The 57,671-nt window shown below is 73.0% G+C and carries 42 protein-coding genes and 1 pseudogene (2 of these 43 cut by a window edge); 19 read left to right on the top strand and 24 right to left on the bottom strand.

Going from position 1 to position 57,671, the window contains the following annotated elements; translation table 11 throughout:
* Positions 1–959: the 5' portion of a hypothetical protein gene (locus DB32_RS15495; protein WP_053233239.1), read on the bottom strand. 64 nt of this gene lie to the left of the window's left edge; 959 of the gene's 1,023 nt are visible here — the first part of the coding sequence; its start codon is at positions 957–959; its stop codon lies off the left edge, out of view.
* Positions 960–1,026: 67 nt separating this feature from the next.
* Here DB32_RS15495 and DB32_RS15490 point away from each other — a divergent pair, with 67 nt between their 5' ends.
* From DB32_RS15490 to DB32_RS15470, 5 genes are all read left to right on the top strand, one after another.
* The gene (locus tag DB32_RS15490; RefSeq protein ID WP_053233238.1) at positions 1,027–1,788 is read left to right on the top strand and encodes a class I SAM-dependent methyltransferase; all 762 of its coding nucleotides are present in this window, start codon (positions 1,027–1,029) and stop codon (positions 1,786–1,788) included.
* 219 nt (positions 1,789–2,007) lie between these two features.
* Positions 2,008–4,425: an endopeptidase La gene (gene lon, locus DB32_RS15485; protein ID WP_053233237.1), complete on the top strand. Its 2,418-nt coding sequence runs from the start codon at positions 2,008–2,010 to the stop codon at positions 4,423–4,425.
* An 87-nt stretch (positions 4,426–4,512) separates the two neighbouring features.
* Positions 4,513–5,100, top strand: a complete 588-nt coding sequence (locus tag DB32_RS15480) for a hypothetical protein (RefSeq protein WP_053233236.1) — start codon at positions 4,513–4,515, stop codon at positions 5,098–5,100.
* A 239-nt stretch (positions 5,101–5,339) separates the two neighbouring features.
* Positions 5,340–6,557 (top strand): threonine--tRNA ligase, encoded by a 1,218-nt coding sequence (gene thrS, locus DB32_RS15475; protein WP_053233235.1) that lies wholly within the window; start codon positions 5,340–5,342, stop codon positions 6,555–6,557.
* Positions 6,558–6,713: 156 nt separating this feature from the next.
* A complete protein-coding gene (locus DB32_RS15470) occupies positions 6,714–7,706 on the top strand; it encodes a diguanylate cyclase (protein WP_053233234.1) in 993 nt (330 codons plus the stop codon).
* A 7-nt stretch (positions 7,707–7,713) separates the two neighbouring features.
* On the opposite strand, the gene DB32_RS15465 is transcribed toward DB32_RS15470, so the two are convergent.
* Positions 7,714–8,421, bottom strand: a complete 708-nt coding sequence (locus DB32_RS15465) for a LamG-like jellyroll fold domain-containing protein (RefSeq protein WP_075097526.1) — start codon at positions 8,419–8,421, stop codon at positions 7,714–7,716.
* Between the two features lie 518 nt (positions 8,422–8,939).
* Here DB32_RS15465 and DB32_RS15455 point away from each other — a divergent pair.
* Entirely contained in the window at positions 8,940–9,947 is a 1,008-nt protein-coding gene (locus tag DB32_RS15455; RefSeq protein WP_053233231.1) for an NAD(P)H-dependent glycerol-3-phosphate dehydrogenase, read from the top strand.
* A 24-nt stretch (positions 9,948–9,971) separates the two neighbouring features.
* On the opposite strand, the gene pip is transcribed toward DB32_RS15455, so the two are convergent.
* Together pip and DB32_RS15445 are read right to left on the bottom strand one after the other, a co-directional pair.
* A complete protein-coding gene (pip, locus tag DB32_RS15450; protein WP_053233230.1) occupies positions 9,972–10,913 on the bottom strand; it encodes a prolyl aminopeptidase in 942 nt (313 codons plus the stop codon).
* On the bottom strand, positions 10,913–12,532 hold the full coding sequence (locus DB32_RS15445) for a sensor histidine kinase (RefSeq protein WP_053233229.1): 1,620 nt from the start codon (positions 12,530–12,532) through the stop codon (positions 10,913–10,915). The genes pip and DB32_RS15445 overlap by 1 nt, the downstream gene beginning before the upstream one ends.
* 80 nt (positions 12,533–12,612) lie before the next feature.
* On the opposite strand from DB32_RS15445, the gene DB32_RS15440 reads away from it, so the two are divergent.
* From DB32_RS15440 to DB32_RS15425, 4 genes are read left to right on the top strand one after another with little or no spacing between them, the layout of a single operon-like run.
* The gene (locus tag DB32_RS15440) at positions 12,613–13,305 is read left to right on the top strand and encodes a response regulator transcription factor (protein WP_053233228.1); all 693 of its coding nucleotides are present in this window, start codon (positions 12,613–12,615) and stop codon (positions 13,303–13,305) included.
* Between the two features lie 18 nt (positions 13,306–13,323).
* Positions 13,324–13,713, top strand: coding sequence for a RidA family protein (locus tag DB32_RS15435; protein WP_053233227.1), 390 nt, complete (start codon positions 13,324–13,326; stop codon positions 13,711–13,713).
* Between the two features lie 54 nt (positions 13,714–13,767).
* Positions 13,768–15,846, top strand: a complete 2,079-nt coding sequence (locus DB32_RS15430) for a beta-galactosidase (protein ID WP_083457408.1) — start codon at positions 13,768–13,770, stop codon at positions 15,844–15,846.
* The gene (locus DB32_RS15425) at positions 15,843–16,925 is read left to right on the top strand and encodes a hypothetical protein (RefSeq protein ID WP_053233225.1); all 1,083 of its coding nucleotides are present in this window, start codon (positions 15,843–15,845) and stop codon (positions 16,923–16,925) included. Before DB32_RS15430 ends, DB32_RS15425 begins: the two co-directional genes overlap by 4 nt.
* Positions 16,926–16,932: 7 nt before the next feature.
* Here DB32_RS15425 and DB32_RS15420 read toward each other — a convergent pair whose 3' ends face one another.
* Together DB32_RS15420 and DB32_RS48255 are read right to left on the bottom strand one after the other, a co-directional pair.
* Positions 16,933–18,336, bottom strand: a complete 1,404-nt coding sequence (locus DB32_RS15420) for a serine/threonine-protein kinase (RefSeq protein ID WP_053233224.1) — start codon at positions 18,334–18,336, stop codon at positions 16,933–16,935.
* Complete coding sequence (locus tag DB32_RS48255) at positions 18,333–19,190, bottom strand: FHA domain-containing protein (RefSeq protein ID WP_169791458.1); 858 nt, start codon at positions 19,188–19,190, stop codon at positions 18,333–18,335. The genes DB32_RS15420 and DB32_RS48255 overlap by 4 nt, the downstream gene beginning before the upstream one ends.
* A gap of 83 nt (positions 19,191–19,273) precedes the next feature.
* On the opposite strand from DB32_RS48255, the gene DB32_RS48250 reads away from it, so the two are divergent.
* The gene (locus DB32_RS48250) at positions 19,274–20,008 is read left to right on the top strand and encodes a hypothetical protein (RefSeq protein WP_169791457.1); all 735 of its coding nucleotides are present in this window, start codon (positions 19,274–19,276) and stop codon (positions 20,006–20,008) included.
* The gene (locus DB32_RS48245; RefSeq protein WP_053233221.1) at positions 20,005–22,503 is read left to right on the top strand and encodes a hypothetical protein; all 2,499 of its coding nucleotides are present in this window, start codon (positions 20,005–20,007) and stop codon (positions 22,501–22,503) included. Before DB32_RS48250 ends, DB32_RS48245 begins: the two co-directional genes overlap by 4 nt.
* Before the next feature lie 37 nt (positions 22,504–22,540).
* Here DB32_RS48245 and DB32_RS15400 read toward each other — a convergent pair whose 3' ends face one another.
* The 3 genes from DB32_RS15400 to DB32_RS15390 are packed head-to-tail and all read right to left on the bottom strand — an operon-like array spanning position 22,541 to position 26,368.
* Entirely contained in the window at positions 22,541–23,017 is a 477-nt protein-coding gene (locus tag DB32_RS15400; protein WP_157069066.1) for a serine/threonine protein kinase, read from the bottom strand.
* A gap of 8 nt (positions 23,018–23,025) precedes the next feature.
* Positions 23,026–24,042, bottom strand: a complete 1,017-nt coding sequence (locus tag DB32_RS15395; protein ID WP_083457407.1) for a DUF4349 domain-containing protein — start codon at positions 24,040–24,042, stop codon at positions 23,026–23,028.
* Positions 24,043–24,064: 22 nt separating this feature from the next.
* Positions 24,065–26,368 (bottom strand): VIT domain-containing protein, encoded by a 2,304-nt coding sequence (locus tag DB32_RS15390; protein WP_053233218.1) that lies wholly within the window; start codon positions 26,366–26,368, stop codon positions 24,065–24,067.
* 244 nt (positions 26,369–26,612) lie between these two features.
* Here DB32_RS15390 and lexA point away from each other — a divergent pair, with 244 nt between their 5' ends.
* Positions 26,613–27,335, top strand: coding sequence for a transcriptional repressor LexA (gene lexA, locus DB32_RS15385; RefSeq protein ID WP_053233217.1), 723 nt, complete (start codon positions 26,613–26,615; stop codon positions 27,333–27,335).
* 17 nt (positions 27,336–27,352) lie between these two features.
* On the opposite strand, the gene DB32_RS15380 is transcribed toward lexA, so the two are convergent.
* Positions 27,353–29,281, bottom strand: coding sequence for a lysophospholipid acyltransferase family protein (locus DB32_RS15380; RefSeq protein ID WP_053233216.1), 1,929 nt, complete (start codon positions 29,279–29,281; stop codon positions 27,353–27,355).
* Positions 29,278–30,363 carry an NAD-dependent epimerase/dehydratase family protein gene (locus DB32_RS15375; RefSeq protein ID WP_053233215.1) on the bottom strand — a complete coding sequence of 362 codons (1,086 nt, stop codon included), beginning with the start codon at positions 30,361–30,363 and terminating at the stop codon, positions 29,278–29,280. Before DB32_RS15375 ends, DB32_RS15380 begins: the two co-directional genes overlap by 4 nt.
* Positions 30,364–30,443: 80 nt before the next feature.
* Here DB32_RS15375 and DB32_RS48240 point away from each other — a divergent pair, with 80 nt between their 5' ends.
* The 3 genes from DB32_RS48240 to DB32_RS15360 all read left to right on the top strand — a co-directional run bounded on the left by DB32_RS48240 (position 30,444) and on the right by DB32_RS15360 (position 35,148).
* Positions 30,444–32,183 carry a hypothetical protein gene (locus tag DB32_RS48240; RefSeq protein WP_053233214.1) on the top strand — a complete coding sequence of 580 codons (1,740 nt, stop codon included), beginning with the start codon at positions 30,444–30,446 and terminating at the stop codon, positions 32,181–32,183.
* 1 nt (position 32,184) lies between these two features.
* A complete protein-coding gene (locus DB32_RS15365) occupies positions 32,185–34,194 on the top strand; it encodes a TonB-dependent receptor plug domain-containing protein (RefSeq protein ID WP_053233213.1) in 2,010 nt (669 codons plus the stop codon).
* 264 nt (positions 34,195–34,458) lie between these two features.
* Positions 34,459–35,148, top strand: coding sequence for a Dph6-related ATP pyrophosphatase (locus tag DB32_RS15360; RefSeq protein WP_053233212.1), 690 nt, complete (start codon positions 34,459–34,461; stop codon positions 35,146–35,148).
* Here DB32_RS15360 and DB32_RS49075 read toward each other — a convergent pair.
* Both DB32_RS49075 and DB32_RS15350 read right to left on the bottom strand, forming a co-directional pair.
* On the bottom strand, positions 35,121–35,369 hold the full coding sequence (locus DB32_RS49075) for an excalibur calcium-binding domain-containing protein (protein ID WP_053233211.1): 249 nt from the start codon (positions 35,367–35,369) through the stop codon (positions 35,121–35,123). The genes DB32_RS15360 and DB32_RS49075 overlap by 28 nt on opposite strands.
* Positions 35,370–35,389: 20 nt before the next feature.
* Positions 35,390–36,112, bottom strand: a complete 723-nt coding sequence (locus tag DB32_RS15350; protein WP_053233210.1) for a sulfite exporter TauE/SafE family protein — start codon at positions 36,110–36,112, stop codon at positions 35,390–35,392.
* Between the two features lie 72 nt (positions 36,113–36,184).
* Between DB32_RS15350 and DB32_RS15345 the strand changes: the two genes are divergently transcribed.
* The 3 genes from DB32_RS15345 to DB32_RS15335 all read left to right on the top strand — a co-directional run bounded on the left by DB32_RS15345 (position 36,185) and on the right by DB32_RS15335 (position 39,238).
* Complete coding sequence (locus DB32_RS15345) at positions 36,185–37,015, top strand: LysR family transcriptional regulator (RefSeq protein WP_053233209.1); 831 nt, start codon at positions 36,185–36,187, stop codon at positions 37,013–37,015.
* 97 nt (positions 37,016–37,112) lie between these two features.
* Positions 37,113–38,453, top strand: a complete 1,341-nt coding sequence (locus DB32_RS15340) for an FAD-binding oxidoreductase (protein WP_157069065.1) — start codon at positions 37,113–37,115, stop codon at positions 38,451–38,453.
* A 17-nt stretch (positions 38,454–38,470) separates the two neighbouring features.
* The gene (locus DB32_RS15335; protein ID WP_169791456.1) at positions 38,471–39,238 is read left to right on the top strand and encodes an SDR family NAD(P)-dependent oxidoreductase; all 768 of its coding nucleotides are present in this window, start codon (positions 38,471–38,473) and stop codon (positions 39,236–39,238) included.
* A gap of 380 nt (positions 39,239–39,618) precedes the next feature.
* On the opposite strand, the gene DB32_RS15330 is transcribed toward DB32_RS15335, so the two are convergent.
* From DB32_RS15330 to DB32_RS15285, 11 genes and pseudogenes are all read right to left on the bottom strand, one after another.
* Entirely contained in the window at positions 39,619–47,412 is a 7,794-nt protein-coding gene (locus tag DB32_RS15330) for a tetratricopeptide repeat protein (protein WP_053233206.1), read from the bottom strand.
* A 251-nt stretch (positions 47,413–47,663) separates the two neighbouring features.
* The gene (locus tag DB32_RS15325; RefSeq protein ID WP_053233205.1) at positions 47,664–48,869 is read right to left on the bottom strand and encodes a hybrid sensor histidine kinase/response regulator; all 1,206 of its coding nucleotides are present in this window, start codon (positions 48,867–48,869) and stop codon (positions 47,664–47,666) included.
* Positions 48,866–49,918: a chemotaxis protein CheB gene (locus DB32_RS15320; RefSeq protein ID WP_053233204.1), complete on the bottom strand. Its 1,053-nt coding sequence runs from the start codon at positions 49,916–49,918 to the stop codon at positions 48,866–48,868. The genes DB32_RS15325 and DB32_RS15320 overlap by 4 nt, the downstream gene beginning before the upstream one ends.
* A complete protein-coding gene (locus tag DB32_RS15315; RefSeq protein ID WP_053233203.1) occupies positions 49,915–51,954 on the bottom strand; it encodes a hybrid sensor histidine kinase/response regulator in 2,040 nt (679 codons plus the stop codon). Before DB32_RS15315 ends, DB32_RS15320 begins: the two co-directional genes overlap by 4 nt.
* Before the next feature lie 3 nt (positions 51,955–51,957).
* Positions 51,958–53,775 (bottom strand): methyl-accepting chemotaxis protein, encoded by a 1,818-nt coding sequence (locus DB32_RS49535; protein ID WP_240481206.1) that lies wholly within the window; start codon positions 53,773–53,775, stop codon positions 51,958–51,960.
* 8 nt (positions 53,776–53,783) lie between these two features.
* Positions 53,784–54,320 carry a chemotaxis protein CheW gene (locus DB32_RS49530; protein ID WP_053233201.1) on the bottom strand — a complete coding sequence of 179 codons (537 nt, stop codon included), beginning with the start codon at positions 54,318–54,320 and terminating at the stop codon, positions 53,784–53,786.
* Positions 54,317–54,601 carry a hypothetical protein gene (locus DB32_RS49525; RefSeq protein WP_240481205.1) on the bottom strand — a complete coding sequence of 95 codons (285 nt, stop codon included), beginning with the start codon at positions 54,599–54,601 and terminating at the stop codon, positions 54,317–54,319. The genes DB32_RS49530 and DB32_RS49525 overlap by 4 nt, the downstream gene beginning before the upstream one ends.
* Positions 54,602–54,924: 323 nt before the next feature.
* Positions 54,925–55,644: pseudogene (locus tag DB32_RS50260) on the bottom strand (CheR family methyltransferase); the annotation flags it as partial.
* A 29-nt stretch (positions 55,645–55,673) separates the two neighbouring features.
* Entirely contained in the window at positions 55,674–56,147 is a 474-nt protein-coding gene (locus DB32_RS15295) for a chemotaxis protein CheW (protein WP_083457403.1), read from the bottom strand.
* Positions 56,148–56,230: 83 nt separating this feature from the next.
* The gene (locus tag DB32_RS15290; RefSeq protein WP_053233198.1) at positions 56,231–57,307 is read right to left on the bottom strand and encodes an NAD-dependent epimerase/dehydratase family protein; all 1,077 of its coding nucleotides are present in this window, start codon (positions 57,305–57,307) and stop codon (positions 56,231–56,233) included.
* Positions 57,304–57,671: the 3' portion of an acetoacetate decarboxylase family protein gene (locus tag DB32_RS15285; RefSeq protein WP_053233197.1), read on the bottom strand. The gene runs 265 nt beyond the window's last position; 368 of the gene's 633 nt are visible here — the last part of the coding sequence; its start codon lies off the right edge, out of view — the gene reads right to left on this strand; the stop codon is at positions 57,304–57,306. Before DB32_RS15285 ends, DB32_RS15290 begins: the two co-directional genes overlap by 4 nt.

The following is a 57,671-nucleotide window of genomic DNA, read 5'->3' as shown; positions in this document are numbered from 1 at the left end:
CGCACGCGGTCGATCCCGTCGGCGTCGAAGTCGTGCGAGACCGGCTGCGGATCGCGCTCGTAGGTCGCGAACTCTCCGTCGATCTGCTCGACGACGCGCCCGCCCGAGTAGAGCTCGATGCGGTACTCGCGCGTCGCGCGATCGAAGTGCGGTGCGTTCTTCGCGTTCCGCAGCGTCACGCGCGCGACGTGTCGCGGCGGCGAGAGGCGCGCTTCGACCCACCCGCTCGAGCGATCGGGGAGCAGCCACTCGCTGTTCGCGTCGCCGTCGATCGCGTTGCCCGCGCCGAACGTCGGGCTGTTCGCGAACGTCGCCGACGCATCCGCAGTCACCTCGTGCGGCGTGCGCACGACGAAGTAGAGCGCGGTGATCAGCGCGACACCGAGCACGGCCGCCGTCGCGATGCGCGCGACGCGCGTCCATCCGAGCTCGCGCGCCGACATCGCCGCGTACGCGAGCGCGCGCTCCACGTCGAGGCGCGCGCGCGCGATCTGCTGATACAGATCGGCGTGCTCCGCGCTCACGTCGGAGTCGAGACGCGGCAGCGCCGTGGTGCGCGCCTTGTCCTCCGCGTCGCCGATCGCGCGCACGCGGTCCGCGCTCACGCCGCGCGCGGCGAGCGCGGTGCGCCACGTCGCCGGCGCCGGCTCGCTCTTCGGCGCGTCGCTCTCGCCGAGCTCGCTCTCGCCTTCGATCTTCGGCGCGGGCTCCTTCGCGGGCGCCGTCGTCGCGCTCTCGTAGCGCGGCGCCGCGTCGAGCGTCGCGATCAGCGCCTCGACGACGAGCCGCAGCCCTTCCGCCGCGTGCCCGTTCGACCAGAGTGCTTCCGCCGCCTCGGCCTTCTGCCGTCCGAGCGCGAGCGCATCGGCGATCTCCTTGCGCTTCGTCTCCGGGATCCGGGCCGCGGTCGCGCTCGCGTCGCGCAGCGTGAAGTACTCGGCGATCGAAGAAGAAGCCATCGTTTCGTCGCGCTCCTCGAGGGCGCCGACAGTAGCACGCGCCCCACGCGCGCATTAGAACCGCGCGATGCGCGCCGACGAGCACGAGCGGATGTATCGCGTCGAGACGCGTCACTTCTGGTTCACCGGCACGCGCCGCGTGATCGTCTCGGCGCTCGAGCGCGCGCTCGGCTCGCGCCTCGCCGGCGCGCGCGTGCTCGACCTCGGCTGCGGCACCGGCTTCACGCTCACGCGCCTGCCCGACGGCGTTCGCTCCGTCGGCCTCGACTACTCGCCCGCGGCGCTCGCCTTCGCGCGCGAGCGCGCGACCTCGAGCGCGCTGGTGCGCGGATCCGCGTACGCCCTGCCCTTCGCCGACGCGTCGTTCGACGCCGTGCTCGCGCTGGACGTGCTCGAGCACCTCGACGACGATCTCGCCGCCGCGCGCGAGCTGCGCCGCGTGCTCGCCCCCGGAGGCGCGGCGATCGTCACCGTCCCCGCGTTCCAGGCGCTGTGGAGCGCGCACGACGAGGCGCTCGATCACCGTCGCCGCTATCGCCTGTCGCGCATCGAGGCGGTGCTGCGAGAGGCAGGTCTCACGATCGAGCACGGCAGCTACTACAACTTCTTCCTCTTCCCCGCGGTCGCGGCGGCGCGCCTCGCCGAGCGCGCACGCGTCGCGCTGGGGCTCACGCGCACGTCCTCGCCCGAGGGGACCGGGACCGACCTCCGCGTCCCGCCCGCGCCGATCAACGACGCGCTCGCTGCGCTGCTCGGCGCGGAGCGCGCGATCGCTCCGCGCATGCGGCTGCCCTTCGGAGTGTCCTGCCTGGTCGTCGCCCGGGCCTGACGCGCAGCCCTCGCTCGCACGACGGCGAGGTCGGGGTCGACGCTGCCGACGGCACGCCCCACGCTACTGCACCCCGCGCGCGCGACCTCGTCGGTCGCGCTGTGCGCGACGCAACGCGTCAGGCGAACGCAGGTGTCCCAGCCTTGCGTCGCGAAAAGCGCCTGACTATGTTCCCACGAGCAATTTTCGTCCCGGAACGCCGGAGAAACGAAGAGAGAAATGGCAGACGACGACGAGAAGACGGGCGAGCTCACCGATCAGGATCTGAGCTTCGGCGACGAGCTCCCGGTCCTCCCGATCCGCAACGCCGTCCTGTTCCCTGGCGCGGTCGCCCCCTTCGACGTCGGTCGCGAGAAGTCGGTCGCGCTGGTCGAGGACATCGACAACCTCGCGCAGCCGGTGATCGCGATCTTCGCGCAGCGCGATCCTTCGACCGACGATCCTTCGCAGGCAGACCTCTATCCCGTCGGTGTCGCAGCGCGCGTGCTCAAGGCGCTGAAGCACTCGAGCGGCAACTACTCTTTGATCCTCCAGGGCCTCGTCCGGATCCGCATGGAGGGCGTGCAGCAGCTCGACCCGTACATGCGCGCGCGCATCTCGCGCCTCGATCAGCCGAAGGCCGAGGACGTGGAGACCGAGGCGCTGGCGATGTCGCTCCGTGACATCGCGAAGCAGGTCATCCAGCTGATGCCCGAGCTCCCGCGCGAGGCGACCTCGCTGATCGACTCGATCAACGAGCCCGGTCAGCTCGCGGATCTCGTCGCGGCGAACCTCGACGCGCCGGTCGACGAGAAGGCCCAGCTCCTCGAGACGATCGACGTGAAGGAGCGCATCCGCAAGGTGCTCCGCCTCCTCACGCGTCAGCTCGAGATCCTCAAGATGCGCGAGCGGATCAACTCGCAGATCAAGGAGGAGATGGGCAAGAACCAGCGCGAGTACGTGCTCCGCCAGCAGCTCAAGGCGATCAAGGAAGAGCTCGGCGAGGAGGACGGCGACCAGGGCGACCTGGACGTGCTGGACGAGCGCATCACGAAGGCGAACCTCCCGCAGGAAGCGGAGCAGGTCGCGCGCAAGCAGCTCAAGCGCCTGCGCTCGATGCAGGTGGGCTCGGCCGAGTACACGGTCGTGCGCACGTACATCGACTGGATCCTCGACATCCCGTGGTCGAAGGAGACCACGGACAACATGGACATCGGCGAGGTGCGCCGAGTCCTCGAGGAGGATCACTCGGGCCTCGACAAGGTGAAGAAGCGCATCGTCGAGTACCTCGCGGTCCGCAAGCTCAAGAAGGACAAGAAGGGCCCGATCCTCTGTCTGATCGGACCGCCCGGTGTCGGTAAGACGTCGCTCGGTCGCTCGATCGCGCGCTCGCTCGGCCGCAAGTTCGTGCGCATCTCGCTCGGCGGCGTGCACGACGAGGCGGCCATCCGTGGTCACCGCCGCACGTACGTCGGCGCGCTGCCCGGTCAGGTCATCCAGGGCATGAAGAAGGCGGGCACGATCAACCCGGTCTTCATGCTCGACGAGATCGACAAGATCGGCCACGACTTCCGCGGCGATCCGGCGGCCGCGCTGCTCGAGGTGCTCGACCCCGAGCAGAACGACACGTTCGCCGATCACTACCTCGAGATCCCGTACGACCTCTCGAAGGTGATGTTCGTCGCGACCGCGAACGTCGGCGACACCATCCCGCCTCCGCTCCGCGACCGCATGGAGATCATCGAGATCCCCGGCTACACGCGGAAGGAGAAGCTCGACATCGCGCGTGATCACCTGCTGCCCAAGCAGCTCGAGGAGCACGGGCTCAAGGCGTCGCAGGTCGACATCACGATCAAGGCGCTCGAGAACGTCATCGACCACCACACCCGCGAGGCGGGCGTGCGAAACCTCGAGCGTCAGATCGCGACGGTCATCCGCGGCATCGCGGTGAAGGTCGCGGAGGGCAACCAGGGTCCGTTCCGCGTCGAGACGGAGGAGGACCTTCGTCCGTACCTCGGTCCGCCGCGCTTCATCTCCGACGTCGCAGAGCGCACGGCGGAGACGGGCGTCGCGACCGGTCTCGCGTGGACGAGCGTCGGCGGTGAGATCCTCTTCATCGAGGCGACGCGCATGCACGGCAGCGGCAAGCTGCAGCTCACCGGTCAGCTCGGCGACGTGATGAAGGAGTCGGCGCAGGCGGCGATGAGCTACGTGCGCACTCGCGCGAAGGCGCTCGGCATCGCCGAGGACTTCCTCGAGAAGCACGACATCCACATCCACATCCCCGCGGGCGCGATGCCGAAGGACGGCCCGAGCGCGGGCGTGACGATGATGACGTCGCTCGTCTCGCTGCTCACCGGGATCAACGTGCGCCACGACGTCGCCATGACGGGCGAGATCACGCTGCGTGGTCGCGTCCTTCCGGTCGGCGGCATCAAGGAGAAGGTCCTCGCGGCCCACCGCGCGGGCATCAAGCGCGTGATCCTCCCCGAGCGCAACGTCGCGGACCTCGAGGAGGTGCCGGGCGAGATCAAGAACGAGCTCGAGTTCGTCTCCGTCAGCAAGATGGACGACGTGCTCGAGGCGGCGCTCGAGGAGCCGAGCCGGCTCAAGCTGAAGGTCGAGACGCCGGCGACGACCGGCGCTGCGCCCGCGTGACGAACGCGTAGCGCGATGCACGTCGAGACGGGCGCGAGGCGAGAGCTTCGCGCCCGTTCTCGTTCCGTCTACGTTCGTGTCCGAGCGATGTGGGCCCACTTCATCTACCGCGTGCACGCGGCGAGCGTCGGGGGCGTCGGGCGCGCGATCGCGCGCAACGCGGAGCTCATCGCGCGACCGAACAGCGGGCACTCGTACGGGCACGTCGTCGAGCACGTGTGTCGCTACGAAGGCGCGCGGCGCGTCGTGATGCTCGATCGCGATCCGCATCGAGCGGCCTACTGGCATTCGCTCGCGAGCGAAGAGGACGTGCTGCGGCTCGTCCACGAGCGACGCGGGAACACGCTCTTCGGGCGCGGCACCGCGACGGACACGCCGTACGCAGCGCTGATGACGGAGCTGCGCGCGCGGTATCGCGCGGTGGGAACGCGCGAAGAGGAGCGCGCGCTCTTGCGCGAGGCGGAGGCGCGTGCGGAGCCCCTCGTAGTCTCGGAGGAGACGAGGACGACGTGGCGCGTGCTCCTCGCGCGATGGAAGTGGACGAAGCGCCACACGAGCGCGACGTCGTTCCCGTTCCTCCGCGCGGGCATCGACGTGTACAAGGCCGACGGGTTCGAGCTCGGCACGCCGGGCGCGGGCACCGCGTTCTATGCGTTCGCGCTCTTCCACTACTGAGCGCGTGTTTGCGTCGCCGCGCGCGCTCGGCATACTGAGCTTCGTCATGCCGCTCGCGTTCGCGCGCACCACCACGACCACCACCACCCGCGAGGCGGGTCGGTGATCGTGCGCGCGTAGACGAACGAACGACGCGACATCCACGATCGAACCGACGACCCGCCCGACGCGACGGGTCGACGGTGTGGTCCATCGATCCGGCGCGCTCGGGCTCCTGACCGAACCGAAGGAGAACGACGATGCTCGACGACAGTGATCACCGCGCGATCGCGCGGAGGCTGGGCCTCTTGCACTTCCAGGAGGAAGCGCCCGGCATGGTGTTCTGGCACCCGCGCGGTCTCGCGATGTACCGCGCGCTCGAGGACGCGCAGCGCGCGCAGGTGCGGCGCGAGGGCTACGAGGAAGTGCGCTCGCCGCAGGTGATGCGAAGGCCGATGTGGGAAGCGAGCGGGCACTGGAAGCACTTCGCCGAAGGAATGATGCGCATCCAGGACGACGAGCTCGAGGCCGCGCTCAAGCCCGTCAGCTGCCCCGGGCACGTGCAGATCGTGAAGCGGATGGCGCCCTCGTATCGCGATCTGCCGGTCCGTCTCGCCGAGCTCGGCGTGGTGCATCGCGACGAGGCGAGCGGCGCGCTGCACGGGCTCATGCGGCTCAGGCAGTTCTCGCAGGACGACGGTCACGTGTTCTGCGAGGAGGCGCAGGCCGAGGACGAGGTGGTGCGCTTCCTCGAGGGGCTGCGGCCGTTCTACGCGCAGTTCGGGTTCCACGAGCTCGACGTCGCGCTCTCGCTGCGGCCCGAGGATCGTGCCGGCGACGACGTGGTGTGGGATCGCGCCGAGGCGCTGCTCGCGCGCGCGCTCGACCGACGTGGCGAGAAGCACCGCGTGCAGGAGGGCGCGGGCGCGTTCTACGGGCCGAAGATCGAGATCGCGCTCCGTGATCGCGCCGGGCGTCTCTGGCAGTGCGGGACGATCCAGATGGACCTCGTGATGCCGGTGCGCTTCGACCTGCGCTACGTGGACGCGCGCGGTGAGAAGCAGCCGGTCGTGATGCTGCATCGCGCGCTCTACGGGAGCCTCGAGCGCTTCCTCGGGATCCTGCTCGAGCAGCACGGCGCGTCGCTGCCCGCGTGGCTCGCGCCGGAGCAGGTCGTGGTGGTGCCGGTGTCGGGCGCGCAGCACGAGAACGCGCGCGCGCTGGCACGCGAGCTCGAGCGCGACGGAGCGCGCGTGTCGATCGACGCGCGCGAGGAGTCGCTCGCGCGGCGCATCGCGGAGGCGCACGAGCGCGGCGTGCCGTACGTCGCGATCGTCGGCGCGCGCGAGGCCGAGCGCGGCGAGGTCGCGCTGCGATCGCGCCTCCTCCCCGAGAGCAAGGGGCAGCGCGTGATGGCGATCGATGCGGCGCGCGCGTACCTGCGCGAGGCGCTCGTGCGACCGGAGCGCGCGTCGTGATCGAGGGCACTACCAGGGAGGCCGTCGCGCTGCGTCCACGGCGCGACGGCCTCCGAAGCGCACACGAAACCGCCCGTTCACACAGACGTCCACGAACGAGACGCAGCACGCGCGGCGTGCACAATCGAGCGCGCGCTGGTCTACACTCGGGCCGCGATGCTCGGCGGGGGTCAGGACGCGCTGCACGTGCTGCTCGATCTGACACGGCGGCTCGCCGAGCCGATCGAGCTCGAGGCGCAGCTGCAGGCGACGACCGACGCCGCGCTCGCGATCCTGCCCGGCGATCACGCGAGCCTTCGTCTCTTCGACGAGGGCAAGAGCGAGCTGCTCTCGAGCGCGCGCTCGGGCACCGGGGTGACGCAGCCACCCGCGACGTTCCGGCGCGGACAGGGCGTGGTCGGTGCGGTCGCGGAGAGCGGACGATCGACGCTCGTGCCCGACGCGCTCGAAGATCCGCGGTTCGTCGCCTACCCGACGCAGGGCTTCGAGGTGCGCGCCGTGATCGCGGTACCGCTCGTCGCGGGCGGCGAGGTGATCGGCGTGCTCTCGGTCTCGTCGGCGCGCACCGGCGCGTTCGGGCCCGAGGATCGCGATCTCGCGCAGCTGATCGCGAACTGCGCGGTGCCGGCCATCGAGAAGTCGCGCCTCGGGCGCCTTGCGATCACCGACTGGCTCACGCGCGCCTACAACCATCGCTACCTCGCGCCGCGGCTCGAGGAAGAGGTCGAGCGCGCGCGACGTCACGCGGAGCCGCTCTCGCTCGCGCTGCTCGATCTCGATCACTTCAAGCGCGTGAACGATGCGCACGGCCACGACGCGGGCGACGCGGTGCTGCGCGCGTTCGTGGATCGCGTGCGCGCCGAGGTGCGACGGCACGACGTCGTCGTGCGGCGCGGCGGCGAAGAGTTCGTGTTGATCATGCCGGAGACGGGCGCGGCGGACGCGTTCCTCGTCGCGGAGCGCGTGCGGGCGCGCGTGTCGGGCGGTCCGATCGCGCTCGGCGAAGGTCGCGAGACGACGATCACGGTGTCGATCGGCATCGCGACGTGGCGCGGCGAGCGTGCACAAGCGCTCGAGCAGCGCGCCGATGCCGCGCTCTATCGCGCCAAGGGCGAGGGTCGCGACCGCGTGATCGTCGATCTCGGCTGAGCGCCGATCACAGCGCGCCGTCGAGGATCCAGGTCGGGTCGCGCGGGTCGGTGGTCGTGATCTGACCGAGGATCGCGTCGTTGCCGCGCAGCGAGCGATCCAGCGCGATCTGCCCAGCGGGCGCTTCCTCGAGCGGCCAGTACGCGGCGAGCGTGGCGGTGCCCGTGGACAGGCGCGTGAACGCCGCGGCCTGGAGCGCGGCGGCGCTGCGCACGGTGTTCCAGATGCGGATCTCGTCGAGGTCGCCGTCGAAGCGACCGATCAGCAGCGGCTCGATGTTGAACGCGTCGCCGATGTCGTCGGGGAAGTCGGCCATCGCGACGACCGTGAAGTTCACGTAGAGCAGCGTGCGGAGCACGCCGGCGGTGCGCTGGATCGTGAGCGCGACGTGCGTCCAGTCGCCGAACGCGTCGAACGGTGCGCGCAGCTCGCGCCGCTCGCTGCGGACCGTGGTCCAGCCCGCGATCAGCTCCACGCGGCCGTCGGGCCCCGGCGCGAGCTCGATCACGAGGTGGCGCTGCCCGTCGTCCTGGCCCTTTCGCGCGATGATCCCGGTGCCGCGCGCGCGGATCCAGAGCTCCGTCGTGGTGTCGCCGCCGACGCGCAGCCCAGGGCGATCCGGAACGAGCAGGTAGCGGTCGGGCGTGAAGCGGAGCGCGGGCGAGCGACGTCCACCGTCGATGGGACCGGCGTCGCGCGCGCCCGCGTCGCGCATCCCGGCGTCGGGCCGCGGACCGGCATCACGCGTCCCCGCGTCGCGCGGCGGCCCCGCGTCGCGCGGCGGCCCCGCGTCGCGCGGCGGCCCTGCGTCGCGCGGGGCCCTGCGTCGAACGAGCCCGCGTCACGCGGACCGGCGTCGCGCACACCCGCATCGGTCGGGCCCGCATCGGACGGGCCCGCGTCGAACGAGCCCGCGTCCTCGGGAACGCCGGCGTCGAACGGAGGGAACGTCGCGTCGACGTCGATCGGGAGCCCCGCGTCGAGCGCGGCATCGGCGGGCTCACCCGCGTCCTCTGGGATCGTCGCGTCGAGCCCGATGCGCGCGTCGACGTCGTCGATCGGACCGTCGCCGCGCTCGCGCGCCTCGTAACACCCGCTCAGCGCGATCGCGATCGCCAGCGCGATCGCGGCATTCGCGCGCGAAGCCATGCTCCCCCAGCTCGACATACGAAGGGCGGCAGCATAGCGCCCTCTCGCTCGCGCGTCGCTTGCGCGGCGCGGTACAGTCCGCTCATGACGCACACCATCGCGGTGTTGGGGGCGGGCGCGTGGGGCACGGCGCTCGCGAAGGCGCTCTCGGACAAGGGCCACCAGGTCCACCTCTGGTCGTGGCAGAAGCCGCATGCCGACGCGATCCAGCGAGATCGCACGAACCAGGACTTCCTACCGGGGTTCGAGCTCGCGCCCACGTTGCGCGCGACGAGCGATCTCCCCGACGCGCTCGGCGGCGCCGACATGGTGCTCACGGCGGTGCCGACGCACGTGCTGCGCGAGGTGCTCGGCAAGGCCGCGCCGCACCTGCCCGAGAGCGCGCCGATCCTCAGCGTGAGCAAGGGGATCGAGATCAGCACGCTCAAGGTGGTGAGCGGGATCTTCGAGGACTGCGTGCCGAAGGAGACGCTCGATCGCGTCGCGTACCTCGGTGGTCCGAGCTTCGCGAAGGAGGTCGCGGCGGGAATGCCGACGGCGGTCGTCGTCGCGTGCACGAGCCACGACGTCGCGTGCCGGTGGCAGGAGGCGCTCGCGACCGATCGGCTGCGCGTCTACACGACCGACGACGTGATCGGGATCGAGCTCGGCGGCGCGCTCAAGAACGTGATCGCGATCGCGGCGGGCGTGAGCGACGGGCTCGGGTTCGGGCACAACTCGCGCGCGGCGCTGATCACGCGCGGGCTCGCCGAGATGACGCGGCTCGCGACGAAGATGGGCGCGCATCCGCTCACGCTCGCGGGGCTCGGCGGAATGGGTGATCTCGTGCTGACGTGCACCGGGGATCTCTCGCGCAACCGCACGGTCGGTCTCGAGCTCGGAAAGGGCCGCAAGCTCGACGACATCCTCGCGGGCATGACGCAGGTCGCCGAGGGCGTGAGGACGACGAAGGCGGCGTACGCGCTGGCGCAGCGCGAGGGCTGCGAGATGCCGATCACCGACGCGATGTACCGGATCCTCTACGAGGGGCAGTCGCCGCTCGAGGCGACGGTCGAGCTGATGACGCGAAGGAAGCGCGCCGAGCGCGACTGAGCTTCCCCGGGGGTGCGCGCGGCGTCACGGAGCGAAGCGCGCGATCGCGCGGACGACCTCGTCGATCATCGTGTCGCCGCCGTGGCCTTCGTCATCGACGATCGTCAGCGTGCTCTTCGGCCACGCGAGGTGGAGCTGCCACGGCCACTCGAGCGGAGAGCTGATGTCGAGACGGCCGTGGATCAGCGCGGCCGGGATGTGCGCGATGCGATCGATGCGCGAGAGGAGCGCGCCGTCTTCGAGGAAGGCGGCGTGCTTCCAGTAGTGGATCGTCAGTGTCGCGAACGTCTGGCGGAACACGGCGTCGGTCTCGAACCGCGGCTCGGGTCGATGACGCGGGTCGAGCGAGACGTGGGTGTCCTCCCACGCGCACCACGCGCGCGCGGCCTCCTCGCGCTCGGTCGCGTCGGCGGATGTGATCAGCGCGTGGTACGCGTCGATCACGCGCTGTCCGGAGCGGCGCTTCGACGCGGCCTCGAAGCGCGACCACTCGCGAGGGAAGACGCGGCGCAGATCCTCGGTGATCCACGCGACCTCGGACGCGCTCGTCTGCACGACGCACATCAGCACCAGCTCGGTCACGCGCGCCGGGTGCGCCTGCGCGTACGCGAGCGCGAGCGTGGTGCCCCACGAGACGCCGTACACGAGCCACGCATCGATCCCGAGGTGCTCGCGGAGCGCTTCGATGTCGGCGATCAGCGCGTCGGTGGTGTTGGTCGCGAGCGTGTCGAGCGCGTCGATCACGAGCGGTGTGCTGCGACCGCAGCCGCGCTGGTCGAGCGCGACGACGAGCCAGCGCTCGGGATCGAAGCGCCGGCGATGACCCGTCATCAGGCCCGCGCCCGGGCCGCCGTGCAGGTACAGCGCGGGCTTCCCGCGTGGGTTGCCCGACGTCTCCCAGTGGATCTCGTGACCGTCGCGCGTTCGCAGGCGACCCGTCGCGAACGGCTCGATCGGCGGGAACATCAGCGCTCCGCGATCTCGTCGTCCGGCGGCGGCCCCGCGTCGTTGCGCCAGCTCGAGAGCGCGACCGCCGTGCCGCCGCCCGCGAGATCGGAGAACGGCAACGAGAAGCTCACGCGCGCGCCGCCGCCCGCCGCGTTCTCCACCCACGCGCGCCCGCGATGCGCCTCCACGATGCGCTTCACCAGCGACAGTCCGATGCCCGATCCGCGCGCGCTGCTCGACCCGTTGCGCACGCGATAGAAGCGCTCGAACACGCGCTTGTGGTGCTCGTCCGGGATCCCCGGGCCGTGATCGCGCACCCGCACGTACGCGTGGCGGCGACCGCGCTCGATCGTGACCTCGATCGTCGAGCCCGCGCCGTACTTCATCGCGTTGTCGAGCAGGTTCATCACCGCGAGCAGGATCGCCTGCTCGTCGAAGCGCACCGCGGGCACCTCACCGACGACCTCGAGCTTCACCTCGAGGTTCTCGCGCTCGAGGCGATAGCGGAACGTGTCGATCGCGCGCGCGACGACGTCCGCGAGATCGCCCTCGCGCATCTGGTACGTCTGCTTGCCACGCTCGATCGCGCTGAAGTCGAGCACGTTGTCGATCAGCGCCGTGAGACGCTCGCTCTCGCGCGCGATGATCTGCAGGTATTGCTCGCGCTTCTTCTCGTCGCGCACGCGGCCCGTCATGAGCATCTCGCTGAACATCCGGACGACCGAGAGCGGCGTCTTCAGCTCGTGCGAGACGTTCGCGATGAACTCGCTGCGCAGCGCGTTGAGCCGGCTCTCCTTCACCGCTGCGTAGATCAGGAACCCGACACCGAGCAGCACGATCGCGAACGAGAGGCCGATCAGCGCGCTCTCCGTGTAGACCTGCTCCGCGCCGCGCACGATCAGCTCGGGCGCTCGTTTCGGTGCGATCTGGAGGCGCCATCCGTACAGCGTCGTCGGGAAGCGACGGCCGACGAGGTAGTCGCCCGCGCGCGCGATGCGCGACTGGCCGTAGACGAGGCGGTTGTCGTCGTCGACGACGTTGTACGAGACGCGCTCTTCCTCGTGCACGAAGAGCGTCGGGAACACCTCGCGCTCGATGAAGCCGGTGTCGTGGTGCGCGACCATGTAGTGGCGCCGCCCGGCGTGCCGCACCGCGCGATAGCTGATGAGGTAGCTCGTGTCCGCGTACGTGCGGTGGTGATGCCGCAGCACGCCGATGCGCTCTCGCTCGAGCTCGAGGTTCGGCAGGATGCGCTCGGTGAACACCTTGAGGAAGTCGCGGCGCTCCTGCGTCGAGCAGCGACACGCGTAGCCGATCACCTCGCCGCCGTCGTCGAGCACGAGCAGCGCGCGCACGCTCGGCGAGATGCGCTCGGCGAGCGGCTGCCAGGTCTCCGAGACCGCCTCGGGGCGCTCGAGATCGACGAGGTGGAACACCGCCTCGTCGCTCGTGATGATCATCTGCTCGACGCGATCGACCTTCTCGTCGACGAGCACGAGCGTCGACGCGAGCACCGACTGCTCGCTCTCGCGCGCGAACTGCCGCGCCGACTGGATGGAGAAGTACCCGAGGATCCCGGCCGCGATCGCGATCGCGGGGATCAGAGCGAGGTACACGAGGCGCGAGCGCCACTCCATCGAGAGCGCAGTCTAGAGCGCGCCGGCCCGCGAGGCCGCAGCCCTCTCGCGCAGGGCGAGGTGCTATCTTCGGCCGACCGATGGCGACCCCCGAGCGACGCATCTTGCTCGTCGAGGACGACCCGGCGATCGCGCTCGGGCTCGTCGACTCGCTCGAGTTCGAGGGCTTCGCGGTCACCCATGCGCGCACGGGGCAGGAGGGCATCCAGCTCGCGCGCAGCGAGCACCCGGACTGCATCATCCTCGACCTGATGCTGCCCGACACGAACGGCTATCGCGTGTGCGAGCAGATCCGCGCGCACGACACGCTGGTGCCGATCCTCATGCTCACGGCGCGCTCGCAGGAGGCGGACAAGATCCGCGGGCTCGATGCCGGCGCGGACGACTACGTCACGAAGCCGTTCAGCGTCGGCGAGCTCGTCGCGCGCATCCGCGCGATCTTCCGGCGCACCACGCGCGCGCAGATCACGGAGGCGCCGATCCGCATCGGCACGGCGTCGATCGATCCGGCGGCGCAGACGATGAAGCGCGGGCGCGAGACGACGTCGCTCTCGTTCTACGAAGTGCAGCTGCTCAAGTACTTGTTCGAGCGCGCGGGCCAGGTCGTCAGCCGCGAGGAGCTGCTCGACAAGGTGTGGGGCGTCGAGGGGACCCCGACGAACCGCACGATCGACAACTTCATCGTGAAGCTGCGCAAGAAGATCGAGCCGAACCCCGAGAAGCCGGCGCACATCCTCACGGTGTACGGGCTGGGCTACAAGCTCGTCGTGTGATCGGCTAGAAGCTCGCGCATGGCGAAGCGCGACGTTCTCTCCAGCGAGCATGCACCGAAGGCGATCGGCCCCTATTCGCAGGGCATCCGGTGCGGACAGATGGTCTTCTTCTCGGGGCAGATCCCCCTCGATGCGAACGGCGAGTTCGTCGGCCAGGGCGACGTGCGCGCGCAGATCGAGCAGGTGATGAAGAACGTGGACGCGCTGCTGAAGAGCGCGGGCCTCGGCTTCGACGACGTGGTGAAGGCGACGATCTTCCTCGTCGACCTCGCGGACTTCGCGACGGTGAACGAGGTCTACGCGAAGCGCTTCGAGGGGATCGCGCCGCCGGCACGATCGACGGTGCAGGTCGCGGCGCTGCCCCGAGGCGCGAGGGTCGAGGTCGAGATCATCGCGATCGCGGGCTGAGGGCCGCACGGCCGCGCTGGCCTCCGCGGCCAACCCGACTATCCTCCGCCCCCGATGAAACCCAAGCGGCCTGCGGCCCGCCCTGCTACGCGGGCTCGCGCCGTCCGTCGCGTCGGCGGCGTTCGCCTCGAGGACGGAGCGCTGCGCATCGCGGATCGCAGCGTCCCGCTGCTCTGCGGCGCCGTGCACTACTGGCGCCTCGAGCGCGAGTCGTGGCGCGCCGCGCTCTCCGAGACGCGCGCGCTCGGGATCCCGATCGTCGAGACCTACGTGCCCTGGCAGGTGCACGAGCTCGCGCCCGGCGACTACGACTTCGGTCAGCGCGATCCGCGCAAGGACGTCGGCGCGTTCCTCGATCTCGCGGCCGACCTCGGGCTCTACGCGTTCGTGCGACCGGGGCCGCACATCAATTCCGAGATGACGTGGTTCGGGCTTCCCGAGCGCATCGTCTACGACAAGTCGATCCAGGCGCGCTCGCCGAAGCAGAGCCCCGTCGTGCTCGGCTTCCCGCCGCGCATGTTCCCGGTGCCGTCGTACGCGAGCGAGCAGTACCACCTCGAGTCGCAGCGCTGGCTCGAGGCCGCCGCCGCGCAGCTCGCGCCGCGCCTCTGGCCGCAGGGCCCGATCGTGCTGCTGCAGGTCGACAACGAGGCGACCTACTGGTTCCGCGACTCCGCGTACGACCAGGACTATCACCCCGACGCGATCGCGGGCTGGCGCGCGTGGCTCGCGCAGCGCTACGGCACGCCGTACGAGGCCGGTCGCGCGCACCGTCGCGAGTACGCCGCGTGGGACGACGTCGTCGCGCCCGAGCGCTTCGACGCGGAGACGCCCGAGCAGCTCGCGCTGCACCTCGACTGGGGCGCGTGGCGCGAGGAGCTGATCACGCGCGCGCTCGTGCGCTTCAAGGGCGCGATGGCGACCGCGGGCCTCAAGGGCGTGCCGACCGTCCACAACCTGCCGCTCGGCGAGCAGGCTGCGCCGGTGAGCACGCCGCGCATCGAGGAGATCGTCGACCTCGTCGGGCTCGACTACTACCACGCGCGCCGCGAGCACCGGACGATCAAGCGCCGGACGCTCTTCCTCGCGGGCAGCTCGCGCCTTCCCTTCGCGCCAGAGATGGGCGTGGGCGCGCCGCCGTGGTTCACGCCGCTCACCCACGAGGACTCGCTCTTCTGCGCGATGAGCGCGTGCGCGTACGGCCTGCGCGGGATGAGCCTCTACATGACCGTCGATCGCGATCGCTGGTACGGCGCGCCGATCGACGCGACGGGCAATCCGCGGCTCGAGGCGGGCGCGTGGAAGAGCTTCCTGCACGCGCTCACGAGCATCGGGTTCCATCGCCTCCAGCGGCGCGTCGAGGTGGGGCTCGCGCTGCCGCGCGAGTACTCGCGCCTGTCGCGCGCGACGCACCTCATGGGCGTGCTCTCGCCGATCACGCTCGAGGCGATCGGTGGCTCGCCGGTCGAGGCGTGCAGCGAGGAGCCGCTCGGCTTCGCGGGGCCGATCCAGGTGCTCTGGTGGACGATGATCGCGCGCTTCGCAGAGGCGCTCACCGCCGCGGGCGTGCCGTACGTCTACGTCGACGGAGATGCGCCCGAGGAGCGCTACGACGGCCTTCGCGTCGTGATCGCGCCCACGTACGAGTTCGCATCGGTCGCGCGCTGGTCGCGGCTCTGCGACTTCGCGTCCGAGGGCGGCACCGTCGTGTTCGGCCCCGCGATGCCGACGCTCGACGACACGATGCGCGCGCGCCCGTTCGAGGTGCCGCGCCACGGGCGCAAGGTGCTGATCGATCGCCCCGAGGACGCCGACGAGGTGGTGCGCACGCTGGTGCACGACCTCGGGCTCGAGACACCGTTCCGCGCGTCGCCCGCGCCGGTCGAGACGACGGTGCACGAGGACGAGGGCGGCCCGCGCGTGCTCTTCGTGATCAACCCCGCGCCCGAGCGCATCGAGGCGATCGTCGAGCTGCCCTACGCGATCGCGTTCGAGGACTCGGCGTCGGGAGACCGCTTCGCGGGGGATCGCTCGATCACGGTGCCGATGGCGCCGCACGCGTGCCGCATGCTCGTCGTGCGGCGGAGCGCGCAGGAAGAAGGCGCGCAGGCGACCGCCGGGAGGGTCTCGTGATCGCGGCGGACCTGCGGGTCGAGGGGTTCGACGCGCGCTCGTGGACGAACCTGATCTCGCTCTTCGCGCCGGGCGTGGTGACGCGCATCCAGCGCGAGCCCGCGCCGAGCGACGCGCCCGAGCTCGACACCAAGGAGGCCGAAGACGCTGGGCTTTCTGAACAGCGCAGCACCGGGTCGCTCGTCATCGTGATCTCGGAGACCGGGCGGGTGCGCAAGGCGTTCCACTCGCAGCGCGGGCGCATCCGCGATCTCGCGCAGGCGAGCCCGAGCGAGCTCCCGATGATCACCGAGCGATATCGCGCGCGCCGTGCGCTGCTGATGCGCGAGGGCGCGATCGAGGAGATCGCGGAGCGCGTCGCGGTGCGCCTCGAGCGCGGCGACGACTACGTCGCGCAGTGGCTCGTGGTGGCGCGCACGATCCGCGAGGTGATCGACGCCGGGATGATCCACGTGTGGCCGCGTCCGCTCGCGGGCGTACCGATCCCGACCGCGGGCATGGTGCGTCGCGCGCTCGACACCGTGCTCCCCGACGATCGCGCGCTCGTGATGGTGATCTGGAGCGGCAGCACGCCGTGGACGGGCGTGGTGCTGCGGCGCCGGCGCGGCGAGATCGATCTCGTCGCGGGGCCCGATCTGATCGCGCGCTGGAGCGGGCCGCTCGGCGGTGACTGGCGGCGCGATCATCGCTTCGTGAGCGAGGGAATCGCGCGCGCCGTCGCGCCCGTGCACCTCGGGATCTATGCCGAGATCGGGTCGATCCGCAGGCTGCTGCGGAGCGCGGAGCCGGGCGCGTGGGCACGCGCGGTCGCGGTGCGCGACGTGATCGTGAGCCCGACGCCGCCGTACGTCGCGGTGGCGATCGGCGCCGATGCGGCGCGCGCGGTGGCGCAGCGGACGACGACGTGGCTCGGCGGGATCGACGCGCTCGCGTCGCTCGCGCCGGCGGTGACGTACGTGCGCGGCCGGATCTCGGAGATCGCGAGCGTGACCCAGACGCTCGGGTTCGATCCGCTGAAGCTTCTCGCCGGGTCGCTCGCTCGCTCGGAAGACGGCGACGAGAAGAACGACGAGCGCTGACGATCCGCTAGAAGTCGAGCTCGCGGCGGATCGTCGGCTCGGACGGCGTGCTCGGATCCGGCTCCTCGCCGTCGCGGGTCGCGCGACGCGCGCGGCGTCGCGGCCGGCGCGTGCTGCGCTCGGGCAGCGCCTCGTCGGTGCTCTCGGCCTCGCTCGCTTCGCCGTCGTCACCCTCTGCGGCAGCCGCGGCCTCCTCGGGCCCGGTGCTGGGCACCGCGGTCGACGGCGACGGCTCGGCGGCCTGCATCGCCGCGCTCGGCGGCGCGTCGTCGCCCGCGGCGCGCTCCTCGCCGCCCTGCATCGCGAGCCACATCGCGCCCGCACCGACGACGACGAGCAGCACGACGGCCATGACCGTCCACCGCGTGCGCGCCCGGGGCCCCTCGGGCGGCGCGAGCGTCTCGGCGAGCGTCTCGCCGCTGCGCGTGACCCCGCTCGCCGCGACCGTCGCGACCGCCCTCGCCTGCAGCCCGCTCACCCGCGAGTCGCGCGGCACCGCGGAGCTTCGCCCGGTCACGTCGGGCCCGCGCCCCACGGCGTCGAGCAGCGCGCGCCGCATCTCGCGCGCCGAGTCGAACCGCGCCTCGGGCATCGGCGACATCGCGCGCGCGATCACCGCGCAGATCTCCGGGATGTCGGGCCGCATCGAGAGCAGCGGCGCAGGCGTGCCGTGCGCGACGAGCTCCACGACCTTCTGCGGGTCGGGATCCTCGAAGGGCAGCACGCCCGAGAGCATCTCGTAGAGCACCACGCCGACCGCGTAGAGATCGGAGCGCGCGTCGAGCGGCTCTCCGAACGCCTGCTCCGGCGACATGTACTCGGGCGTGCCGACCACCACGCGATCCGACTCGGTCGCGATCTCGTCCGCGCCCTGCGAGATCCCGAAGTCGAGCAGGCGCGCGAACACGCCGTCGACCTCGTCGTGCGTGAGGAACACGTTCCCCGGCTTCAGATCGCGATGGACGATCCCCGCGCGGTGCACCGCGTCGAGCCCGCTGAGGAGCTGCGCGGCGATCTCGATCACCTCGTCGACCGGCACCGGCCCGCGACCGAGGCGCTGGTCGAGGGTCTCGCCCTCGAGCAGCTCCATGACCATGTAGGGCTCGCCGTTGCGGCTCGTGCCGAAGTCGATGATGTCGACGACGTGCCGGTGCCGGACCGACGCCGCGACCTTCGCCTCGCGCAAGAAGCGCTCGTTGCGCTCCTCGGGCGTCGCGCCCCACGCGTCGACGAACTTCACGGCGACGGGCCGGTTCAGCGTCACGTGCGTCGCGCGCCACACGCGCGCCATGCCGCCGCGCGCGATCGCCTCGTCGAGCCGGTATTTGCCGCCGAGGATGACGCCGGGGACGCCCACCGGCGCGCGCTCGACCTCGCTCGGCCGGATCGCGTGGATCGTCGAGCGCGTCACGCCTTGCCCTTGCCCACGCGTCGGGTCAGCGCGGCGATGCGGCGCAGCCGCACTTGCTCCTGCGGCGAGAGCGTCGCGCCGCGCGCGCCCATCGCGGCGAGGTACGTGTCGAGCCCCTGCGAGCTCGCGCGCTCGAGGTGCGGGAGCGCGTTCTGGATCGCGTCGATGCTCGCGCCGTCGATCACGAGCCGCCGCCCGGTGTGGATCTGGAAGACACGATCGAAGAAGCGCATGTCGCCCGTGCGCTCCGAGAGCGCGAGCAGCAGCTCGACGACGCGACCGAGCTCGCCTGGCATCAGCGCCTCGGACGGATCGCCGTAGCGCGCGATCACCGCGTCCATCGCGACGACCGCAGCGGAGAGATCGTCGTCCGCGAGCGCCTGCGCGATGGTGTCGAGCGGGGTCACGATCGCGCGCTGTGCGCGCGGCGTCGGACGCGTCGCGGACGCCGTACGCATCGAGCCGCGGGTCGTCGGAGCGTTGCTGCGATGCTCTCTCCGCTGGTCGACCACGAGGAACACGTGCGCGCCGATCTGCACGCGATCTCGATGGCCGAGCGCCCTGACGCCCTTCACCGGCACGTCGTTGACGCGCACGCCGTTGAGGCTCTCGAGATCGACGATCTCGAGCTCGTCGTCACCGTGACAGCGGAACGCCGCGTGACGCCGCGACACCAGACGATCGTCGAGCGCCACGTCGGCGACGGTCGCATCCCGTCCTACCACCAGCTCTCCCCCCGCGGGCAGCGCGATCTCACGATCCTGCAGTCGCAGCCGGAATCGAGCCATGACGCGGTCTTGCAATCTAATCGCAACCAGCGAAGATCGAAAGCGTGGTGACACCCCGTTGGGCACGCCTCGGTGTGGGAGGCGTGTGGCTGGCGGCCGCGCTCGCGATCGCGGTCCCTCGATCGAGCGCTGCCGCGCAGGATGCCTCGGTGCGAGACACCGCCGCGGCGAGAGCGCTCTTCCAGGAAGGCGTCGCGTGCGCGGACCGCAGCGACTGGACGTGCGCCGCCGATCGGTTCGCGCGCGCCCACGAGCTCCGAGCGTCCGCGGTGATCGCGTACAACCTCGGGCACGCGCTCGTCGAGTCGGGACGGCTCGTCGAGGGCACCGAGATCCTGCGCCGCCTGGTGCGCGACGAGAGCGTGGCCGCGAACGTGCGCGCCGATGCAGCGCGCGTGATCCGCGACGCGGAGCCGCGGATCGGACGGCTCGCCGTGCACCTGCGCGGGCCGCACGAGGACGTGGAGGTGGCGCTGGGCACGCACGAGCTGGCGTCGTCGCTGCTCGGCACCGCGGCGCCCGTCGATCCGGGCGAGCACGTGCTCGAGGCGCGGCGCGACGGCGAGATCGTCGCGAGCGCGCGCGTGCACATCGATCCCGGCGCGACCGAGGAGATCGAGCTCGAGATCCCGGCGCGCCCCGCGCGTGCCACGGCGAGCGCGATCGCCCCCGAGGCCGCGGCCCAGACCGCGTTCGACGCGACCGGCGCGCGCGACGTCGCGCCGAGCGAGGGCGGCGACGACGGAACGTGGATCGCGCTCGGCGTCGCGGGCGGCGTGCTCGTCGTCGCGGCGGCGGTGGTGGTCGGCGTCGTGCTCGCGGCGCCCGCGCAGGAGCCCGCGCCCTTCGACGGAACCCTCGGCTGGGTGGAGATCGGACGATGACGCGCGCGCTCCCGCTCGCGACCGCGGCGCTCGCCGCGGTGATGCTCGTCGCATGCAACGAGCGCCCGCTCACGCAGCTGATCGTCGTCGCCGACACCGACCTCGCGATCCCCGCGGAGGCGACCTCGGTCGAGATCGAGGTGCTCGCGCCCGACGGCACGATGCAGCGGGTCGCGGGAGAGCTCTCGGGCGACGCGGCGATCACGATCCCCGCGACGCTCGGCGTCGTGCACCGCGGCGGCGCGCTCGGCCCGGTCGCGGTGACCGCGCGAGCGCTGCACGAGGGGACCGCGATCGTCGAGCGTCGCGCGCGCGCGTTCATGGTCACGGGCCAGACGCTGGTGCTCACGCTCCATCTCGAGCGCGCGTGCGCGGGCGTGTCGTGCGCGGGCGACACGACGTGCGAGCACGGCACGTGTCGCGCGGTGCTCGTCGACGCGACCGAGCTCCAGGACTACGACGGAACCATCCCGCGGCTCGATGCCGACGGCAGCACGGGCGACGGCTGCCTTTCGGTCGAGCTCTGCAACGGCATCGACGACGACTGCGACGAGCGCATCGACGAGGGCATCGATCTGCAGACGAACGCGGCGCACTGCGGCGCGTGTGATCGCCGCTGCCCGTCGTTCGGCAACTCGACGCCCGCGTGCGTCGACGGACAGTGCGGCATCGCGTGCAGCGAGGGCTTCGGCAACTGCGACGGCGAGGTGCGGACGGGCTGCGAGACGCCGCTCGACTCGCTGACGATGTGCGGCGAGTGCGGCCGCGAGTGCACCGTCGAGCACGGCACGCCCGACTGCTTCGGCACGGTGTGCGCCGTGCAGTCGTGCGCGCCCGGCTTCCGCGACTGCGACGATCGCGTCGAGACCGGGTGCGAGCAGCGCCTCGACGATCTCGCGCACTGCGGCGCGTGCGAGGCGCGCTGCGAGCCGGCCAACGCCGCGCCGAGCTGCGCCGGCGGCACGTGCGGGTTCATCGCGTGCGCGAGCGGGTTCGCGAGCTGCGACGGCATCGCCTCGAACGGATGCGAGGCGCCGATCGACACCGTGACCGACTGCGGCGGCTGCGACGTCGAGTGCCCGATCCCGGCGAACGGGAGCCCGGCGTGCGTCGCCGGACGCTGTGCGATCGGCGCGTGCGAGAGCGGCTGGGGCGACTGCAACGGCATGCTGAGCGACGGCTGCGAGACGCCGCTCGACACGCTCGCGGACTGCGGGACGTGCGGGCGTGCCTGCGCGCTGGCGCACGCGAGCGAGACGTGCAGCACCGGCACCTGCGAGATCGTCGCGTGCGATCCGGGCTGGGGCGAGTGCGACGCGAGCATCCCGGGATGCGAGACGAGCCTCGAGACCGCGAGCCACTGCGGCGCGTGCGACGTCGCGTGCGTCGCGCCGACGCCGCTCTGCAGCGAGGTGGGCGGTGCGCGCGCGTGCCGCAGCGCGTGCGGCGCGGGCGAGACGCTCTGCGGCACCGAGTGCGCGGATCTCGCGACGAGCCTCGATCACTGCGGCGCATGCGGTCGCGCGTGCGCGCCCCCGCATGCCACCGCGCAGTGCGCGACGGGCACGTGCGGCATCGCGGCGTGCGATCCCGGCTGGGACGACTGCGACGGCGTCGTCGAGAACGGCTGCGAGACGCCGCTCGACACGCTGACCGACTGCGGCGCGTGCCACGAGCTCTGTGATCTGCCCGGCGCGAACGAGACCTGCGCCGGCGGTCGCTGCGCGATCTCGACGTGCGACCCCGGCACCGCCGACTGCGACGGCACGACGAGCACCGGCTGCGAGACGCGCATCGACACGCTGACCGACTGCGGCGGATGCGGCGTCGCGTGCGCGCTCCCGAACGCGGCGGAGTCGTGCGCGACCGGCACGTGCACGCTCGGCGCGTGCGAGCCCGGATGGGGCGACTGCAACGGCATGGCGAGCGACGGCTGCGAGACCGCGCTCGACACGCTCACGAGCTGCGGCGAGTGCCGCGCCTCGTGCGACCTGCTGCACGCGAGCGAGACGTGCGCGAGCGGCACGTGCACGATGATCGCGTGCGACCCCGAGTGGGGCGACTGCGACGCGGCGATGCCCGGGTGCGAGCAGAGCCTGCGCACGCTCGCGCACTGCGGCGCGTGCAACGCGGCGTGCGGCCCCTTCCCCAACGCGACCGCGACGTGCGCGAGCGGCGCGTGCGGGATGGCGTGCAACGCGCTCTACGGCGACTGCGATCCGGCGATGGCGGGCTGCGAGACGCGCCTCGACACGCTCACGAGCTGCGGCGCGTGCGGCGCGCGATGCACGGTGGGCCCCGACGCGATGCCGACCTGCAGCACCGGGACGTGCGCGATCGCGATGTGCACGCGCCCCGATCGTCGCGACTGCAACGGGCGCATCGACGACGGGTGCGAGACGCGCATCCTCGACAGCGAGAGCCACTGCGGCGCGTGTGGCGTGCGATGTGGCCGCGACGAGCGCTGCCGCATGGGGCGCTGCGTGGACGACTGACGATCGTTCGGCGGCGCCGAACGATCGTCGTCGCGCTTCACTGGATCCGAATGCTCGAGATCGCGCGGCGCACGTCCTCGACCTCCTCGTCGAAGACCTCGCGACGCCCGCCGGCCTCGACCACGGTCACGCGACCGGGCCGCACGAACACCGTGATCCAGTACGCGTAGGGGCGGCCGTTCTCGTCGCGACCGAAGCGCATCTGGTGCCCGGTGTCGCCGCTCGCGGCGCGGATGTCTTCCTCCTCGAGCAGCGCGTAGCCGCCGGCGCGTCGCAGGCGGTTGCGGATGGCCTCGACCCAGAAGTCGCGGGTGCCGCGGCGCGGATCGTCGATCTCGCGCACCGCGATCACGACTCCGTCGGCGGTGGTCGCGCGCATCGCGTAGCCGCGCTGCTGCTGCACGCCTTCGTCGAGCGAGACGAAGTCGTCGGGCGTGTCGATGCCGAAGTGCGGGCCACACGCGCCGAGCGCGAGCGAGAGCGCGAGCAGGAACGTCCTCGTCGTCGTGGTCATCGATCGCCTCATCGCAGGTCCAGGAGGGTCGCGAGGCCGAGCTGATCGAGCCACGCGAAGGGAAGCTGGAAGATGTCGGGCTGGCCCACGAGCTCGCGCGGGCGCGACCGGAAGAGCACGGTGATCGTCGAGAACGCGATGCGATCCGCGAGGAAGCGCTGGCGGCCGCGCAGGCGCTCGAGCTCCTCGGTGATGCGCTGCAGCTGCTGCTCGACCTGCAGCGCGTCCTCGACGGTCTGCGCCTGCGCGAGCAGCGTCTCGACGCGACGGCGCATCGCCTCGAGGTTGCGGATGCGGATGTCGACGTCGTGGAACTCCTCGCTCACGTCCTGCGCCTGCACCTCGCGGTGCTCGACGTCGCCCGCTTGCTCGACGTGCTCGATCAGCGCGTGGAAGCGCGGCGCGGGCACGCGCACCACGAGGCGATCGTCGGCCTGCGTGAACACGAACCCGCCGAGCTCGCGCGCCGCGGCGACGATGCGCTCCTGGCTCTCCGCGACCTCGTAGACCGCGAGGTGCATGACCGCGGTGTAGATGAGCAGCGGGCCCGAGGTGTCGACGGCGTCGGTCGCGGTCTGCGCGGCTTGCGCCTGGGCCTGCTCGCGCGGCGTGGTGCTCGCGGTCGGCGGCGTCGGACGCGGGGCCGCCTGCGCGATCATCGGCCGCTCTTCGGTGCGCGCCGCCGCGACGTGATCGGACGAGGGCTGCGCGGCGGGCGCACGGCGCGCGGTGGCCGACTGCGCGTGGACCTCGATCGATCGCTCCTCGGGCTCACCCTCGTCCGACGACGCGACCGACGCGCCGGAGCTGTCCGTGCTGCCGTACGCGTCGAACGACGCCGCAGATCGTTCTCGCCAGACGTCGTCGTATCCGACCCCGCCGCCGCTGCCGTACGTCGTCGCCGTCGTGTCGGCCGAGCTCGCGTAGCCGCGGCTCGGCGCGCCGCATCCCGCGCCCATCGCGCCCGCGACCAGGAGCGCCGCCGCGGCTGCGAGTGGAGCGCCGCACCATCGTCTCTCTCTCATGCTCTTCCTCCCGCGCTCCGGCTCACTCCAGGAACGCGCTGACGTCGGTCTCGCTGATGCGCTCGGGCGCGCTCGGGTCGATCACGATCACGCGCGCAGCGTCGATCGCGATCGTCACGCGATCCCCGAGCGCGAGCGCCGGGCCGAGCTCGGGTCGTGCGCGCAGCAGCGCGAAGTAGCCCTCGCTGCCCCAGCGCATCCGCAGCTCGCGCCGCCCCGCGCGATAGCGCGAGTCGACCCACATCCCGTCGCGACGCACGAACGCGCGACCGAGCACGAACCGCGCGTCCTGCGCCGCGAGCGCCGCGGCCTGCTCCGCGCCACGCAGATCACGCAGGCGCGCCGAGAGACGACGGCCGCTCTCGCCGCGTCCGCCTTCGGGCGCCATCGACGCCGCGCCGCCGCCGCCGCCGCCGCCGCCGCCCGAGCTCGTCGTCTGGGGTGCGCGCGCGGCCGTCGCGTCGGCGAAGCGCTCGAAGTCGGCCTGCGCCTCGCTGACCGGTGCGGGCTCGTCCATCGGGCGCAGCGGGCGCGCGTCGGGCACCGGCGCGATGCCGCGGGGGATCTCCACGTCCTCCGCGACGAGATAGCTCGTGTACGGCGTGACCAGCCCGAACTGTCGCGCGAGGCGCACGACCTCCTCGCGCAGCTCGGGCCGCTCGCCGTTCAGACGGATCTCGTCGAGCAACGTCGCGACCTTCCGCGTCGCCCACACGCGCGGCAGGAAGTCGTTGCGCGTCTCGGCGCTCGGCATCGTGACCGGGAACTCGAGCCGCAGCGGCGTCGCGCCGCCGACACGTCCTTCGAGCACCACCTGCACGGCGCCCTCCCCGCGATACCGCCCGACCACGAGCAGCTGATCGCCGCGATAGAGGTGCCCGAGATCGCGCGGGTACACGTCGAACGCGGACGCGCCGGGCAGCGAGAGGTGAAGGTCCGCGAGCACCGGGTACGCGATGCGGTCGTACAACGTCGAGAGCCGCTGCTGGAGCTCGGCGCCGTCCTCGCCGCGCACGTAGTCCGACGTGCCGCCGCTGCCGACCGCGAGCGCGTCGAGGAACGTGGTGTTCACGTCGTCGCCGACGCCGAACACGAAGAGCCGCGTGCTCGCGCCCGTGGTCGCCGTGGTGCGCGCCGTCACCTCGCGCACGATCGTCGCAGGATCGGTCTCGCCGACGGTCGGCATGCCGTCGGTGAGGAACACGATCATGCGCGGAGTCGCGGTCGTGGGCGCGCGGGTGCGCAGCGCCTCGTCGAGCGCGCCGTGGATCGCGGTGCCGCCCGCGGCGACGAAGCGGCTCGCGAAGCGTCGCGCCGACGCGACGTTCGCCGGGGTCGCGGGCATCGACGCGCCGCGATCGAAGAGCAGCTCGACGTCGGTCGAGAAGCGCACGACCTGGAAGCGATCGTTCGGGCCGAGACGCGCGAGCATGTGATCGAGCGCGGCCCGGGCGCGCGCGATCTTGTCGCCGGTCATCGAGCCCGACGTGTCGAAGACGAAGATCACTTCCTTGCTCGCGAGCTCGTGCTCGGTGAGCGCGGTGCGCGGCGCGATCATCGCGAGGAAGTAGCCGTCGTCTCCGCCTGCGCGGTGCGACAGCAGCGAGAGCCCGACGTCTCCGTCCGCGACCGCGTAGTAGAGGTCGAAGTCCTGATCGAGCGCGACGCGATGGCCTTCGTAGGACGCGAGCGCGCGCTGGTCGCCCTCGCGCGCGATCGCGAGCGCGTGGGTCGGCGAGTAGACGGCGCGCACCGGCGTGCGCGAGACGATCTCCGCGGTGATCGTGAGGTCCTCGAGCGTGCGCGCCGCGCGCCCCGCGGTGCGCAGCGGATAGCGGTAGTGCACGACGCCGCCGTGGTACTCGAGCGTCTGCGTGAAGCGCAGCTCGATGCGCTGCTCGCTGTTCGGCGCGATCGGGAAGACGCGCGCGCGGAACAGGTTGCCGCCGATCTGCTCGACGAGGCCGGGATCGCGCATGCGCGCGACGATCTGCTCGTACACCGCGCGCGCCTGCGCCGACTCGAGGAGCTCGCCGCGCTGCGGCCGGCCGTCGACCCACATCGTGAAGCCGCTCACCGTCGCGCCCGGCGGGAGCGGGAAGACGTACGTCGCCTCGAGGGTCTCGCCCGACTGGTTGAGGAACACCTGCTCGACGCGCGTCTCCGCGATCCGCTCGCGCACGCTGATCGACACTCGGTGATGTCGGATCGCGAGGGGCTCGATCTCGGGGCGTGTCGGGAGCAGCACGCCGATCGCGTGGGCGCGTCCCTGCGCGGCGAACGTGACCAGGAGCGCGGCGAGCGAGGCGAGCAGCGATCGGCGCATGGACGGCCTCGGACGCGCGAGCGCGGCGCGCGATCTGACTCTCGTTCTCGAATTGCGTCGGGTGCGATGCGAAAATCGGCTCGCCCGCTCCGGCCCTCCCGTCCGCGTGCTCCGCACGCTCCCGTCCGGGCCTCCGCCAGCGAGCCCTCCGGTTGATGCGAAAATCTTGACGGGTGCACAGGCGTCACGTAATCGTTTGTCGCACCTGCCCAGGTGAACAGCGCGCGGGCAGTGGAGGCCCTCGATGAACAAGCTCACCGATCGTCAGCGGATGGTGCTCGAGTACATCTGCGAGTCGATCCAGGACCGCGGGTACCCGCCGACGCTTCGCGAGATCGGGCTGAAGCTCGGCATCCGCAGCACGAACGGCGTGAACGATCACCTCCGCGCGCTCGAGCGGAAGGGCTATCTCACGCGCGAGGACATGAAGTCGCGCACGCTGCGTCCGACCGACACGACGCTGCGCATCGTGGGACGTGGCGCGTCGAGCATCTCGAGCACGCGCGAGGAGCACGAGCTCGTCGACGTCGAGACGACGCGCGAGGCCGAGGCCGCGAACGACGACATGATCGAGATCCCGATCCTCGGTCGCGTCGCAGCGGGCCTCCCGATCGAGGCGATCGAGCACCACGGCGGCGACACGGTGCGCATCGATCGGATGCTGCTCGGGCGCGGTGCGCGCGGCGGTGACGTGTTCGGCCTGCGCATCCAGGGCGAGTCGATGATCGAGGCCGGCATCCACGACGGCGACTACGTCTTCGTGCGCAAGCAGGCGCAGGCCGCGCGCGGGACGATCGTGATCGCGATGGTCGGCGACGAAGCGACCTGCAAGTACTTCTACCCGGAGTCGACGCACATCCGGCTCGAGCCGGCGAACGCGTCGATCGCGCCAATCCTCGTGCCGAAGAGCGAGTGGCGCGAGACGCAGATCCTGGGCGTCGTCGTCGGCGTGTTCCGGAAGATCTGATCGGACGACCGGCGCAATCAGAACGGGCGCTCTCGGAGATCGAGGGCGCGACGCACGAGATCCTGCACCGCACCTCGGACGCGATCGTTGAGGTGCGCGACGGCGATCGGGTCGTCGGGGTCCGCGTCGTCGAGGTGGATCGGCTCGCCGCAGAGGATCACCCAGCGGCTCGGGAGCGGGACGAGCCCGACCGGGCCGAGCCACGGGAACGTGGGCGTGATCGGCAGGAACGGGAGGCCGACGAGGCGCGCGAGCGCGCCGGTGCGGAAGAGCAGCGGGTGCGCTTCCTCGCTGCCGACGATCGCGGTCGGGACGATCGGCGTGCGGGTGCGGAGCGCGAGCTTCACGTAGCCGCCGCGGCCGAATCGTTGGAGCTCATACCTTTTGCCGAAGGGCTTGCCGAGGCCCTTCTCGCCCTCGGGGAAGACCGCGACGAGCATGTCGCGCGCGAGCATGCGCTCCGCGTTCTCGGGGCACGCGCGCACGGCGCCGACGCGGTTCACGAACGCGCCCAGGAACGGCGCGTGCGCGACGAAGTCCTCGGCGAGCCAGCGCAGCTCGCGGCGCGACGGATGATCGAGGCGCATCGCGGTGCGCAGCATCAGGCCGTCCCACGGCAGCGCGCCGCCGTGGTTCGCGACGACGAGGCAGCGGCCGCTCTCGGGCACGTGATCGAGGCCGCGCGCGAGCACGCGGAACCAGCTGCGGTAGATGCGATCGAAGAGCGGCAGGAAGCGCGTTTCGTAGGTGCGATCGAGGCCGAGCTCGTCGATGTCGTCGCTCCGGTCGCGCAGGCCGAGGCGGCCCCACTGGCGCACGTAGTAGCCGGGGCGCAGGAGCTCGCGCGCGAGGCCGGGCGCGTCCGGCGTGTCGGTCGTCCCGCCGAGGTGCGCGGCGACCTGGGCGAAGGCCTCGACAGCGCGGCGGCGCGCGGCGCGATCGTCGGTGGAGGCTGCGTCGTCGAGGAAGCGATCGAGGGTCTGCTCGATCGCGTAGAGATCGTCTTCGACGGAGTCGCGGTCGGGGTCCGGGTTGGGCTCGGGCTGAGGGAGCGGAGACGGGTCGGGTGACGCGATCGCGGCGTCGGGGGTCGCGGGGATCGACTCGACGGTCGCGGCTTCTTCCTCTGCGCCCGCGAGCGGCGGCTGCGAGGCGCGCAGCGGCAGGGTCGCGCGAGCGGCCGGGCGGACGCGCTCCGGACGCGGCGCCGCGAGGGTGCCGGGCGAGCTCGGCTCGAGGCGCACCGGGGGCGCGGGCTGGGGCGTCGAGCGCGGAGCGCGGGTGTCCGCGTTGGGGATCGCGGGCGGGAGCGGGAGCGTGGAGCGACGTACCGAGGGGCGGGCGACGCGCTCGGTGGGCGTGGGCGCTTCGTTCGCGGGCTCGGGAACGGGCGGCGCGGGCTTCGGTGCGATGACGCGATCGTCGATGCGCGCAGGGCGAGCCGACGCGCGACGAGGCTTCGATACGTCCGCCGTCGACTCGCGCTCGGGCGCCGGGCGCTCGGGGCGCGTCGACTTGCGCCGGGGCGGCTCGCTCGCGGCGGAGCGCGAGGAGGTGCGACGAGCGTCGGGCGCGCTCGTCGTCGCGCGACCCGCGTCGCCCTCGCTCGAGGCGGGGCGCGCCGAGGCGCGGCGCTTCTCCGGCGCGTCCGCGGCGGGGCGCGTCGAGACGCGGCGCTTCTCGGGCGCGCTCTCCACAGGGCCCGAGATCGCAGGGCGCGACGATGCCGGGCGCGACGATGCCGGGCGCGACGATGCGCGACGCGCGCTCGGCGCGGCTTTCGACTCGGGCGAGATCGTGCGACGCACGGCGGGCTTCGCCTCCTGCGATGCGCGACGCACCTCCGGCTTCGCCTTCGAGGGCTTCTTCGTCTTCCCGCGCGCCTTCTGCTGCTTCGGGGCCACGAACGGCCGCCGCGGGCGCTCGAGCTCGTCGTCGTCGCTCACGCGATCGCCTCGCGGATCAGCCTCGCCTCGCGCAGGCGCAGCGCGCCGCCGAAGTCGAGCACGGCCTCGCGCGTCGTGTACGCGGGCTCGAAGCCCAGCGCGTCGCGCGCCTGCGTCGTGTCGGCGACGCAGAGATATCGCAGGTAGTCGACGAAGGGCGCGGGGGCCTCGTTCATGCCGCTCATCCACAGCAGCGCCGTCGCGCGACGCAGCAGCGGGCCCGGCAGCGGCGTCCCGATGCGCCCCGCGAGCTTGATGATCGTCGTGATCGGGAGGACGCCCTCCCCTGCGACGTTGAACGTGCCCGGCACGTCGACGTCGATCGCGGTCTTCAGCGCCGCGATCGCGTCGGCCTCGTGGAGCAGCTGCACGAGCGGATCGAACCCGAGCAGCGTCGGTACGAAGCGTCGCGAGAGCCACCGCGTCAGCCAGCTGCGCACCGTCGGACCGAGCACCGGCGCGAGCCGGACGATCGTCACGCGCGCGCCGGTCTCGCTCGCGAAGCGCGTGAGCTGCGCCTCCGCGTCGATCTTGTCGGAGAGGAATCGACAGCCCTCGATGCCGCGCAGCGACGCGCCCTCGAACAAGAAGTTCGGGTTCGATCGGTGCGGCCCGTAGAGCATCGTCTGCGACGCCGCGACGATGCGCGGAACGCCTGCTTCGCGAGCCGCCACGAGCAGGTGCATCGTGCCGACGCTCTCGAGCTCGTGCGCCCATCCTTCGGCGGTCGTCGGGCTCGACAGGAACGCGAGGTGGACGAGCACGTCGACCTGCTCGGCGCGCAGGATCTCGGAGGCGCGCGCAGCCGCGGTCGGCTGCGTGAGATCGACGCGGTACGAGCGCGTCTTGCGCCCCGCGGTGCGTGGTGTCGCGATGTCGAGCACCACGATGCGCGCGATCGTGTCGTCCTCCTCGAGCACGCCGATCAGGTTGCGCCCGAGGAACGAGCACGCGCCGGTGATCGCGACGGTGCGTCCACCACGCGGCGGGATCGCGCGCAGCGAGCCCCCGCGCGCGCCGCCGTGCGGGGCACCGCTGTCACGGCCGTGGGGCGGCATGCATTCGTGCGTGCCGAGCTGCACGCGGGGAGCCTAGGTTGCGCGCGTCGCGTGCGTCAACGAGTGCGATTCCCTCGGTCTGCTAGTCTGCGCGCCGTTCCCGGATGGTCTCGCGTCGCACCCCGCCGCCGCCCCCGTCGCACGCTCGCACCTGGGCCGCGATCGCGATCTGCGCCGCGGTCTACCTCTACGCGTTCCCGTACCAGCCCGAGGTCAACAACCCCAACGAGAACGTGCGGTTCTTCATGACCGCCGCGATCGTGGACGAGGGCACGTACGCGATCGACGCGATCCGCGCGCGCTGGGGCTGGGTGAACGACGCCGCGCTCTACGAAGGGCACGTCTACAGCGTGAAGGCGCCGGGCACGAGCCTCATGGGCGTGCCCGGGTACTGGCTCTATCGGCGCTGGTGCGATCTGCGCGAGGCGCCGCTCGATCGCACCACCGCGCTCTGGGTCGTGCGCATGACCGCGTCGGCGCTGCCGATGCTGGTGTTCCTCTTCTTCTTCCATCGCTGGTTGGCGCGACGTGGCGCGCCACCCGTGGTGCGCGACGGAGTGTTCCTCTCGGTCGCGCTCGGCTCGCTGCTGCTCGCGTACGCGACGATGTTCGTGTCGCACGCGACGAGCGCGGCCGCTGCGTTCGGCGCGTTCATGCTGCTCGAGCGCGCGCGTCACGCGCAGCGCATCTCGTTCGGCGGTGCGTGGCTCGCGGGGCTCCTCGCCGCGATGTGCACCGCGCTCGAGTATCCCGGCTTCGTCGCCACCGCGGTGCTGTGCGTCTACGCGCTGATCTGCGTGCGGCCGTGGCATCGACTGGTGCCCTTCGCGCTCGGCGCGATCCTGCCGACGCTCGCGGTGCTGCACTTCCACTGGCGCGCGTTCGGGGACCCGCTGACGCCCGGACACCGCTACCTCGAGCACGCTGCGTTCCGCGAGCTCGCGAACGAAGGCTTCTTCGGCGCGAGCGAGTTCTCGAGCGACGCGGCGGGCGGTCTGCTCTTCGATCTCGGCTACGGGCTCTTCCCGCTCACGCCGGTGCTGCTGCTCGCGTTCTTCGGGTTCCCGCGGCTGCTCGCGCGGCGTCGCACGCGCATCGACGCGATCGTCGCGCTCGCGATCCCGCTCGGCACGTGGGGCCTCATCTGCTTCATGAACAACTGGCGCGGCGGGTGGACCGTCGGGCCGCGCTATCTCGCGCTCGCGCTGCCCTTCGTCGCGTGGGGCGCGCTCGAGGGCGGGGCGTGGATGGCGCGCTCGCTCCCGCGCGTGACCGGTGCGCTCGTCGTCGGCGCGACCGGCGCGGCGTTCCTCGCGTCGGGCGGACCGAGCATCTACTACCCGCACCTGCCCGAAGCGTTCACGCGACCGGTGCCGCAGCTCGTGCGCTGGCTCGTGCGCCACGACTTCGCGCCGTACAACGCCGGGAGCTGGATCGCGCAGCAGCTCGGCGACGAGCTGTGGGGCACGCGCTCGATGGTGCCGCTCTTCGTGCTCGCGCTGCTCGCGCTCGTGTGGATCGCGTGGGCGCAGCGTCGCCTCACGGATCGACTGCTCGTACTGATCGGCGCGTCGTTCTTCGGGTCGACGTTCCTCGCGCCGATCGTCGCCGACGATCCGAACGCGACCGGCGCGCCCGACGCGCTCGCGTACGTGGTGCGGTTCTGGGAGCCCGAGGGCCACGACGTCGCGGCGCGCCTCGAGCAGCGCACCGAGAGCGGCGATGCGACGCCCGAGGACTGGGCGCGCCTCGTGCGCACCTACGAAGAAGAAGGTCGGCGCAGCGAGGCGCGCAGCGCCGAGCGGCGGGCGCGCAGCGCTGCGGGCCTCGGCGCGTCGCGCTGAGATGCGCGCAGCGTTCGCATGGTGCGCGCTCGTCGTCGTGCTCTGCGCGAGCGCGCCGGCGCGCGCACAATTCGGCGCGCGTGCCGAGATCGAGCGGCCGATCGCGGCGGGCAGCGAGCTCGATCCGACCTCGAGCGCGACGACGATCGAGCTCGAGGATCGTCCGCGCGCGCTCGAGACCACCGACGAGGTGCTGCTCGAGGTCCCGGGCGCGCGCCGACGTCGCAGCGCGGGGTACGGCGGGTTCACGTCGCTCTCGCTGCGCGGCGCCGAGGCCGAGCACACGACCGTGATGATCGGGGACGTGCCGCTCTCCACCGCGGACGGGAGCGCGGTCGATCTCTCGACGCTGCCGCCGTGGCTCTTCGAGCGCGTCGAGGTGCATCGCGGAGGCGCGCCGGTGTGGCTCGGCGCGGGCGCGATCGGTGGCGTGCTGCGGCTCGTTCCACGTCGCGCGCGCGGCACGCGCCTCGAGGCGGTGGGCGGTGGCGGCTCGTTCGATCTCGCGCAGGGCCGGCTCGGCGCGAGCGTCGACGGCGCGTCGTTCTCGTGGGCGACCACGCTCGGCCTCACGCACTCGGGCGGCGCGTACCCGATCACGATCGACACGCGACCGCTCGAGCCGGGCGGCATCGAGCCGCGCACCCAGACCAACGCGCAGCTCCTCGAGGGCGCGGGGCTGATGCACGCACGGCTGCGCGCCGGCGACGCGACGCTCTCGTTCATCGGCCTCGGGCTCGCACGCACGGGAGGAATCCCGCCGCCGGTCACGCGCTGGACGCCCACGTCGGCCGCGCGCCGCCGTCACCTGCGCACGCTGTTCGCGGTGGCGAGCGAGTGGCTCGAGGGAGGACGTCCTCCCGAGCAAGCCGATCTCGCGGCGTGGCGCCTCCAGCTCGTCGCGTCGATCGCGCTCGATCGGCGCTCGCTGAGCGATCCCTACGCGCAGTACGGACAAGTGCGTCGCGAGACCGATCAGACCGTGACGCGCTCGTCGCTGCGCGCGGCGGGCACGCTGCGTCTCGCGGAGTGGATCGACACCACGCTCGTCGTGATGGGCGCGCACGAGACCTTCGCGCCCGAGGACGCGCTCGCGCGCACCGCGCTCGGCTCGTCACGGCGCGACTCCGGCGTCGCCGCGCTCGAGGCGCGCGTGCACGGGCGCATCGATCGCACCATGCGCTGGGAGCTGCGGCCCTCGGCACGCATCGAGGTGATCGACTCCGCGCTCGCCGAGATCCGCGCCGGGAGCGAGCACCTGCGCACCTCGCGCCTCGACGCGCTGCCCACCGCGCGGCTCGGCGCGGCGCTCGAGCTGGTGCCCGGCATCGCGCTCGCGGGCTCGTTCTCGACCGGCGTGCGCGCGCCGTCGTTCGTCGATCTCTTCGGCGACGGCGCGCTGATCTCGGGCAACACCTCGCTGCGTCCCGAGGAGTCGACCGGCGGCGATCTCGGCGTGGTCGCACGGGGACGCATCGCGGGGCTCGAGGGCTTCGCGGAGCTGCGCGGGTTCGGGCTGTGGATGCGCGATCTGATCCGGTACGTGCGGACCGACGCGAACCAGTGGACGCCGCAGAACGTCGCCGAGGCGTGGACCGCGGGGATCGAAGCGAGCACGAACGTGCGCTTCGAGCGCGTCGTCGGGCTCGCGTCGGCGCTCACGTGGGTGGAGTCGCAGGATCGCTCGCTCGCGCGTGCCCTGCCCTTCCGGCCGCGCTTCACGGGCTACGCGCGCCTCGACGCGACGTTCGATCTGCCCGCGCCGCTCGCATCGGTGAGCGCGTGGATCGACGGTGAGTACGTCGGCGAGACGTACGACACGCCCGAGAACGACGTGCCGATCCCCGAGGTCGCGCGCTTCGGCGTGGGCGCGTCGCTCTCGATGTGGGAAGGCGCGCTGCGCGCGGACGTGATCGTGCGCGACGTGTTCGACGCGCGTGGACGCGACGCGCTGCTGCGCCCGCTCCCGGGGCGCTCGTTCGCGCTGCAGATCTCGGTCAGGACAGAGTGAGTCCATGCCGGAGTGCTCGTCCCGCGGGGCCGGACGGGAGCGCGCGGAGCGCGCGGACGATAGGACCTGCGGGCGAGCCGATCGTCTGCCGGAGTGCTCGTCCCGCGGGGCCGGACGGGAGCGCGCGGAGCGCGCGGACGATAGGACCTGCGGGCGAGCCGATCGTCTGCCGGAGTGCTCGTCCCGCGGGGCCGGACGGGAGCGCGCGGAGCGCGCGGACGATACGACCTGCGGGCGAGCCGATCTTTCGACAGTCTTGCGCCCATGAGGCCGAAGGCATGGGTGAGCTGGTCGAGTGGCAAGGACGCCGCGTGGGCGCTGCACGTGGCGCAGGCTTCGGGTGAGCTCGACGTCGTCGGGCTGCTGACGACCACCAACGAGCACTTCGATCGCGTCGCGATGCACGGCGTGCGTCGTGATCTCCTGATCGCACAGGCCGAAGCCACGGGCCTTCCGGTGCACGTCGTTCCGCTGCCCTGGCCCTGCTCCAACGACGACTACGAGGCGCGCATGCGCGCCGCGCTCGACGTCGCGCGCAGCGCGGGCGTGACCCACGTGATCTTCGGCGATCTCTTCCTCGAGGACGTGCGCCGCTATCGCGAGAGCCGCCTCGCTGGCACCGGCATCACGCCGGTCTTCCCGCTCTGGGGCGTGCCCACCGCGCAGCTCGCGCGCGACATGGTGAGCGCGGGCGTGCGCGCGCACATCGTCACGCTCGATCCGCGCAAGGTGCCGCGCGAGCTCGCAGGGCGCGTGCTCGATCACGCGCTGCTCGACGCGCTGCCCGAGGGCGTCGATCCGTGCGGCGAGAACGGCGAGACCCACACGTTCGTGTCCGCGGGCCCGATGCTCCGGCGCGCGCTGCCGGTGCGCGCGGGCGAGGTCGTGGAGCGCGACGGATTCGTCTACGCCGATCTGATGCTCGATCAGGGCTCGCAGCCGATCCCGTCGTGATCGCGATCGAAGCGGTGCGGATCGGGATCGAGCACGCGGAAGCCGCGCTCCTCGACGTCGCCGCAGTCGAGATCGGGCGGCGCGGGCGGGATGCACACGTCGGGGTACGCGGGCTCGCACGCGTCCTGCGCGGGCACGCTCGACGTGACGCCGAGCGCGATCGAGAGCGCGAGCACGAGGTGTTTGCTCGTTCGCAGACCGATCACTGCGAAGTGCCGCATGCGCTCACGAGCCTATCCGATCAGCGCACGATCCCGATCACGGCCGCGATCAGCGACACCACCAGCACGAGGTGGGTGAGCCGCATGCACCACGCATCGCCGATGCGCGCGCGCATCCGACCGCCGAGCACGTTGCCCGCGAGGATGCCGCTGCCCAGCGCGAGCGAGACCGCGAGGGCGGCGCCACCGAACAAGCCCGCGAGCCCGTAGCCGGTGATGCGCCCGACGTGCATCGTCGCGGCGACCGCCGACGACGTCGCGATCAGCGCCTCGCCCGCGAGCCCACCCGCGACGAGCAGCGGCGACACCAGGATGCCCGCGCCCGATCCCGCGGCGACCATCCCCGCGCCGAACGCGAACGGCAGGTACGCGCGCGCCGAGGGCTTCCACTCGAGCATCCCGGCAGCGCGTGCGAGCGCGAGCGCGGTGACCATCACGAGCAGCACCTGGATCGCGACGTCGGGCAGGCGCGCCGAGACGAGCCCGCCGACGAGCGCGCCGGGGAGCGCGCCGACGAGGAACGTGATCGCCACGCCGCGATCGATCGCGTGGCGATAGAGCCACGAGCGGTGGAGGTTGCCGGCGAGCAGCGCGGGCGCGGTGGTCGCGAGCGCCGCGTGCGGCCCGAGCGCGAGCGACATCGTGACGACGAGCAGCACGCCGCCGCCCATGCCCGCGATCGTCGAGAGCGCGCCCGCGCCGATCCCTCCGAGCACCAGGAGAATCGCATCGAGAGTGTCCATCGACGCTCACGGTGGGCGTGAGCGGTCGATACATCCAATCGATAGATTCTGGGCTTACGATAAAGAACGCTGATGATCGACGAGCTCGCCCACTTCCTCCTGATCGCGGAGCACGGGACCTTCACCGAGGCCGCGCGGCACGCGCACCTCACGCAGCCCGCGCTCAGCGCGTCGATCCGACGGCTCGAGGAGCGCGTGGGCGCTCGACTGCTCTCGCGCGGACGACACGGCGCGACGCTGACCGCGTCGGGCACCGCGTTCCTGCCGCGCGCCCGCGCGACGATCGCGGCCTTCGAGGACGGTCGCCGCGCCGCGCGCGAGATCGAGGGGCTCGAGGCCGGCGAGGTGCGGCTCGGCGCGGGCGCGACGGTGTGCACGTACCTGTTGCCGCCGATCGTCGCCGCGTTCCGGCGCGCGCACCCGGGCATCACGTTCGTGCTGCGCGAGTCCACGACCGACGAGGCGCTCGACGGGCTCGCGCGCGGGCACCTCGATCTCGCGATCGTGACGACCAAGGGCGGCGAGCGCTGGATGACCGACGAGCTCGTGCTCATCGCCGCGCCCGGGACGTGCGATCCGCTGAGCGCGCCGTTCGTGACGTTCCGTCCGGGCGCGACCACGCGACAGCTCGTCGAGAAGAGCTTCCCCGACGCGCGCATCGTGATGGAGCTCGGATCGATCGCTGCGGTGAAGGAGAACGTGCGCGCCGGCGTGGGCGTCGCCCTCGTGAGCCGACACGCGGTCGAAGACGACGTCGCGCGCGGGCGCCTCGTGATCGTCGACGACCGGCGCACCCCGATCGCGCGGCCGCTGCGCATCGTGCACCGCGGGCTCGATCGCCTTCCTCCCGCGGCCGCCGCGCTCCGCGCGATGTTGCTCGAGCGCGTGCGCCGGAAGCGCTGACCGCTCACCTCACCGGACGGACGGCTCGCGCCCCACCCGCGTGCGCTCACGACCGCGTGCTGGACGGCGATACGGCGCAGCGCTAGTCCCGGTGCCGATGCGGAACGGCAACGGGAGCGGCGTCTCGATGATCGAGGGCTGGGGCGGGATCGGCGTGCCGGGGCGCGAGCTCCGCTCGGAGAACCTGGAGCGCGTGACCGAGCGCGCAGTGCTCAGCCGAGGCCTCGGTCGCTCGTACGGCGACAGCTCGCTCCCGCCTGCGAGCGTGGGCGAGGTCGTCAACACGACGCTCGCCGATCGGCTCCTCGCGTTCGACGAGGAGACGGGCCTGATGCGCGCCGAGGCGGGGCTCTCGCTGCTCGCGCTGAACCGCATCTTCCTGCCGCGCGGATGGTTCGTGCCGGTCACGCCGGGCACGCAGTTCGTCACGCTCGGCGGGATGGTCGCGAGCGACGTGCACGGCAAGGAGCACCACGTGCGTGGCTGCTTCGGCGAGCACGTCACGCGGCTCAAGATGCGCGTCGCGGACGGTCGCGTGCTGTGGTGCAGCGACGAGCAGCACCAGGATCTCTTCCGCGCGACGATCGGCGGCATGGGCCTCACCGGGCACATCCTCGAGGTCGAGGTGCGGATGATGCGCATCCCGACCGCGTGGATCCTCCAGGAGAGCCGCCGCGTCGACGACATCGACGAGTTCATCGCGCGCCTCAAGGACGCGTCGCATCGCCTGCCTGCGACGATGGGCTGGATCGACCTGCTGACGCGCGGGAAGAACATGGGCCGCGGCACGCTGATGGCGGGCGACTTCGCGTCGGCGGACGTCGCGCCGAAGCGCTTCCCGAAGCCGCTGCCGCGCGTGACGATGCCGTTCGAGCTGCCGTCGTGGACGGTGGATCGCTGGTCGGTCCGCGCGTTCAACACGGCGTACTACTGGAAGCACCTGCCGCGCGAGATGCACGGCATCGTGCACTGGGAGACGTTCTTCTATCCGCTCGACATGATCCGGCACTGGAACCGGATGTACGGCGCGCGCGGGTTCACCCAGTACCAGTGCGTGCTCCCGGACTCGGCGGGCCCGAGCGCGCCGCGTCGCCTCCTCGAGATCCTCACGTCCCGCGGCGGCGCGTCGATGCTCTGCGTGATCAAGAATTGCGGGCCCGAGGGCAAGGGCATCCTCTCGTTCCCGATGCCCGGCACGTCGATCGCGCTCGACATCCCGGTGCGCGACGACACGCAGCAGCTCGTGGACGCGCTCAACGAGTTCGTGCTGCGCGAGGGCGGGCGCATCTACCTGACGAAGGATCAGTTCACCCGCCCCGAGCACTTCCGCGCGATGGAGCCGCGCCTGCCGAAGTTCCAGGAGATCCGCGCGAAGTGGGATCCCGAGCAGCGCATCCGCAGCGCGCAGTCCGTTCGTCTGTTCGGCGACAAGCCCTGAAGGAACGAGAGATGGCGATGGATCAAGGAGCGCGCGGACCGAAGCGCGTCGTGGTGCTGGGCGCGACGAGCGGCATGGGGCGCGCGCTGGCGCGACGGATGGCGGCGCGTGGCGATCGACTGCACGTGCTCGGCATCGGCGACGACGAGCTCGCGCGCAGCGTGGCGGACCTCGAGATCCGCGCGGGCGTGCGCTCGGGATCGATCGGATGGTCGCGTTGTGATCTCGAGAAGCCGGAGACGTTCGCGGGCGCGCTCGAGGAGGCGGAGCGCAAGCTCGGCGGGCTCGACGTGGTGGTGGTGACCGCGGCGATGTTCGCGGCGCAGGCGGACCTCGAGAGCGATCCGAAGCTGACGCAGCGGCTCCTGACGATCGACTTCACGAACACCGTGCTGTTCTGCGAGGAAGCGAAGCGTCGTCTGCTCGCGCGCGGCGGCGGCACGCTGTGCGTGTTCAGCTCGGTCGCGGGCGAGCGCGGGCGCAAGCCGGTCGCGCTCTACGGCGCGGCGAAGGCGGGGCTCACGCGGTATCTCGAGGCGATGGATCACAAGCACCACGCCGAGGGGTTGCGCGTGGTGACGGTGAAGCCGGGCTTCGTGAAGACCGGGATGACGGCGGGGCTGAAGCCGCCGCCGTTCGCCGGTGAGCCCGAGGACGTCGCGGCGCGCGTGATGCGCGCGATCGATCGCGGCACGCCCGAGGTCTACGCGCCGGTGGCGTGGGGGCCGATCATGGGCGTGATCCGGCGCCTGCCGCGCTTCGTGATGCGGCGCGTCGGGTTCTGAGGATTCGGCGGCAGGGGCCGCGCGCGGGAGAGGCTTCGGCGAGGGGCGGGGGCTCGTGAGCATACGCGCTACGAATTCCGTAGCGCACGACACTCGAGCATCCGCGCTACGAATTCCGTAGCGCACGCACGCGAGCACGCGCGCTACGAATTCCGTAGCGCTTGCGAAGCGCACCACGCCGCTGAGCGTTCTCGAGACACGCCCAGCGATCGAAGGACGGACGCTCCCGAGCACCCGCGGCGGGAGACGGGCCCTCAGCGGCCGCCGGTCGCGAGCACCCCCCGCAGCGTACTTGCGTACGTGAGGAGGGAGCGCAGCGAGCGGTGGCCGATCAGGGCCCGTATCGCGCCGCGTCGTTCCCGGTGGCGCTCCGGCTCGTGTCAGCTCTCGCCGATGCCGCGGAGGAACTCTTCGGCTTCGTGGAGCTCGCCATCCTCGATGCGCGCGCGGCGCGCCCAGAGCACGGCCTTCTGGTGGTCACCCGCGCGATGCGCGATCTGCGCCTGACGCAGGAACGCGACGGCCTTGCTCATCGGGCCCGGCGTCTTCTGCAGCGTGACGACCTTGAGCGCGTTCATCGCCGTGCCGTCGTCGCCGAGCGCCATCGCGAGCTCCGCGAGCTCGGCCGCGATCGCGCCGTTCGTCTTGTCCGACTCGAGCGCGACCTTCAGCCACTCGAGCTGCGTCTGCTGATCGCCGCTGAGGCCGGCGATGCGCGCCATGCGCAGCTGCATCATCGCGAGCGCCGGCGAGCGACGGCGACGCGACGCGCCGATCGCGTTCTGCAGCAGCTCGACCGCTTCCGCGAGCGCGCCCGCGCCGATCATCGCGTCGGAGAGCACGACGACGACGTCCTGCTCGTCCTCCTTGATCGACAGCGCCTCGCGCAGCGGATCGATCGCGCGCGCCGGATCCTGCACCTCGTACACGAGGAGCTCACCTGCGCGGCGCAGCGCGGCCCAGCGCGCCTCCACGTCGCTCGTGCCCGCCGCGTCCGCGAGGAGAATCCCCGCGAGCTCGGCCCACGCCTGCGACTGCTCGTACATCGTGCGGAGCGCGTCGCGCACGCGCCCGTCACTCGGCTGATCGTGGTGCACACGCTCGAGGCCCGGACGCGCCTCGTGCGGCGCGCCGATGCGCGTCGCGGCGTCGGCGAGCGCGAGCACCGCCTCGACCTGGGCCTCGCCCTGCTCGATCTCGACGAGGCGCGCGCAGTGACGCACGACCTCCTCGAAGCGACCGTTCACGGTGTCGATCACGCGCAGCGTGCGCAGCGCTTCGAGATCGCTCGGCTCGCGATCCGCCCACTCCGCGAGCACGTCGCGCGAGCGCGCCGGATCGCCGTTCTCTTGGAGCACCGACGCGAGGCGCATCGTGAGCGGGCGCTCGGAGTCGCGATCGACCTCGCGACGACGGCGCTCGAGCGCGTCGATCAGCTCGGCGTACGTCGAGCGCGGATCGATCGTGTACGCCTCCTCGAGGTCCACGATCGCGCCGTCGCCCTCCCCGCTCTGCAGGCGCAGCGTGGCGCGCATGCGGAGCAGGTGAGCGCGCGACGCGTCCGCCTCGACGTGCGCCTCGAGCGCGCCGCCGACGTCGGCCGCGGCCTCGTCGGGGCGACCGCACGCGAGCAGCGCCGCGACGAGCTCTCCGAGCACCGTGAGGCTGCTCGGAGAGAGCTGCTGCGCCTGGCGCAGGATGTCGGCCGCGCGCTCGGGCATGTCGAGGCGCTGCGTGTAGAGCGTCGCGGCCTCGCGGAAGCGCGCGACCGCCGCGCTCGTGTCGCTGCGATGCGCGGCGTCGAACGCGATCGTATCGGCGAGCCCGGCGAGGTCGCCGCGATCCGAGTGCCACGCCTCGAGCCGCGCGCGCAGCGCGTCGCTCGACGGCATCGCGCGGAAGCCGAGGTCGAGCGCGCGACCCACGCCTTCGCCGTCCTCGAGCAGCGCGTAGACGTCGGCGAGCTCGAGCGCGAGCGTCGCCGCGCTCTCGCCGGTGCTGACCGCGAGCAGCCGCTCCATCAGCGCAGCGCGATCGTGCGAGTCGTCGCCCTCGCCGTGCAGCGTGAGCATCGCGCGCAGCAGCGGCGCGTCCTCGGGCGCCCACTCGAGGCCCTGGCGGTAGAGGTCGCGAGCATCCTCGCGACGTCCGGCGGACTCGAGCAGCCCGCCCATGCGCAGCGCGAGCGCCGCGATGGCGACGGTGTCCGAGCGATCACGCGCGCGATCGAGCTGACGCTGCAGCAGCTCCGCGAGCTCCTCGTGGCGCCCGTCGCGCTCGAAGAGATCCGCGAGGCGCTGCGCGGCGCCGAGGTGATCGGGATCCTCGTCGAGCACCGCGCGGAGCACGTCCACGCCGTCCTGCTCGGCGCTCACGATGTCGAGCAGGAACGCCGCGTGCGCCATGCGCAGCTCGTTGCGCGCGCTCGGGTCGAGCAGCGCGTCGAGCAGCGCGGCGATCGCGGCGTCGAAGCCCGCGCGGTCGCGCAGCTTGCCGTGCACCTCTGCGAGCGGGCCCCAGAGCGCGCGATCGTTGGGCTCGCTCTCGAGGAGCCGGCGATACGTCGCCGCCGCGAGCGCGAGGTCGCCCCCCGGCTGCGACGCGGCCTCCGCGACCTCGCGCCAGAGCGAGCGCGCGCGATCGACGTCGCCCGATTCCTCCGCCGCTTCCGCGGCGACGCGACGCCACTCGAGCGCGCCCGTCACGTCGCCCGCCTCGAGCCGGCGCGACGCGAGCGCGATCGGGATCCACAGCTGGCCTGCGAGGCCGTCCGCGCTCGCGCGCGCGACCTCGATGCCGCGCCGCAGGAGCGCCTCGGCACGCGCGCCGTCGATCGACGTCGCGACGTCGATGGCCTCGCGCACTTCCTCGATCGTCGCGCCTTCGCGCGCCGTCTTGATCTCGAGCATGTCGAGGAGCAGCGCGGCGTCACCGCTGCCGCGCGCCGCACGCTCGTACAGCACGAGCACGCCGTCGTGCGCCGGGAACGAGCGCGCCGCGGCGTTCAGGATGCGCGCGCCGCGCGCGTGATCGGGCCTCTTCGCGAGCGCCTCGGAGAGCGTCGCGATGCCGCTCTCGAGCGTCTCCGCCTCCGCGAGCTCGACCTCCGCGATGCGATAGAACGCCTCGACCTTCGCGTCCTCGGGGATCGAGTCCTCGGCGCCGAACGACGAGGTGTCGACGCCCGCCGCGACGAGCCGGCGCAGCACGCGGATCTCCTCGACGTGATCGCCGCGCGCCGACGCGACGCGCGCGAGCGCGCGCCATGCGTCGAGGGTGCGCGCGCCGAGATCCTCGACGCGCTGGTAGAGCTCGCTGGCCGTCGCGAGATCGCGCAGCTCGCGCTCCGTGACCTCGCCGAGCGTCATGAGGAGATCCGAGACGACCTCGGCGTCCTCCTTGCGGCGCATGCGATCCGCGAGGGCGCGCACGCGCTCGACGAAGCGGGTCACCTGGCCGGTGCGCGCCGCGAGATCGCGCGTCGCCTCGCTCGCGGCACGACCGGGCGCCAGCTCGAGCGCCTCGAGGCGCGAGCCGAGCGCGTCCTCGGGCTTGCCGAGCAGCTTCTCCTGGATCTCGGCGCGATCGACGAGCGTGCGCGCGCGGCTCGCGACGTCGGTCTCCGCGGCGATGCGCATGTCGATCGTGCGGAGCGCGAGATCGGTCGCGCCGCGCGCGACGAGGGTGCGCGTGAAGCGCGCCGCCTCGGCGGTCGACTGCGATGCCGTCTCGAACGCCGACTCGAGGAGCTCCTTCGCCTGCGCGTCCTGCTTGCGCTCGGTCGCGAGCCGCGAGAGCTCGTAGAGCACCTCGCTCACGCCGACCGAGAGCTCGTGGCCCTCGCTCGCCTGGCGCCGCACGAGGAGCAGCAGCGCGCGGTACGAGCGCTCGGCGCGATCGAGCTGGCCCGCCTCGCGCGCGAGATCGCCCGACATCTTGAGGATCCCGGGGTGCCCGAGGTCCATGCTCGACGCCTTGTCGAGCTGCTCGAGCGCCTGCTTGAGATCGCCCGCCGCGTGCGCGACCTGCGCGAGCTGGAAGTGCACCGCCGCGCGCTCGGGCGAGCGACGACGGCCGAACTCCGACGCGAGCTTCTCGAGGATCTCGCGCGCCTCGTCGAGGCGACCCGCGACGCGCAGGCCGGCGGCGAGCGTGCTGCGCAGCTCCTGATCGTCGGGCGCGAGCTGGACGCCGCGCTCCATGATCGGGATCGCGAGCTCGGGGCGGTCGAGGCGCTTGCGGTAGATCTCCGCGGCCTCGCGCACGAACGCGAGCTGCGTCGTCTCGTCGCTCACGTGGCCGACGCCGTCGCTGAGCAGCGCGGCGAGCTGCTCCCAGCTCTCGGCGCGACGATAGAGATCCGCGAGGCGCTCGCGCACGTCGCGCGCGCCGCGATCCTCGGAGAGCGCGCGCTCGAGCGCGTGCATCGCGCGATCGTTGCGGCCCGCGAGCAGACGCGCCTCGGCGAGGCGCAGCGCGAGCGGGATGCGCTCGGCGCCCTTCGCGTGCTCGAGGCGCTTCTCGAGCCACTCGCCCGCCTGCGCCGCCTCGTTGCGCTCGAGGTGCAAGCGCGCGAGCGCGTCGAGCGCATCGGTGGTCACGTCGAGCGCGACGACGCGGCGATGCGCGGAGATCGCGCGCTCCGCGTCCCGGAGGCGCTCCTCGGCGAGGCGCGCGACCATCGACCAGAGGCGCGCGCCACGCGGCGCGTCCGCCACCTCGACGTCGCGTGCCTGCGTCGTGAGCAGATCCGCGAGCTCCGCGCTCCGGCCCTTGCTCTCGAGCACCGACGCGACCTCGTCGATCGACGCGTCGTGACCGGGCTTCTCCGAGAGGTTCGCGCGCAGCATCTCGATGCGGCCGCCCTCGGCCTCGAGACGTCCGAGCAGGCGCGCGACGTCGAGACGCACCGCGAGGCGACGCTCCGCGGTCAGCGTGCCCTCGAGCTCGCGCTGGCGGAGCGCGAGGAGCTCGGGGATGCGCTTGCGCGCCTCGTACATCGCGGCGAGGCGATCGACGGTCTCGGCGTCCTCGAGCGACTCGTCGGCGATCGACTGGTAGAGGCGCATCGCGCGCGCCTCGTCGCCGAGCTTCTCGCGCGCGAGGTCACCGGCGCGACGGCGCATCGCACGCGACTCGGTCGCGGGGATCGGAAGGCGCGCGCCCTGCGCGAGGAGATCGATCGCGCCCTCGACGCGATCCGACTCGAGCTCGATCCGGATCAGCTCGTCGAGCGCCCAGACCGCCGTCTTGTCCGCGGGACGCTCGCCACGCGTGCGGTTGCCGCGCTCCCAGAGGCGCACCGACTCGCGATACAGCTTGCCGAGGATGTGCTTCGCGAGCGCGACGTCGCGCACCGGATCGAGCGCGATCTTCGCGGCGTCGTGCAGCGCGTCGAGATCGTCCTCGAGCTGCTCGGAGAGCGAGAGCAGCGTGTCGACGAGCGCGCGGCTCGGCTCGCGCCACTGGAGGCGCGCGAGCTCGCGCAGCGTGTCGGTGTGACCGGGCTCGTGCTTCAGCGCGCGCGCGAGCGCGGCCTCCGCCGACGAGAGATCACCGCGACGATCGCGGTGCCACACCGCGATGCGCGTCTCGATCGCGCGCCCGAGCTCGCCGAAGCGACGCTCGCCCGACGCCTCGAGCTCGCCCTGCACACGCGCCATCGCCGACGCGGTCTCGGTCGACAGCGCGTCCCACGCCACCGTCTGATCCGCGGCGGCCTCGATCTGCGTGACCAGCGCGTCGTCGATGCGGCGATGCGCGCGCACCGAGCCGACCAGCGCGGTCGCGACCGCGTCCCACGCGCCGAGCTGCGCGCCGAGGCGCACGACCTCTCGTGCCGTCGTCCCGTCCCGCGCGTCGCGCGTGAACGCGGCGAGCTGCTCCGAGAGCGCGCCCGGGGCGTCGCCGAGCTCCGACTCGAGCAGCGTGGCCGCGCGACGATGCAGGTGCGCGGCACGCGCCGCATCCGCGCTCACCGTGGGGATCGCCTCGCGCAGCGCGGAGACCACCTCGGCCCAGCCGCCCGACGCGCGGCCGAGGCGCATCAGCTCGCCCTCGAGGCCCTCGTCGTCGGGGACGAGCAGGAACGCGCGACGGATGGCGCGCATCGCGGCGAGCGCATCGCTGCGACGCGACTCCTCGAGCTCCGCCGCTTCGCGGAGCAGGCGCACGCGCACGCGATCGCCCGCTGCCGCTTCGATGCGGTGCTCGAGCAGACCGAGCAGCGCCTCGTGATCGTCGGTGCGCAGCGCGGCCTCGGCGAGGCCCTCGACCGCGCCCGCCTTCGCGACCGGGTCGGTGATCAGCGCCTGCAGGCCGGCGCGCGCGCCCTCGTGGCGCGGCTCGAGCTTGAGCGCCTGGTGGTAGCCCTGCGCGGCGCGCGCGCTGTCCGCGAGGTGCTCGCGGCGCACGTCGGCGAGGCGCACCACGATGTCGGCGGCGCGCGCTTCGTCGCGGCGCACCGCGCGCTCGAGCATCGCGGCCATCTCCTCCCAGCGCGACTCCGCGGTGAAGAGCCGGAACAGCGCGTCGACGGTCTCGACGTCCTCGCCGAAGCGCGACTGCACCTCGAGCCAGGTCTCGATGGCGCCCGCGCGATCGCCGACGCGTTCCGCCTGCACGCCCGCGAGCCGCACGAGATCGGCGCGCTGCAGCGGGCCGGGCACCGGCGACGCGGCGCGCAGGCGCAGCGTCTCGATCAGCGGCTGCCAGCGCTCCTCGCGCTCGAGGATCCCGATGCGCGCGTCGAGCGCCTCGAGGTCCTGCGCGTCCGCGTCGAGACGCGCCTGCCAGAGCGCGAGCGCGCGATCCGATGCGCCGAGCTCCTCCGCGAGGCGCGCGGCCTGCCCGATCACGCGACGGCGCTCCGACGCGTCGTTCTCGAGCTTCGCGAGCTGCTCGAGGACGTCGAGGCGATCGCGCGCGCGCTCCGCGTCATCGAGCAGCGCGACGAGGCGACGCGCGGCGGTGCGCTGGAACGACTCGCTCGCGTCGGCGTCGCCGAGCACGCGGCGATAGAGCGGCTCGGCCGTCTCGCGATCGCCGACCGCCATGCCGCGCACGTCGCCCGCTTCGAGGAGCAGCGTCATGCGCCGCGCGGGCTCGTACGCCGCCTCCGCCGCGGCGACGAGCGCGTCGGCGTGGCGCTCGTGCGCGCCGGTCGACGCCGCGAGCTGACGCAGCCGCTGCTCGGCGTCCTCCGCACCGGGATCGAGGAGGAGCAGCGAGGCCCAGTGGCCCATCGAGCTGCTCTCGTCACCGCGCGTCGCGGTGCGCTCGCCGAGCTCGCGGTGGATCGCGATCTTCTCGTCGCGGGTGCCGAAGCCGAGCGCGATGGAGAGGATGCGCTCGACCTCCGCGTCCTTGCCGTCGCTCTCGTAGCGCTCGCGGAGCAGCGCGAGCGCGCCACGGCGCACGTCGGCGCTCGCGCTCTCGAGGATCAGCACGCGCTCGAGCAGCGCGACGGCGTGCGCGATCGAGTGGCCTCCTTCGATCAGCGCGCGCGACTCCGCGAGCGTCGCGGCCGCGTCGCCGAGGTGATCGAGGAACGTCGTCGCGATGCGCTCGCGGAGGGAGGCGGCGTCGTCGGCGCCGCCCTCGATGCGCTTGCGCCACAGGCCGATCAGCTCCTGCCAGCGCGCCTGCCGCTCGAGGAGGCGCTCGAGCGAGGCGACCAGCTGCGCGTCGCCGGGGCGGAGCGCGAGCAGCTGCGTCTGGTAGTCGATCGCGCGGTCGGGCTGTCCCGCGAAGTCCTTCGCGAGCTGCGAGGCCTCCTCGAGGAGCTGCGTGCGCCGCCAGTCCTCGGACGCCGCGGCGAGCGCGCGATCGTAGAGGCCGAGGAGGTCGGTCCAGCGCTCGCGCACCGTGAGCACGACGGTCGCGCGCTGCAGCGCCCAGTCCGCGCCGGGGTCGAGCGAGAGCACGCGCGTGAGCACGTCGACGAGGTGCGGCGACTCCTCGCCGAACCACTCTTCGTGGAAGCCGACCGCGCGACGTCCGAGCCGCTCGGCGACGTCCGCCGGAAGCGTGCGCCCGAGCGCTTCGCGATACAGCGCACCGACCTCGTCGGGCCTCTGGAGCGACTCGGCGAGCTCCTCGAGCTCGTCCCAACGCCCTTCGTCCTCCGGCGCCGCGCTCGCGGCCGCGAGCGCCTCCTCGAGTCGCGGATCCATCTCGGCAGTCACAGAGGCCTCCCCGTTCTCAACGCAGCCGTCGCGACGACGACGCGGCAGATCGTCGTCGGAAACGCGCGAAAACGGCGTTTCGCGGCGAGGATATCAAGGTCGGCAGCGCGGATGATCCGCTTTTCTTCGTGACGCGCGCGCAGGCCTTGCGATCGGTGGTCGCGGGTGTGTCTCGACGCGGTGCGTCAGCGACGCGCACACCCCCTCGATGTCGTCGTGTGCTCGAAGCACACGACCGATCAGCGCGCGAGCGGGAGCGTGAACCAGAAGCGCGAGCCCTGCGGCTCGCGACGCGCGGCGCCGATGCGGCCGCCCTGCAGGTCCACGAGGCGACGGCAGATGTAGAGGCCGAGCCCCACGCCCTTCGCGACGCGCTCGCTGCCCGGCGCGCGCACGTAGCGACCGAAGAGCCGCTCGCTGACGCCGTCGGGGATGCCGATGCCCTCGTCCTCCACCTCGACGAGCGCCTGTCCGTCGGCGACCGAGACGCGCACGTCGACGCGACCGCCGTTGGGCGAGTACTTGATCGCGTTCGACAGGAGGTTCGCGAGGATCTGCTCCACGCGCGCCGCGTCGAACACCGCTTCGATCGCGTCGGGCGCGTGCACGTCGACGGGATGGCGCGCGGACACCACCGAGAAGCGGCTCGCGACCTCGCGCGCGAGCGCGCCGAGGTCGCCGACGCGCGGGGTCACGCGGATCGCGCCCGACTCGATGCGCGCGACGTCGAGCAGGTCGTCGACGATGGCGCTCATCGCGCGGACGTTGCGCGCGACGAGCTCGGCGAGCGGCGGCAGCGGCGCGCGCCCGCTCACCGACGACGACGTCATCTGTCCCGCGGCCTCGAGCCCGGCGCGCAGCGAGAGCACGTTGAGCGGCGTGCGGAGCTCGTGCGCGACGACGCCGATCATCTCGTCCTGCTGGCCCTTCGCGTGCTCGAGGCGCTCGCGGCTCGCGGCGAGCTCCGCGTGGCGCGCCGCCGCGTCCTCGAGCGCGCACGTGAGCACGCCGAGGATGGTCTCGCGCGACGCACGGATCGGCAGCGTGCGACCGTGGATCTCGATCGAGCCGAGCGGCGCCTCGCGCTGCGCGAGCACGCGACGTACGCGATCGACGAGCACCGCGTCCTCGAACGGCTTGCCGACGTAGCCGTCGGCGCCGGCCGCGAGCGCGCGCAGCACGTCGTCGGGATCGGTGAGCGACGTCATCAGCACGATCGGGACCGACGCGGTGCGCGGATCGTCGCGGAGCGCGAGGCAGAGCTCCCAGCCGTCGAGCTCGGGCATGAGCACGTCGCTCACGACCACGTCGGGCGGATCTTCGAGGGCGGCCTGGAGCCCTTCGGCGCCGTCGTGGCGCACCGTCACCCGCATGCCCGCGCGCTCGAGCGCGCTCTGGAACCGGCGCGCCTGGGTGCGACTGTCCTCGACCAGAAGGACCTTCACGGCTCGCCTCCTCGCTTGTCCACGATCCACTGCGCGATCGCGCGCAGCGAGAGCACCTCGTTGGCGGCGCCGCACGCGATGGTCGCCCGCGGCATCCCGAACACCACCGAGCTCGCCTCGTCCTGCGCGACGATCTCGCCGCCGCGATCGCGCAGCGCGCGCGCTCCCGCGGCTCCGTCGTCGCCCATCCCCGTGAGCACCACGCCGCCGGCATCGGGCCCGAGCGCGCGCGCGAGCGAGCTCAGCATCCACGTGCCCGAGGGTCGGAAGAAGCCGACCGGTGGCTCGTCGCTGATCGCGATGCGCGCGTCCGCGGTGAGACCGATGTGGCGATCCTCGGGCGCGACGTAGACGTGCCCGGGCTCGACCCGCTCGCCGGCGCCACCGACCGACACAGGATGGCCGCTCCCGGCGAGCCAGCGCGCGAGCCCGTCGGAGAACCCCTTCGCGAGGTGCTGCACGACGAGCAGCGGCGGGAACCCGCGCCGGGGCAGCTGCTCGAGCACCGACGAGAGCGCGGCAGGGCCCCCGGCCGACGCGACGATCCCGATCACGCGCGCGCTCCTTCGCAGCGTGCGGACGCGCGAGACCGGCGCGTCGTGCGACGTCGCTCCGCGCGAGGGGTGCGCGTTCGCCGCGGAGCGCACGAGCGACAGGAAGCTGTCGCGCCGGAACGAGCGCGCGGCGTCGGACGGCGGTGGAGGCGGATCGACGATCGCGAGCGCGCCCGCGCGGATCGCCTCGAGCGCGACGCTCGCGTCCGAGGGATCGACGACTTGCGAGACCAGCACGATCGGCGTCGGGCGGCTCGCCATCAGCGCGCGCGTCGCTTGGTATCCGTCCACCTCGGGCATGACGACGTCCATCACGACGACGTCGGGCGCGAGGCGCCCGACGGCCTCGACGAGGTGCAGCGCGGAGTCGAGCTCGCCGACCACGCGGAGCCGCGGATCCGACGCGACGGTACGCCGCAGCGAGGCCCGCACGGTCGGCGAGTCGTGGACGATCAGCACCCGCGTGGGCGGCGTGCTCGGCGGCGGCAGCGTCAAAGCAGATCCTCCAGGGTCGCCAGCAGGCGCTCTCGGTCGAAGTCCCTCTTGAGCACGTAGGCGCTCGCGCCCAACTCCAACGCGCGCCGTCGATCGGTCTCGCGGTCGACCGCGGTCACCACGACGACCGGGAGCGAGCGGGTGCGCGGCAGCGCGCGGATGCGCTCGAGGAGCTCGAGGCCGTCGAGGAGCGGCATCTCGAGATCGGTCACGACCGCGTCGAAGCGCTGTTCTGCGAGCACGTCGAGCGCCTCGCGACCGTCGCCCGCGACGACGACCGCGTAGCCCGCGGACTCGAGGAGCGCGCGCTGCAGCGCACGCGTGGTGATCGAGTCGTCCACGACGAGCACGCGGCGCACGGCGCTCGGCGCGACCTCCGGCGCGGCGGGCATCGGCAACGCGAGGCGCGCCAGCGCGTCGACGTCCGCGAGCAGCGCGACGCGCCCGCCTTCGAGCACCGCCGTGCCGCTCACCCCCGCGACGCGGCGCACGCGACCGCCGAGGGCGCGCGCGACCACCTCGATCTCCCCGACGAGCGCGTCGACGCCGAGCGCGACACGCCGCATGCCCGCCGACACCACGAGCCACGAGAGCCCCTCGGCGCCGTCGACGTCGCCGAGCCCGAGCGTCGCGTCGAGGCGGGCCATCGCGATCGGCGCGCGCGCGTCCGGCAGGTGGAGGCGACCCTCGATCGTGATCGTCTCGGAGGGCGCGACGTGGCGCACCCGCTCGACGCTCGTGGACGGGATCAGCACGTCGACGTGCCGCACGCGCGCGTGCACGACCCGCAGCGCGCCCGACGAGAGCGGCACGTGCATGCGCACGCGCGTGCCGTGTCCGCGCTGCGTCTCGACGTGCACGCGGCCGTGCAGGCGCCGCACGCGATCGCGCACCACGTCGAGCCCGATGCCGCGCCCCGAGATCGGACCGGCATCGGCGCGCGTGCTGAGCCCGGGCTCGAAGAGGAGCGAGAGCGGGTCGGCCGCGAGCGTGCTCGCGTCGGCGATCCCGAGCTGCTTGGCGCGCGCGAGGACCGCGTCCACATCGATCCCAGCGCCGTCGTCGGTGACGTCGACCTGCACCTCGCCCGCGACGATCGCGGCATCGATCGCGATCCGTCCCGCGCTCGGCTTGCCGCCGCGACGGCGCTCCGCAGGCGCTTCGATGCCGTGATCGACTGCGTTGCGCACGAGGTGCAGGAGCGGCTCGCGCAGCTCGTCGCGCGTCCGGCGATCGAGCTCGACCTCGCCGCCCGAGAACGCGACCGAGACCTCCTTGCCGAGCGTGGCCGCGGCCTCGATCGCGGCGCGCTCGAGCCCGGCCGCGAGCCCCACGAAGGGCGCGATGCGCACGGCGCGCAGCTCCGCGGAGAGCGCGCCCACCGCGCGGTCGAGCACCGCGCTCGAGCTCCGCGCCTCGCGCAGCGCCGCCTCGGCGAGCGCGAGCGCCTCCCGGGCCGCCGACGTCGCGCCGCGCGCCTGCCGACGCGCGTCGTCGCGCTCTTCGGTGCTCGAGGGCTCGGCCCCCGTCGCGAGCGGCTCCACGAGCGCGCGCAGCGCGTCGAGCGATCCGCGCAGCTGCTCGAGGCGATCGAGCGAGCGCGCCTCGAGCAGCGACGAGCCCAGATCGTCGGCGGCGGCCAGCAGCGCGTCGACGCGGGTGCTCGCGATGCGCACCGTGTCGCCGTCGGACGGCGCCGGCTCGAGCGTCTGCACCGCGTCCTCGCGCTCCGGCGCGCGCTGCCCCGAGATCGCGGCGAGGCGCTCGCGCAGCGCAGGCAGGGCCCCGCGCGCGATGGTCGCGATCGACGCGGGGTCGGCGGCGCTCGCGGCGACGCGCGCCTCGGCGTCGGCGCAAGCGCGCTCCACCGCGCCCTCCCCGACGGCGTGCGCCGCGCCCTTCAGCGTGTGGAACGCGCGCCGGATCTCGAGCGCTGCGCGCGCGTCACCGCGCCCGAGCCGCTCGAGCGAGACGTCGATTGCGCCGAGCACGTCCTCGAGCTCGTCGCGGAAGATCGCCAGCAGCTCGTCGCTCATCGATCACGTCCGGTACTGCGCGACGGCGCTGCGCAGCCGATCGCTGAGCGAGCCGAGATCGCGCGCCGCGCGCTCCGTCTGGCGCGTCGCCTCGACGGATTGCGTGGCCGCCTGGTTGATCGAGTGCATCGCCTGCGCGATCTGCGACACGCCCGTGACCTGCTGCTGCGCGGTCGTCGCGATCTGCTGACCCGCCGCCGCCGACTCCGCGATCACGCTCGCGAGCTGCTCGATGCGCTGCCCCGCCTCGCGCACCGTGCGCATCGCCTCGGTCGCGGCCTTGCCGCCCTGCTCGGTCACGAGCACCGCCTGCGTCGTCGACTTCTCGATCTCCGCGAGGATCCCGCGCACCTGCACCGTCGCGCGCTTGCTCTGCTCGGCGAGGCTCCGCACCTCCTGCGCGACCACCGCGAAGCTGCGCCCGTGCTCGCCCGCGCGCGCCGCCTCGATCGCGGCGTTGAGCGCGAGCAGGTTGCTCTGCTCCGCGAGATCTCCGACCGCGCCGACGATCTGCCCGACGCGCTGCGCCTGCTCGGAGAGCCCGAGGATGCGCTCGGCGATCGCCGACATCTGCGCCTGGACGCGCTCCATCGCGGTGATGCTGCCGTCGACCGCGATGCGCCCGGCGTCCGACGCGTCGACGCTGCGGCGCGCGCCTTCGGCGACGTCGCGCGCACGATCCGACGAGGTGCGCGACGTCTGCGTGAGCTCGTCGACGGTCGAGACCGTCTCCGTCACCGCGGCCGCCGCTTCGGCGGCGCTCGCGCTCTGCTCCTGCGCGGTCGCCATCAGCTCCGCGGTCGCGCTCGAGAGCGCGCCCACCGCGTCGGTGACGCCGCCCGTCATGCGCCGCAGCGCGTCGCCCATCGTCGCGAGATCGCGCCCGAGCGCCGCGAGCTCCCCCTCGCCCACGACCTCGACCTTCTGCGTCAGATCGCCGCGCGCGATGCCCCCGACGAAGCTGCCGTAGCGCGCGACGGCGCGCGCCAGCGCTTCTTTCTCCTCGCGCTGCGCGCGCGTGCTCGCCTGCTCCGACTCGACCTTCCGCTCGATCGTCCCGGCCATCGTGTCGAACGCCGACGCCAGATCCGCGATCTCGTCGGAGCCGCGCACGTTCGAGCGCCGCGACAAGTCGCCGGAGGTCACCGCGCGCGCCGCCGACGCGACCTCCCGCACGCGCCGCGCGATGTCGTTGCTCACCAGGAGGCCGAGCACGATCGCGACCAGCGCCAGGACGATCGCCGCCGCGAACGTGACCGTGCGCGAGGTCTGGAGCGTCTCGCCGGCCTCGTCGTAGCGCTCGGTCGCCAGCGCGGCCGTGTCCTCGACGAGGCGCTCGAGATCCTCGATCGCGCGCAAGTAGTGTGGCGAGACCTCACGCAGCATCAGCGCGATCGCCGTCGGCGTGTCCTGCGCCCGGCTCGCGGGCAGGAACACGTTCGCGCGCGCGTCGCGCCACGAGTCGATCGCCTGGCGAATCCGGGGCAGGCGATCGCGCAGCGGGCTTCCCTCGAGCGCCCGGTCGAGGTCGCGCAGCGCGTCGTCGAGCTCGCGATCGAACTCGTTCATCTGCCGCTCGATGTCGGCGAGCTCCACCGGCGACTCCGTCGCCGCGTGCATGAAGTGCCGCGAGCGGACGCGCTCCGCGAGCATCGACGCGCGCCCCGCGGCGCGCATCGCCTCGAGGCCTCGCACGCGCAGCTGCACGAGCGTCTCCGTGAGCTGCGTGTCGCGGTACACGCCGTACGCCGCGAGCGCGAGCGTGCACGCCATCACGACCCCGAACGCCCCCAGGATCTTCGTCCCGACCGTCCCACGCATCACGCCGTTCACCTTCGAGCTGCGCGCGGTCCGACGTCGATCGTCAGCCGCGGACTGGAGAGCAATGCGGGCACGTCGAGGACCAGCCGTCCGTCCTCGGTCGTGCCGCGAACCAGCGCGCGCGACGCCGCCGCCATCGTGTCCGGCGGCGGGCGCAGCGCGTCGTCTTCGGGCAGATCGTCGTCGCCGAGCGCGTCCACTGCGAGCGCGGGCTCGCCCGGCGCGTCGAGCACGATCACGCGGCTCGTCTCGGGCAGCTGCGAGAGCGGCAGGCCGAGCAGCACGCGCAGGTGGAACACGGGAATCGCGCGGCCACGGCGCGCGGTGAGGCCCGCGACGTGCGGCTCGGCGAACGGGATCGGCGTCAGGTGCGCGAGCGGCGCGACCGCGCGCGCGACCTGCGCAGGGAGCAGCACGCGATCGGTGCCGACCACGAGCAAGAGCGCGGCGCGACGCGCGCGCACCAGCGGCGCCGCGGGACGCGCGATCTCGAGCGCACGGCGCGCGAGCTCCGCGGCGAGCGTGTCGTCGATCTCGTCGCTCACCTCGCGGCCTCCACGTCGAGCTGGCGCTCGAGCCCGTCGAGCAACGCGAGCAACGTCGCGCGGGTCGCCTCCGGCAGCAGATCGATGCTCGCGTCGGGCGGCAGCAGCGCGAGCGCCCGACGCGCACGACGCACGTGGTGCCGTGCGCGCGCTGCGTCGCCGAGCCGTACGTGCGCGCGCGCCGCGACGATCGCCGCATCGATGCGCGAGGGATCGAGCACCAGCGCACGCTCCGCGGCGCGCGCGGCGTCCTCCCACCGATCGGCGCTCTCCAGCAGCATCGCGCGCAGCGCGAGCGGTCGCGCGTCGGCATCGAGCCGCGAGAGCCGCGCGAGCGCCCCGTCGACGTCGCCGCGATCGGCGAGCGCGATCGCCTGCTCGACGGCGTCGGTCGGCGGCTCGGGCGGCGCGACGGGCGCGGGCGACGGGACACGACGCGCCGGCGGCGGCGGGGCGCGGGCGGTCGCACCACCGGCGCCGTCCGTGCGCTCTCGACGCGCTCCGCCGGGCTCGGCGCGACCTCACCCGCCCGCGGCCGAACCAGCACGTTGCCGCCGAGCTCGGCGCGCGCCCAGCTCGCGATCTCGCGCGGAAGGAGCGGCTCCGCGCCCCCGAGCACGAGCGCGCCGCCCTCCTCGAGCGATCCCGCGAGCTCGAGCAGCACACGCTGTGCGAGCTCGGGCTCGAGGTACATCAGCACGTTGCGACAGAACACGACGTCCCATCGCCCGCGCGGCATCACCGCGCCGCTCGCGAGATCGACGAGGTTGAGCCGCTCGAACCCGACGACGCCACGCAGCGAGTCGTGCACGCGGTAGCCGTCGCCGGCGCGCTCGAGCCAGCGATCGCGCAGATCGTCGGGCACGTGACGCAGGCTCCAGCTCCGGTACACCCCGGTGCGCGCCCGCGCGAGCGCGAGCGGATCGAGATCGGTGCCGAGCACCTCCACGCGCGACGCGCTCGCGCCGGGCACCGAGAGCGCCATCGCCGCGAGCGACCACGTCTCCTCGCCCGACGCGCACGCGCACGACCAGATGCGCGCGCGACCGCGCGCTGCGAGCGCCTCGGGCACGAACCGATCGCGCACCATCGCGACGCGCGGAAGGTCGCGGAAGAACCACGTCTCGCCGACGACCGCCGCCGAGAGCAGCGCGTCGATCGCCTCACGGTTCCCGCCCGCCGCGCGCGCGACCAGCGCGATCGCGTCCTCCGCCCCGACGGCGCTCGCGGCGCGCTGGGCCGCGTCCGCGAGGCGCGGCTCGAGCGCTTCGTCGAAGACGAGCCCCGCCTCGCGCGCGAGGATCTGCTGCAGCGCGACGCGCATCGCGGGCTCGAGGCGAGGACGCTGCACGATCACGCCTCGCCCTCGCGTGCTTCGAGCGCCGCCCTCAGCTGCGCGACCTCGGCCTCGTCGAGCAGCGCGCCGGGATCGACCAGCAGCGCCGCGCCGTCGTCCCCGAGCGTCACGCCCGCGATGCGCGCCGTCGGCAGGTCCGACGCGATCACGACGTCGTCGGGCAACGCTCCCACGCCGCGCACCTCGTCGACGACCAGCGCGAGCCGCGGGGTGCCCTCCACCACGACGAACGGATCCCATCGCCGCGTGGGCGCGTCGGCGCCGAAGCGCTCGCGCAGATCGATCACGACCGCAGCGGCGCCGCGATGATCGATCACCCCGCGCGCGCCCAGCGGCGCGCCCGGCAGCGGCACGAGCGCGACGCGCGGGATCACCTCGAGGACGCGCGCGGCGTGGATCCGCACCGCCCACCGTGCGACGCGGGCCTCGAGCACGACGCTCGGCCCCAACGCGGTGGAAGCTCCCTGCATGCGTTCGTCCCACGGCGCGAGCGCCCCGGGGGACCGAGCCCACCTAGACCCCCATCGGTGCCGCTCCAACCCGGGACGTGCGTTCAGGGCGCAGGCAGCCAGCGCTCCCGCACGTACCACTCGAGCGTCGCGCGCAGCCCCTCGCGCGCATCGGGCCAGCGCGGCGACCAACCGAGCCCGCGGAGCGCGCTCGTGTCGTAGACGTGATCCGCGCGCCAGTAGTCGTACGCGTCGACGTCGATGCGCGGCGTGAGCGCGTGCTCGAGCCCACGCTCGCCGACCAGCGCCTCCCAGCGTCGCGCGAGGGACGCGTTGGTGCGCGCGAGGCGCGCGCTCGCGAGGCGCCCCGCGATCTGCATCGCGCGTGCGCGCAGCGGCGTGACGCGCACCGGCGCGCGCTCCTCGAGACCGTAGAAGCGCTCGATGGTCCGCGCGACGTCGCTCCACGTGACGGGCGTCGCGTCGGCGACGTGGAACGCGCGATCGAGCACGTCCTCGTCGCGCGTCGCGCGCTCGTCGCACAGCAGCGCGCACGCCGACGCGACGTCCTCGACGTGCACGTGCGTCATCCGCGTCTCGCTGCGCAGAGAGCGGTGCCCGCGCCCGCTCGCCGCCGCGAGCGCGATCGTCGACGCCATCGCGGCGAGCCCGTAGCGCCCGTGGGGCCCGTAGATCCCGCTCGGCCGCGCGATCACGAGCGGCAGCCCCGACGCGCGCGCGATCGCGCCGACCGCGTCCTCGCCCGCGTGCTTGCTGCGCTCGTACGCGCTCTCCGGGCGTCGCCGCGCATCTTCGCGGACCGGCGCGACGCGCGGCCGCCCGTACACCGTCACGCTCGAGACGTGCACGAAGCGCCGGACTCGCGCGATCACCGCCGCGTCCGCGACGCGTCGCGCGACGGCGACGTTCGCGCGTCGCAGCGCGTCCTCGCGCGCCGCGAGATCGAAGAGCCCCGCGACGTGCACCACGTGCGTCGCGCCCGCGAAGAGCGGCTCCAGCGGATCGCACGAGAGATCGACGTGCACGCGCGCGTCGGCGTCGGGCAGCGCGACGCCGGGGCGATCCGTCGCGCGCACCCGCATCCCACGATCGCGCAGCGCGCGCACGACGTGGCGCCCGAGGAACCCGCCCGCCCCGTCGACCACCACGAGCCGCGTCACGTCGCGACTCGCTTCGGCGGGTGCATCGTGATCGCGAAGTCGACGAGCGCAGCGCCCGCGCCGCGCACGCGCGTCGCGCCGCCCCAGCCCGACCACGCCTCGAGCCCGCGCGCCTCGCGCACCCGCAGATGCGCCGAGCGCACCTTCGCGCGCCCGCTGCCTCGGAAGCGCACCAGCGCGTCGCCCGCGTCCTGCACCGTCGCGACGTCGTTCGGCGCGCGCACCGCCGGACCGCGCAGCGCGACGTCGAGCACCAGGCGCGCCCCGTCCTCCGTCTCGACGCGCACCTCGCGCTCGCCCCACTCGAAGCGCGCGATCTGCTTCGGCAGCGCCCACAGCTCGCGCCCGCCTCGCAGCGACGCCT

The organism is Sandaracinus amylolyticus, from assembly GCF_000737325.1.
GTDB classification, from domain to species: domain Bacteria; phylum Myxococcota_A; class Polyangia; order Polyangiales; family Sandaracinaceae; genus Sandaracinus; species Sandaracinus amylolyticus.
Note: the sequence above shows the minus strand (reverse complement) of the source record. Positions and strands in the feature narration are given on the sequence as shown.

Coding starts and splice junctions, on each gene's coding strand:
- DB32_RS15490 (WP_053233238.1), top strand. CDS start 1,027: ATGCGCGCCGACGAGCACGAGCGGATGTATCGCGTCGAGACGCGTCAC.
- lon (WP_053233237.1), top strand. CDS start 2,008: ATGGCAGACGACGACGAGAAGACGGGCGAGCTCACCGATCAGGATCTG.
- DB32_RS15480 (WP_053233236.1), top strand. CDS start 4,513: ATGTGGGCCCACTTCATCTACCGCGTGCACGCGGCGAGCGTCGGGGGC.
- thrS (WP_053233235.1), top strand. CDS start 5,340: ATGCTCGACGACAGTGATCACCGCGCGATCGCGCGGAGGCTGGGCCTC.
- DB32_RS15470 (WP_053233234.1), top strand. CDS start 6,714: ATGCTCGGCGGGGGTCAGGACGCGCTGCACGTGCTGCTCGATCTGACA.
- DB32_RS15465 (WP_075097526.1), bottom strand. CDS start 8,421: ATGCGCGACGCGGGCGCGCGCGACGCCGGTCCCATCGACGGTGGACGT.
- DB32_RS15455 (WP_053233231.1), top strand. CDS start 8,940: ATGACGCACACCATCGCGGTGTTGGGGGCGGGCGCGTGGGGCACGGCG.
- pip (WP_053233230.1), bottom strand. CDS start 10,913: ATGTTCCCGCCGATCGAGCCGTTCGCGACGGGTCGCCTGCGAACGCGC.
- DB32_RS15445 (WP_053233229.1), bottom strand. CDS start 12,532: ATGGAGTGGCGCTCGCGCCTCGTGTACCTCGCTCTGATCCCCGCGATC.
- DB32_RS15440 (WP_053233228.1), top strand. CDS start 12,613: ATGGCGACCCCCGAGCGACGCATCTTGCTCGTCGAGGACGACCCGGCG.
- DB32_RS15435 (WP_053233227.1), top strand. CDS start 13,324: ATGGCGAAGCGCGACGTTCTCTCCAGCGAGCATGCACCGAAGGCGATC.
- DB32_RS15430 (WP_083457408.1), top strand. CDS start 13,768: ATGAAACCCAAGCGGCCTGCGGCCCGCCCTGCTACGCGGGCTCGCGCC.
- DB32_RS48245 (WP_053233221.1), top strand. CDS start 20,005: ATGACGCGCGCGCTCCCGCTCGCGACCGCGGCGCTCGCCGCGGTGATG.
- DB32_RS15400 (WP_157069066.1), bottom strand. CDS start 23,017: ATGACCACGACGACGAGGACGTTCCTGCTCGCGCTCTCGCTCGCGCTC.
- DB32_RS15395 (WP_083457407.1), bottom strand. CDS start 24,042: ATGAGAGAGAGACGATGGTGCGGCGCTCCACTCGCAGCCGCGGCGGCG.
- DB32_RS15390 (WP_053233218.1), bottom strand. CDS start 26,368: ATGCGCCGATCGCTGCTCGCCTCGCTCGCCGCGCTCCTGGTCACGTTC.
- lexA (WP_053233217.1), top strand. CDS start 26,613: ATGAACAAGCTCACCGATCGTCAGCGGATGGTGCTCGAGTACATCTGC.
- DB32_RS48240 (WP_053233214.1), top strand. CDS start 30,444: ATGGTCTCGCGTCGCACCCCGCCGCCGCCCCCGTCGCACGCTCGCACC.
- DB32_RS15365 (WP_053233213.1), top strand. CDS start 32,185: ATGCGCGCAGCGTTCGCATGGTGCGCGCTCGTCGTCGTGCTCTGCGCG.
- DB32_RS15360 (WP_053233212.1), top strand. CDS start 34,459: ATGAGGCCGAAGGCATGGGTGAGCTGGTCGAGTGGCAAGGACGCCGCG.
- DB32_RS49075 (WP_053233211.1), bottom strand. CDS start 35,369: ATGCGGCACTTCGCAGTGATCGGTCTGCGAACGAGCAAACACCTCGTG.
- DB32_RS15350 (WP_053233210.1), bottom strand. CDS start 36,112: ATGGACACTCTCGATGCGATTCTCCTGGTGCTCGGAGGGATCGGCGCG.
- DB32_RS15345 (WP_053233209.1), top strand. CDS start 36,185: ATGATCGACGAGCTCGCCCACTTCCTCCTGATCGCGGAGCACGGGACC.
- DB32_RS15340 (WP_157069065.1), top strand. CDS start 37,113: ATGCGGAACGGCAACGGGAGCGGCGTCTCGATGATCGAGGGCTGGGGC.
- DB32_RS15335 (WP_169791456.1), top strand. CDS start 38,471: ATGGATCAAGGAGCGCGCGGACCGAAGCGCGTCGTGGTGCTGGGCGCG.
- DB32_RS15330 (WP_053233206.1), bottom strand. CDS start 47,412: ATGGATCCGCGACTCGAGGAGGCGCTCGCGGCCGCGAGCGCGGCGCCG.
- DB32_RS15315 (WP_053233203.1), bottom strand. CDS start 51,954: ATGAGCGACGAGCTGCTGGCGATCTTCCGCGACGAGCTCGAGGACGTG.
- DB32_RS49535 (WP_240481206.1), bottom strand. CDS start 53,775: ATGCGTGGGACGGTCGGGACGAAGATCCTGGGGGCGTTCGGGGTCGTG.
- DB32_RS49525 (WP_240481205.1), bottom strand. CDS start 54,601: ATGCTGCTGGAGAGCGCCGATCGGTGGGAGGACGCCGCGCGCGCCGCG.
- DB32_RS15295 (WP_083457403.1), bottom strand. CDS start 56,147: ATGCAGGGAGCTTCCACCGCGTTGGGGCCGAGCGTCGTGCTCGAGGCC.